At 57.9% G+C, this 57,671-nt stretch carries 41 protein-coding genes and 6 pseudogenes; 30 read left to right on the forward strand and 17 right to left on the reverse strand.

The genetic code is table 11. The features are described 5' to 3' along the window. Positions 1–790 precede the first annotated feature (790 nt). Complete coding sequence (locus RFN28_RS27145; protein WP_320290253.1) at positions 791–1,327, reverse strand: helicase-related protein; 537 nt, start codon at positions 1,325–1,327, stop codon at positions 791–793. Between the two features lie 384 nt (positions 1,328–1,711). Here RFN28_RS27145 and RFN28_RS27150 point away from each other — a divergent pair, with 384 nt between their 5' ends. Next, positions 1,712–3,022, forward strand: coding sequence for a Fic family protein (locus RFN28_RS27150; protein WP_320276690.1), 1,311 nt, complete (start codon positions 1,712–1,714; stop codon positions 3,020–3,022). A 369-nt stretch (positions 3,023–3,391) separates the two neighbouring features. Here the strand turns inward: RFN28_RS27150 and RFN28_RS34940 are convergent. From RFN28_RS34940 to RFN28_RS27165, 3 genes and pseudogenes are all read right to left on the reverse strand, one after another. After that, positions 3,392–3,583: pseudogene (locus RFN28_RS34940) on the reverse strand (IS110 family RNA-guided transposase); the annotation flags it as partial. Positions 3,584–3,609: 26 nt separating this feature from the next. Beyond that, a complete protein-coding gene (locus RFN28_RS27160) occupies positions 3,610–5,679 on the reverse strand; it encodes a recombinase family protein (protein ID WP_320290254.1) in 2,070 nt (689 codons plus the stop codon). Then, on the reverse strand, positions 5,676–6,152 hold the full coding sequence (locus tag RFN28_RS27165) for a DUF5372 family protein (RefSeq protein WP_320290255.1): 477 nt from the start codon (positions 6,150–6,152) through the stop codon (positions 5,676–5,678). The genes RFN28_RS27160 and RFN28_RS27165 overlap by 4 nt, the downstream gene beginning before the upstream one ends. Before the next feature lie 63 nt (positions 6,153–6,215). Between RFN28_RS27165 and RFN28_RS27170 the strand changes: the two genes are divergently transcribed. The 8 genes and pseudogenes from RFN28_RS27170 (at position 6,216) to RFN28_RS27205 (ending at position 13,876) form a co-directional block, all read left to right on the forward strand. Beyond that, on the forward strand, positions 6,216–6,659 hold the full coding sequence (locus RFN28_RS27170; protein ID WP_320276688.1) for a homogentisate 1,2-dioxygenase: 444 nt from the start codon (positions 6,216–6,218) through the stop codon (positions 6,657–6,659). A gap of 89 nt (positions 6,660–6,748) precedes the next feature. Next, entirely contained in the window at positions 6,749–8,230 is a 1,482-nt protein-coding gene (nifB, locus tag RFN28_RS27175) for a nitrogenase cofactor biosynthesis protein NifB (protein WP_320290259.1), read from the forward strand. 33 nt (positions 8,231–8,263) lie between these two features. Next, positions 8,264–8,458, forward strand: coding sequence for a 4Fe-4S binding protein (locus RFN28_RS27180; protein ID WP_320216494.1), 195 nt, complete (start codon positions 8,264–8,266; stop codon positions 8,456–8,458). Between the two features lie 97 nt (positions 8,459–8,555). After that, positions 8,556–8,880, forward strand: a pseudogene (locus RFN28_RS27185) (nitrogen fixation protein NifZ). Continuing rightward, positions 8,877–9,089, forward strand: a complete 213-nt coding sequence (gene nifT, locus RFN28_RS27190) for a putative nitrogen fixation protein NifT (RefSeq protein WP_040971429.1) — start codon at positions 8,877–8,879, stop codon at positions 9,087–9,089. Before RFN28_RS27185 ends, nifT begins: the two are co-directional and overlap by 4 nt. Before the next feature lie 42 nt (positions 9,090–9,131). After that, positions 9,132–10,016 (forward strand): SIR2 family protein, encoded by an 885-nt coding sequence (locus RFN28_RS27195; protein ID WP_320216497.1) that lies wholly within the window; start codon positions 9,132–9,134, stop codon positions 10,014–10,016. 195 nt (positions 10,017–10,211) lie between these two features. Continuing rightward, positions 10,212–11,972, forward strand: a complete 1,761-nt coding sequence (locus RFN28_RS27200) for an ABC transporter ATP-binding protein (protein WP_320229401.1) — start codon at positions 10,212–10,214, stop codon at positions 11,970–11,972. Beyond that, on the forward strand, positions 11,972–13,876 hold the full coding sequence (locus RFN28_RS27205) for an ABC transporter ATP-binding protein (RefSeq protein WP_320223247.1): 1,905 nt from the start codon (positions 11,972–11,974) through the stop codon (positions 13,874–13,876). The genes RFN28_RS27200 and RFN28_RS27205 overlap by 1 nt, the downstream gene beginning before the upstream one ends. Positions 13,877–14,296: 420 nt before the next feature. Here the strand turns inward: RFN28_RS27205 and RFN28_RS27210 are convergent, their stop codons facing one another. Beyond that, positions 14,297–15,925 (reverse strand): MFS transporter, encoded by a 1,629-nt coding sequence (locus RFN28_RS27210; protein ID WP_320253117.1) that lies wholly within the window; start codon positions 15,923–15,925, stop codon positions 14,297–14,299. A gap of 513 nt (positions 15,926–16,438) precedes the next feature. On the opposite strand from RFN28_RS27210, the gene RFN28_RS27215 reads away from it, so the two are divergent. Both RFN28_RS27215 and RFN28_RS27220 read left to right on the forward strand, forming a co-directional pair. Further along, a complete protein-coding gene (locus tag RFN28_RS27215) occupies positions 16,439–17,125 on the forward strand; it encodes a transposase (RefSeq protein WP_320216501.1) in 687 nt (228 codons plus the stop codon). Between the two features lie 313 nt (positions 17,126–17,438). Further along, on the forward strand, positions 17,439–17,741 hold the full coding sequence (locus tag RFN28_RS27220) for a DUF982 domain-containing protein (RefSeq protein ID WP_320216502.1): 303 nt from the start codon (positions 17,439–17,441) through the stop codon (positions 17,739–17,741). 232 nt (positions 17,742–17,973) lie between these two features. Here RFN28_RS27220 and RFN28_RS27225 read toward each other — a convergent pair whose 3' ends face one another. From RFN28_RS27225 to RFN28_RS27235, 3 genes are all read right to left on the reverse strand, one after another. Next, positions 17,974–19,002, reverse strand: coding sequence for an LLM class flavin-dependent oxidoreductase (locus RFN28_RS27225; protein ID WP_320290256.1), 1,029 nt, complete (start codon positions 19,000–19,002; stop codon positions 17,974–17,976). Between the two features lie 173 nt (positions 19,003–19,175). Beyond that, the gene (hisC, locus tag RFN28_RS27230; RefSeq protein ID WP_320290257.1) at positions 19,176–20,237 is read right to left on the reverse strand and encodes a histidinol-phosphate transaminase; all 1,062 of its coding nucleotides are present in this window, start codon (positions 20,235–20,237) and stop codon (positions 19,176–19,178) included. Between the two features lie 557 nt (positions 20,238–20,794). Then, positions 20,795–22,225 carry a dicarboxylate/amino acid:cation symporter gene (locus RFN28_RS27235; protein WP_320223249.1) on the reverse strand — a complete coding sequence of 477 codons (1,431 nt, stop codon included), beginning with the start codon at positions 22,223–22,225 and terminating at the stop codon, positions 20,795–20,797. A gap of 229 nt (positions 22,226–22,454) precedes the next feature. Between RFN28_RS27235 and RFN28_RS27240 the strand changes: the two genes are divergently transcribed. From RFN28_RS27240 to RFN28_RS27275, 9 genes are all read left to right on the forward strand, one after another. Beyond that, complete coding sequence (locus RFN28_RS27240; protein ID WP_407046166.1) at positions 22,455–24,335, forward strand: sensor histidine kinase; 1,881 nt, start codon at positions 22,455–22,457, stop codon at positions 24,333–24,335. Next, positions 24,332–25,705, forward strand: a complete 1,374-nt coding sequence (locus tag RFN28_RS27245; RefSeq protein ID WP_320223250.1) for a sigma-54-dependent transcriptional regulator — start codon at positions 24,332–24,334, stop codon at positions 25,703–25,705. Before RFN28_RS27240 ends, RFN28_RS27245 begins: the two co-directional genes overlap by 4 nt. Before the next feature lie 402 nt (positions 25,706–26,107). After that, entirely contained in the window at positions 26,108–27,139 is a 1,032-nt protein-coding gene (locus RFN28_RS27250; protein ID WP_320216508.1) for a LacI family DNA-binding transcriptional regulator, read from the forward strand. A 655-nt stretch (positions 27,140–27,794) separates the two neighbouring features. Next, positions 27,795–29,729: an acyltransferase family protein gene (locus RFN28_RS27255; protein ID WP_320223251.1), complete on the forward strand. Its 1,935-nt coding sequence runs from the start codon at positions 27,795–27,797 to the stop codon at positions 29,727–29,729. A gap of 189 nt (positions 29,730–29,918) precedes the next feature. Further along, positions 29,919–30,668 carry a carbonic anhydrase gene (locus RFN28_RS27260; protein ID WP_320223252.1) on the forward strand — a complete coding sequence of 250 codons (750 nt, stop codon included), beginning with the start codon at positions 29,919–29,921 and terminating at the stop codon, positions 30,666–30,668. 981 nt (positions 30,669–31,649) lie between these two features. After that, the gene (locus tag RFN28_RS27265) at positions 31,650–32,885 is read left to right on the forward strand and encodes an MFS transporter (protein WP_320223253.1); all 1,236 of its coding nucleotides are present in this window, start codon (positions 31,650–31,652) and stop codon (positions 32,883–32,885) included. Positions 32,886–33,236: 351 nt separating this feature from the next. Next, positions 33,237–34,169, forward strand: a complete 933-nt coding sequence (locus tag RFN28_RS34945; RefSeq protein ID WP_430679000.1) for a saccharopine dehydrogenase family protein — start codon at positions 33,237–33,239, stop codon at positions 34,167–34,169. Beyond that, positions 34,060–35,415 carry a SidA/IucD/PvdA family monooxygenase gene (locus tag RFN28_RS27270; RefSeq protein WP_320223254.1) on the forward strand — a complete coding sequence of 452 codons (1,356 nt, stop codon included), beginning with the start codon at positions 34,060–34,062 and terminating at the stop codon, positions 35,413–35,415. The genes RFN28_RS34945 and RFN28_RS27270 overlap by 110 nt, the downstream gene beginning before the upstream one ends. Beyond that, positions 35,412–37,412 (forward strand): class I tRNA ligase family protein, encoded by a 2,001-nt coding sequence (locus RFN28_RS27275; RefSeq protein WP_320223255.1) that lies wholly within the window; start codon positions 35,412–35,414, stop codon positions 37,410–37,412. Before RFN28_RS27270 ends, RFN28_RS27275 begins: the two co-directional genes overlap by 4 nt. Positions 37,413–37,606: 194 nt before the next feature. Here RFN28_RS27275 and RFN28_RS27280 read toward each other — a convergent pair whose 3' ends face one another. The 8 genes from RFN28_RS27280 to RFN28_RS27315 form a co-directional block, all read right to left on the reverse strand. Then, positions 37,607–38,374 carry a sulfotransferase gene (locus tag RFN28_RS27280; protein WP_320223256.1) on the reverse strand — a complete coding sequence of 256 codons (768 nt, stop codon included), beginning with the start codon at positions 38,372–38,374 and terminating at the stop codon, positions 37,607–37,609. 213 nt (positions 38,375–38,587) lie between these two features. Continuing rightward, a complete protein-coding gene (locus RFN28_RS27285) occupies positions 38,588–39,376 on the reverse strand; it encodes an ABC transporter permease (protein WP_320223257.1) in 789 nt (262 codons plus the stop codon). 3 nt (positions 39,377–39,379) lie between these two features. Beyond that, positions 39,380–40,288, reverse strand: coding sequence for a nodulation factor ABC transporter ATP-binding protein NodI (gene nodI / locus RFN28_RS27290; protein ID WP_320216516.1), 909 nt, complete (start codon positions 40,286–40,288; stop codon positions 39,380–39,382). A 10-nt stretch (positions 40,289–40,298) separates the two neighbouring features. Then, entirely contained in the window at positions 40,299–42,011 is a 1,713-nt protein-coding gene (nodU, locus tag RFN28_RS27295; RefSeq protein ID WP_320223258.1) for a nodulation protein NodU, read from the reverse strand. A gap of 13 nt (positions 42,012–42,024) precedes the next feature. Beyond that, positions 42,025–42,678, reverse strand: coding sequence for a nodulation methyltransferase NodS (gene nodS / locus RFN28_RS27300; protein WP_320216518.1), 654 nt, complete (start codon positions 42,676–42,678; stop codon positions 42,025–42,027). Between the two features lie 3 nt (positions 42,679–42,681). Further along, the gene (gene nodC / locus RFN28_RS27305) at positions 42,682–44,025 is read right to left on the reverse strand and encodes a chitooligosaccharide synthase NodC (RefSeq protein ID WP_320223259.1); all 1,344 of its coding nucleotides are present in this window, start codon (positions 44,023–44,025) and stop codon (positions 42,682–42,684) included. A 16-nt stretch (positions 44,026–44,041) separates the two neighbouring features. After that, on the reverse strand, positions 44,042–44,701 hold the full coding sequence (gene nodB / locus RFN28_RS27310) for a chitooligosaccharide deacetylase NodB (RefSeq protein WP_320216520.1): 660 nt from the start codon (positions 44,699–44,701) through the stop codon (positions 44,042–44,044). After that, the gene (locus tag RFN28_RS27315) at positions 44,698–45,288 is read right to left on the reverse strand and encodes a NodA family N-acyltransferase (protein WP_320216521.1); all 591 of its coding nucleotides are present in this window, start codon (positions 45,286–45,288) and stop codon (positions 44,698–44,700) included. The genes nodB (RFN28_RS27310) and RFN28_RS27315 overlap by 4 nt, the downstream gene beginning before the upstream one ends. A 1,081-nt stretch (positions 45,289–46,369) precedes the next feature. On the opposite strand from RFN28_RS27315, the pseudogene RFN28_RS34950 reads away from it, so the two are divergent. The 9 genes and pseudogenes from RFN28_RS34950 to RFN28_RS27355 form a co-directional block, all read left to right on the forward strand. Continuing rightward, positions 46,370–46,534: pseudogene (locus RFN28_RS34950) on the forward strand (hypothetical protein); the annotation flags it as partial. Positions 46,535–46,549: 15 nt separating this feature from the next. Next, a pseudogene (gene nodB / locus RFN28_RS27320) lies at positions 46,550–47,210 on the forward strand (chitooligosaccharide deacetylase NodB). A 77-nt stretch (positions 47,211–47,287) separates the two neighbouring features. Then, positions 47,288–48,160 (forward strand): ISAs1 family transposase, encoded by an 873-nt coding sequence (locus tag RFN28_RS27325; protein WP_320223260.1) that lies wholly within the window; start codon positions 47,288–47,290, stop codon positions 48,158–48,160. A 236-nt stretch (positions 48,161–48,396) separates the two neighbouring features. Then, on the forward strand, positions 48,397–49,308 hold the full coding sequence (locus tag RFN28_RS27330) for a LysR family transcriptional regulator (protein ID WP_320216524.1): 912 nt from the start codon (positions 48,397–48,399) through the stop codon (positions 49,306–49,308). Positions 49,309–50,028: 720 nt separating this feature from the next. Then, positions 50,029–50,277 (forward strand): acyl carrier protein, encoded by a 249-nt coding sequence (locus RFN28_RS27335; RefSeq protein ID WP_320216525.1) that lies wholly within the window; start codon positions 50,029–50,031, stop codon positions 50,275–50,277. A 2-nt stretch (positions 50,278–50,279) separates the two neighbouring features. Beyond that, entirely contained in the window at positions 50,280–51,488 is a 1,209-nt protein-coding gene (locus RFN28_RS27340; RefSeq protein ID WP_320223261.1) for a beta-ketoacyl-[acyl-carrier-protein] synthase family protein, read from the forward strand. Between the two features lie 620 nt (positions 51,489–52,108). After that, positions 52,109–52,273: a hypothetical protein gene (locus RFN28_RS27345; protein WP_320236793.1), complete on the forward strand. Its 165-nt coding sequence runs from the start codon at positions 52,109–52,111 to the stop codon at positions 52,271–52,273. A gap of 276 nt (positions 52,274–52,549) precedes the next feature. Beyond that, positions 52,550–54,283: a type I secretion system permease/ATPase gene (locus RFN28_RS27350; RefSeq protein WP_320223266.1), complete on the forward strand. Its 1,734-nt coding sequence runs from the start codon at positions 52,550–52,552 to the stop codon at positions 54,281–54,283. Between the two features lie 31 nt (positions 54,284–54,314). Beyond that, the gene (locus tag RFN28_RS27355) at positions 54,315–55,628 is read left to right on the forward strand and encodes an HlyD family type I secretion periplasmic adaptor subunit (protein ID WP_320223262.1); all 1,314 of its coding nucleotides are present in this window, start codon (positions 54,315–54,317) and stop codon (positions 55,626–55,628) included. 309 nt (positions 55,629–55,937) lie between these two features. On the opposite strand, the pseudogene RFN28_RS27360 reads toward RFN28_RS27355, so the two are convergent. Continuing rightward, positions 55,938–56,875 (reverse strand): annotated as a pseudogene (locus RFN28_RS27360) (IS110 family RNA-guided transposase). Between the two features lie 217 nt (positions 56,876–57,092). Here RFN28_RS27360 and RFN28_RS27365 point away from each other — a divergent pair. Next, positions 57,093–57,200: pseudogene (locus RFN28_RS27365) on the forward strand (IS110 family transposase); the annotation flags it as partial. Between the last annotated feature and the right edge of the window lie 471 nt (positions 57,201–57,671).

Raw genomic sequence — 57,671 nt, forward strand, 5'->3', positions numbered from 1 at the left:
CGACGCGGCTGGAGGAAGCTTCGCTAGCCTGCGGCTCGCGGTGCGTCCGCTCGACAATCGAGTTGAACGCGTTTCCACCTTCTGCCGCGGCGTGACCTGATGCGGCGCGGGGCCTGCCGTCCGGGGCGCCACCGGCTGGAGTGCCTCCGATGCGCGATCTTCCCGTCCGGCCGATGTTGGTCATGTTTCGTCTCCGATCCAGGCAACAACGCATCGCCTAAAGTGTGTGGAGCAACGACAGGCGAGCCAACATGGTCGTCGCTCAGGAACCCGAAAGCGCGCCTAGGGCACCGAACCCGGGAGCTCTGAAGGAAGCACCTTGTCCGATCGGTAAATCGAGCAGGCCCTTAGCCGGGCCGACGCTCGAATACCTTTCACTCGCAGTCGGGAGGTCGCAATCACCTAACAACCATTGCTTCCTTGAGGCGGAACGTAGCTTGGCTGACCTGACAACAAACTGACGCGCCATGAGAGCTGAGCAGAATCTGAGAGCCGCCGGAGCAAACCGTTGCTTTTGGCCAAGGGACAAAGGCCGGCTGAACTGACATGCGAACGGTATGGCCGACGCGAGTACGTTAGACCGCCGGCGCGTAAGGTACACGGAATCCAGCTGCTTGGAACGCCAGACTCCTATCCTCAGAGGGGACGTGACTTTCTCCGGAGTGAAGGTGCATCTATGACCAAGTGTGCGGCGAGCTCATCATGGCGAATCTCTTTTCCTTTCTGATTTGTTCGGCCGCAGAGCGCCTCACCCCACCAAAATTGCAGATCCCGCATCGGCTCCGTAAACCTAGCCAGCAATGACGCGGGCGACGTACCCCGACATTCCACGGCGTTTGATCTCTGCTTGGTTGCAATGGTCGCAGCAGGCCCGAAAGCGTCGAGCCTTACCCCGGCTGCTGAACGCCCAATCCAGAACCCTGACCGAAAGGCTTGGGCGCCGGGCGATCTTCGGCCCCTGAAAATATTCCGAGATCGCGGTGCGCATGCGGGACCGGGTCCTCATTAGCTCGCTGACCTGATCAATTTGATGATGGCGCTGCTCCAGCATCTGCTCCCGGTCGAGCGCGAATACCTGTGCTGTCTCCACCGTTTTCTCCGCCATGAAACGCAGCCTTGAGATATCGCGGCCCACGCTCGAACCGTTGTGGAACATGACCGCCACGGGAGGCTTCCCATCCCGTCCGGCGCGGCCGAATTCACGTAGCTGGTGCTCAACCGACGCCGCCTGCTGCCAACGGATCACGAGGCGGACGTTCGGCACGTCGAGCCCCATACCAAAGGCATTGGTGCAGATGATGGTCGACGGTCGGTCTGCTTTGCCCAAGGAACCGCTTGACGAGCTCCTGCCGCTCCCATGCGTCCCCAAGTTTGGAATGATAGAGCGGCACTTCAAGCCCGAGACCGCGCAGGGCCGCTTGCAGCCTCGCCGACGTTCGTTGACGGTACTAAGACCATCGCCTTCTGTCCCTGGAGCTGAGGTGTCCGCACGAGAGATGCGATTTCCCGTGCTCGCATGCAGCTTTTATGCTGGCAATCCAATACTCGAAAGTCTTTTATTATCAGTTGCTTGCGGTAACAATTTATGCATTCCGCGCCCTTTCTAGGACACGGTTCTTGAAATTATGCAGCTTTTATGCATATATTGGATGAAATGATGAGAGGCAGTGCTATTATGCATCCCGTACTTCGCGTCCCGGAACTCCAGGGCTTGGAAAAGAAAATCTATGAGACCCTCGTTCGGCGTGGCGGCAATGGGCTTTCGCAGGCGAAGATAATCCAGTTGTTAGAGCTTGCCCCGTCCAGTCAGTCTTCGGTTTCAAGAGCTCTTGCCAAACTCGGCGCAGCCGGGCTCGTCGAGAAGTCTGGAACCACGAGAGATGCGTCGTTCAGCCTAACGGCGGAAGCGAAGTGGTTTGCGATTCCAGGCCACATTCGACCCCAGGTGAAATACGATCCAGACCGCTTTGGATCCTACGACCCTAACGTTGCACCCTGGCTTGATCCTGCTTCGCATGCGCTCATGTCCGAGTCCGTCGGAAAGGGTAGCCTAGAGCTCGACCCTTCCACCTACACGCGTGAAATTGCCGAAAGATTCTTGATCGAGATGTCCTGGGCTTCTTCGGCGCTTGAAGGAAATACTTATTCCCTGCCTGAGACTGAGGCGCTCATCAAATACGCGGAGGTCGCGGGCGGAAAGTCTGAAATCGAAGTCCAAATGATCTTGAACCACAAGCAGGCGATTGGCTGGGTTATCGACAACATTGCGACAGTGGAGATCGCTCCGGAGACGGTGATGAGACTGCACGCGATGCTCATGCGCACTCTGGTCAGGCAGAACAATCTCGGCGCGGTTCGATGCGACCCGGTTAGCATCACGACCAGTTCATATGTTCCGTCGTCCGACCACACCGAGTTATCAATGGGACTTTCGGAGCTCTGCTGGAAGGCGTCCACAGCGAAAGACCCGTTCGAGGCCTCCTTCGCTTTGCTTGCAGGCATCGCTTACCTGCAGCCCTTCATCGACGGCAACAAGAGGACCGGGCGACTGCTCAGCAACATCCCGCTACTGAAAGCAGGACTGCCTCCCATCTCCTTCATCGGAGTGGGTAGAGCCGCTTACGGGATCGGCATGACGACATGGTACGAACTGGCTGATACAAGCCACCTCGGTAAAGCGATCGCCGAAGGCTATGCAATCACAGCGCCGTCCTATCTTGTGGCAACCACCACCAAGAGAGTGCCCCGCTCAGTGGAGATCAGAATGCGACGGCGCCTTGACGACGCCGTCGCGGAGTATCTCAGCCAGGCAGTCGCCAGTCCCGATTTGATGCCAAGCGATTTCGCGAGAGACGCATTCAGGGAGCTCGAGGGAGAAGACCTGGATGTCATAGTTCAGTCCTTCGCGGACATCATCGCGGCTATCAATGAGTTGAACTGCGTCGCATACGGTGTTGCGCCTGACCTTGTCGAAAAATATCACAGGGTGAAACCCGGCGGAGGCGCACACGTTGGACCGTAGGCCTCCTGCATAAATCGCAACGGCAAACACTTGATATAACGATATATTTTTCGGCCAAAGAAATTTTGCATGAAAGATGCATAAATTGACGCCTTCCAATGAGTCCGCCGTCTCCGTCATCAATCCGAATGAGCAGACCGCTTTCGAGTTAGTAAAGCGATATTGGAAGCTGTCCTCGGCGAGATAGGCAGGGCGTTCTACTACCGCTGCGACGGAGAACTGGGCTTCAGATTACCCTATCGGCGGGACACCATGCGCATCATCGTGGCACTGCCGGACGCTGACGAAATGCCTGGGACCGCGCCCTCCCTTTGTGGCATATTCGGGTGCGCCTTTCTCCATTTCGGCAGAAAGCGTGTGCTTGTATCACGACCATTTCGTTACGCGAGTCATCAGCGTTTGCAGGCTCATAGATGAAGGTCCGCATCATGCCTTTCCCGCACCGGACTCGTCGAGCTTCGGCATCAGTCCCAGGATAGGCCCCACCGTCTTGGAGCTTCTGAATCGCTGCAGAATGTCGATCGTCGCGGCATAGGCGAGCGCCACCACGTCGCCTGGTCCCACGTCATAATGCCCATCTCGCTACGCTATTGAAAGACAAGGGTCTTCTGATCCGAATCTGATGACGGCGGCCCCTTGGAGCACGACTTGATCCGCTCGATCACATGCGAATCTTCTATATCTCCTCGTTTGATAGCCCAGGGTGCGCCCATGCAATATTGCTGGGCAGGGATGATGCCGGCGCGAATCTGGCGAAGGACCGTCGCAGGGCTCAGATTGAGTATGCTGCCGGCTTCAGTCAACGTGACCTCGCCACGCTCGGCCCATTCGCCATCCCTGTAGACCGCGATGTCGTGTGTATTGCGGAAGCCCCGCACACGCGACTGTGTCCATCCATTCGATCGACCTGTCCGCTTTCCCATCCGGTTGAGCATGCCGGCAATGGCCTTGTCCGGCATCAGCCGCGCGCAGGCGCGGATCAACTCCACCGTCTCAGGCTCGACGGACCACCGCGTCTGACCCCGCCGGTTCTTTCTCACCGTCAGGCTGGTGTGATCGCCACCCTGCCAATGCAACAACAAATGAATCTGATCACCCTCGACCTGTGCCACGATCTCGCGCAACACGACCCGGACGATACGTTTGCGCGTGACGGCAGTGGCCGCCGGATGATGCCAGGCGGCCTCCAGATCGGCCCCCATTTGCAATAGACGCTGGCGCTCCTCGACGCCCAAATCCGCCGGTCGCTGTCGGAGCAGAGCCTCCAATTCTTCCTCGAGAGCGCGTACGCTCGCGAGGGCGCCATTCCACCGCCGCTCAAGTTCGCCAGCTACCAGACGATTGTCGGGGTCGACCGTGTCATACTGTCGGTGCGCCCTGGTTGCCTCATATCGCGCCTGTTCGAGCGCCAACTCGATCTGGCGCTGTTTTTCGCCTGACTGGTGCTCGCACTGCGTGATCGCCTGGATGGCCGCTTCAACGCCGAGCGGCTGCAGCAACCGCACGATCTCGACACCCACCGCTTCGTCGACGCGCAGTGCGCCGAACGAGATACAGGGATCACCGCCAGGGTTGCTTCGGGTGGCATCACACTTATAGCGGCCGACATCGCCCTTGGTGCCGTTGTAGCTGACGAGCAGGCGGCGGCCGCAATGGCCGCAACGCAGCAGGCCCGCGAGCAAAGCCTCCCCCTTGCGCACCGGCCCGCGCACCATCATGCCCTTGCCGTTGGCATTGTCTGCGATCAGCCGTTGGTTCCTTTCAAACTCTGCCCAGGACAAATAGCCTTCGTGATGGTCGACGAGCAAGACAGCCCAATCCGAGCGATCTTTGCGACGGCCGCGCATGATTCGCTTGCGGCCGTTTTCGATTATCGTTCGACTTCCGGTTCGGCCAAAGGCGTAAGCGCCGGCATAAACAGGATTGGTGAGAAGATTGCTCACCGTCGCATAGACCGGAAGCTTCCACAGCACCTGCGGTTGTCCGGAGTTCTTGGAGTTGAGGTACGGAAGCACGATCTGGTCGCTTCGAAGCGACAAGAACACCTGGCGGATGCTTTGCATTTCGGCAAAGCGGGTGAAGACCAACCCGATCGCCTCTCGCACACGCAGGTCTGGATCCATTTCGATCTTGTCGCGGCCCACTTTCATATAGCCGACAGCTACCGTGAAGAAGAGCTCGCCCCGTCGTGCCTTCTGCTTCAAGGCTTCCATCGAACGGGCCCGCAGGAGCGACAGTTCGAGTTCGCTCATCGTCCCTTTCATGCCCAGCAATAACCGATCGTTTGGATGGCGTGGTTCATAGATTCCATCCTCATCGACAATCACCGTGCCAACCAGTCCGCAAAATTCGATCAGCGTATGCCAGTCGCGTCCATTGCGCGCCAGACGCGACACTTCGATCGCAAAAACGGCACCGACGCGGCCTTCACAGATCGCTGCCAACAGCTTCTCGAAGCCCGGACGACTGACGCCCGACCCCGAGCGGCCAAGGTCGTCGTCGATGACTGTCACATCCGCCCAGCCAAGAGCATGGGCACGGTCGGCAAGTCCATATTGACGCCGCCGGCTCTCATGATTGTTGGCAAGCTGATCGACGGTGGATTGCCGAATGTAGATGAAGGCGCCGCGCGCCAGGTGGTCAGACGTGATCTTCATCGCCGGCCTCCGTCACTGCGGGGACGCTGAGTGTTTCCGAAAGCAGCGCGCTCACCAGTGGCAATAGCTTCGTCCGCTCGGACGCTGCTACCAGTACCGGTGGGGTCTTGGGCACGAAGAGATCGAATTGGCGATGACAGGGTTGCCGTTGCTTCATGCTTGTCTCCTCCTTCGTGACGGGAATCGTCACGCAGCAAGGTTAGACAAGCATCGAGCTCAAGACGAAGTTCGTGCAGATACGCCAGCGGCAGACGGGGACGCTCCGTCATCATCATCGCCTCCGCTTGATCTTCCGTCATCCAGATCGGCAGATGCGCCAGGGTGCCGTCAGGCTGGCGGATGGTCAGACTGATCTCGTCACCACGACGATTGCGCCCGGCAACAGTAACAGTTTCCCCGTAACGGGGATGGAATCGGTAACGGATAATCGTCTCGCCCGACTGATAGCGGGTATTATGAAGCTGTTGCCCCAACACCGAGAATCGTCATCAAGCACCGGCAGGTCGCGTTATTCCTGGTTATCGTGAGCACTTTTTGTGCAGGCGAGCAAATTCGGCGCGCACTACCGCCGGGCGGCCAGCAGCCTCCATGATCTCTTCGAGATCGGGCATGCCTTCGACGAGCTCGCAAATCCGCTCTTGCGCAAGCCGAATACCCATCTGCCCGGCTCGCTGCCCCAGGGGCGCAACTCGCCGCAGCGGCCGGCCTACGGCCTCTATGCCGAGCAGCTTTCGGGCTCGCCCTTCACCGCGGCGCGTGGCACCAAAAGCGTTCCTGGCTCTACCGCATCCGGCCGAGCTTCCGGCACACCGGCCGCTTCAAGGCACTATCTGCTTGGGAAGACCGCGCCCAATCTCGGCGACCATGAGGTGGCGCTCGACGAGCATCGCTGGAACCCGGCCGATGCCGAGCGAGCCGACCTGTTCAAGTCGCAAGTCCGACAAAAATGTGACGTAACGAACAGGTGGAATCGCGCATGAAAGCCAACATATTGAACTAAAACCCCTTTTTGAGCTGGCACAACTTTTGCGCTTTGAACTGCAACGTCCACCCAGGAACGGAGCCGTTCATGTCTTTACCGACGATTTCGCTTGAGAGTTTGGTCAGCACCAAATCCTTCGACCAGTTGCTGACGATCGCGAAATCCGCCGGCTGCGCATCTTCATCCTGCGGCTCGTCCGCAAAGCCGGACGAGGTGGACTCCGCGGTCTGGGAGAAGATCAAGGACCATCCATGCTATTCCGAAGAGGCGCACCATTATTTCGCGCGCCTGCATGTGGCGGTCGCGCCAGCCTGCAACATCCAGTGCAACTACTGCAATCGCAAATATGACTGTGCCAATGAAAGCCGGCCCGGGGTCGTCTCGGAAAAGCTGACCCCAGAGCAGGCGCGACGCAAGGTAATCGCGGTCGCCAACGAAGTGCCCCAGCTTTCCGTGCTCGGGATCGCCGGACCGGGCGACGCCTGTTACGACTGGAAGAAGACAAAGGCAACTTTCGAACGCGTCGCCAGTGAAATCCGCGACATCAAGCTGTGCATCTCCACCAACGGGCTCGCGCTGGCGGATCATGTTGCCGAGCTTGCCGACATGAATGTCGATCACGTGACAATCACCATCAACATGGTCGACCCCGAAATCGGCGCAAAGATCTATCCTTGGATCTTTTACAACCATCGCCGCCACACCGGCATCGACGCTGCCAGGATCCTGCACAAGCGGCAGATGTTGGGCCTGGAGATGCTGACCGCGCGCGGCATCCTCACCAAGATCAATTCGGTGATGATCCCCAGCGTCAACGACGAACACCTGACCGAGGTCAATAAATGGGTAAAGGAGCGCGGCGCGTTCCTGCACAATGTCATGCCACTGATTTCCGACCCGGCGCACGGTACGCATTTCGGCCTGACCGGGCAGCGCGGCCCAACGGCGTTGGAACTGAAGACGCTTCAGGATCGCCTCGAAGGTGGCGCCAAGCTGATGCGCCATTGCCGGCAGTGCCGGGCCGATGCTGTCGGCCTGCTTGGCGAGGATCGTGGCAAGGAGTTCACGATCGACCAGATTTCGGACGAAATCACCTACGACGCCAGCAAGCGCGAGGCCTATCGGGAGGTGGTCGCGCGCGAGCGCGGCGATCACGTGGTAGCCAAGAGCGAAGCGGTCGCGACGGTCAAGGCAGCGGGTTCCAGCAAATCGCTCCTCATCGCTGTGGCGACAAAGGGCGGCGGCCGGATCAACGAACATTTCGGCCATACAACGGAATTCCAGGTTTATGAGGCCTCTCAGAGGGGGATCAGCTTTATCGGGCATCGCAAGGTCGAGCAGTATTGCCTCGGCGGTCGAGGCGCGGACGCCACCCTCGACAGCATCATAGCTGCGCTCAAAGGCATCGATATCGTGCTGTGCGCCAAAATCGGAGATTGCCCCAAGGATCAGCTCGCAGAAGCTGGAATCCGGGCAATGGATGTTTATGGCTACGGCTACATCGAGACCGCTATCAGCGCGCTTTACGCCGCCGAGTTTGGGAGCGAACCACTGGCGGCGACGGCTTGAGTGTCTCGTCCCAACCGAATCAGGAGTTGAGAAATGGCCTTCAAGATCATCGCCTCGCAATGCACGCAATGCGGTGCCTGCGAGTTCGAATGTCCATCGAGTGCGATCAAATTCAAGGGCGAGACCTACGTGATCGATCCCGAGCAGTGCACCGAATGCAAGGAGGCCTTCGATACCCAGCAATGCGCCTCGGTATGCCCGGTGCCGGGGACCTGCATTCCCGCCTAACATCCAATCGGGTCAGCGGCACGGTCGGGGTCGCTTCCGGGGCACGCCATGACCTCCTTTGTTAACGAACTGCAGCCGCGAGAAAGGAAGGAAGGGGATGGGCCTCGGACGCGAACAGGAGGTCGAGATCCGCAAGCCTCCACGATTTATGCCGGGCGAGCGGGTCCGTGCCACACGCCACATAAAGAATGACGGCACTTATCCCGGTAGCGAGATAGGCGCAAACCTCGTGCGGAAGGGCGATGAAGGCTATGTGCGCGACATCGGCACCTTTCTCCAGCAGTTCTACATCTATGCGGTCGAATGGTTCGATCGCGGCACCGTCGTTGGCATGCGCGCCCACGAACTCATCAGCCTCGACAAATCCGGGGATCCTTGTGCCGAAATCACTTGTGGTCACTAACAAGGGAACAGCCCGATGAAGGTTATGATCCGCAAGACCGACGCCGGCCTATCGGCGTATGTGCCCAAGAAGGATCTCGAAGAGCCGATCATCGGCGTCGAGAATGAAGAGCTATGGGGAGGGTCTATAACGCTCAGGAACGGCTGGCGGCTCGTTCTGCCCGACCTTCCGCGAGATACACCTTTGCCAATCACCGTCGAGGCAAGAAAGATTTCCGACGAGGATTGATGCCGCAGGTCGGCAACCTGAGAGCGTCAACGGGAAACGAGCATGAATAAGATTCTGGCCTTGGGCCATCTTGTGATCAATCGGGACAGTCATGCCGCAAAGCAGCTTAACCTGCTGAAGAAGGCTCTCTGCGCCGATGAGATCATCCCGTATCTGGGTCCCGACCTGCTTCGGCTTAGGTACGGGGAACCACCGGTACCGCACACGCCGCAAGCCGTTGCCGCCGCATTCAACGCGCGGGCGCCCGCTCCTTCCAAGATTCGCACCAATATGTGGTCGGTCGCTCAATTCATCGAGCAGCGCCGGCATCGGCGGACGCTCCAAGCCTGGATGGCTGAGATATTCGCAGGGCCGGTGGCGCCGACCGTTTTCCATGCCTGGCTCGCGACACTTCCCCTCTCGCTGATCGTCGATACCTGGTACGACGGCGCCATGCGCGCGGCCCTCATAGACACCGGCCGCACTGATGTCGTCGAAATTCAAGGCGTCACGCGGGCGCACGCAATTGGCGACGTTTGGACGAAAACGTACGATTTGTCTGGAACGGAACTCCAACCAGACTCGGCGGCAACGACGGTCCTCTATACGCCGCACGGCAGCGTCAAGCCGGCGGCAAACTTCCTTATCGCAGATTCGGATTACGTCGAGGCCCTAACCGAAATCGATATCCAGACTCCGATCCCTCGAGCCGTGAAGGAACGGCGCACCAAGCGCGGCTTCTTCTTCTTCGGCTGCCGGTTCGACGACCAGATGCTGCGCACCTACGCCAGACAGGTCATCAAGCGCTCAAGCGGCCCGCACTTCGCGGCTATTGATTCGGCAACGCTGACCAAAAACGAACGCCGCTTCCTTGCAGCAAACGCAATCACGGTCATAGACATGCCGGCAGGCGAAGCCGCGGCTCAACTGGTTGGGACAGGCGTCTAGCAGGGTGGCCAGCTTTGCATATCAGGGTTCATTTGACGGGAGAGTCATCCGGCTCAAGGCCCCCCAAGATCAATCTGGAATGCACCCTCGAACGGTAAGGATATTCGGGGCGTGACGAAGCCCAGGAATTCGCTCGCGCACGGAAAGGCGGCCGCTTCGGACCGGGGCTTGAGCACGATAGCGCGCCTTACCCGGATGAATTTGCGGCATTCTTGGCAGGTCGCCGTCGCTATCGGCTCGACACTCGTCGCGGCATCGCTCCAATTGCTAATCCCCGAGCTCCTCGGCCAGGCCATCGACCAGACCCAGACCGCCGTCAGCGGGGGTGCCAGCGGGGCGGCAGCGCAAGAGGCGCTGCGGACCTCGGCTTTCGTGCTGCTTGCCGTCAGCGTGCTGCGCGGCCTTTTCACGCTGGCTCAGAACTATTTTGCCGAAGCGGTCGGACATCACGTCGCGTATGAACTGCGGGTAGCTTGTTATGAGAAGATCCAGCGGCTCAGCTTTTCTTTTCATGACCAGGCGCACTCGGGCGATCTGATTACGATCGGCATGCTCGATGTGGACGGCGTGCGTACGTATCTTTCTACCGCTCTGGTTCGAGCCGTCCTGCTCGTCATGTTGATCGGGATCGGCGCCTATATGTTGATTTCCACCAACGTGGTTCTTGGCCTCCTCGCGCTGAGCTTCGTGCCCTTCGTCGGGTGGCTCTCATCAATCACCCAGCTCAAGCTGCGCGCCACCTGGCTTGACCTGCAGGAGCGGCTTTCGGTCCTCAGCCGCGTCATGGAAGAGAATTTCGGCGGCATCCGGGTTGTTCGCGCCTTTGCGGCGCAGGCCTACGAGATGCTGAAGTTCGACCGCGCATCAAAGAGTGCGCTTGGCCTCATGCACGAACGTGTTGAGATTTACGTGCGCAACATTTCCGCGATGAATTTCTCCTTCTTTTTAGCGATGGGACTGGTCCTGTGGATCGGCGGGAACAAAGTCATTGCGGGCGAAATCAGCGTGGGCAAACTTGCGACGTTCCTGACCTTTATGACCATCTTACAGATGCCGGTTCGCCAGATAGGCTTGATGGTCGACGGCTTCGCCCGCGCCTCGACGTGCGGTTCGCGCCTGTTCGGGTTGCTCGATCTGGATATCGCGATCAAGGACACAGCAGACGCTAAACCGCTCGAAATTAGAGAAGGCACCCTGCGCTTCGACAATGTTTCATTCGCCTATCCCGACGCCGAGAACCGCCCATTTCTGAAGAATATTAGTTTCGAGGCCCGCAAGAGCGAAACGATCGCTATTGTCGGCCCGCCCGGCTCCGGCAAGTCGACGATGGCTCATCTGGTCCCTCGTTTTTACGACGTTACCGGCGGCGTCATCACGCTTGACGGCCAGGATATCCGCGAGGTCACCCTCGCCACGCTTCGCAGGGCGGTCGCGGTCGTGCAGCAGGATGCATTCCTTTTCACTACGACGATCGAAAACAATATCGCCTATGGCGATCCCTGGGCCAAGGAACAGTGGATCGAGCGAGCGAGCGAGTCAGCTCAGCTTCACGACTATATTCTCGACCTGCCGGCCGGCTACAAAACGGTGGTGCGCGAGCGCGGCGTTTCCCTTTCGGGCGGCCAGCGTCAGCGCCTGGCGATCGCTCGCACGATGATGCTGCGCCCGTCGGTCATCATCTTCGACGACTCGACTGCCGCGATCGATGCAGCCACAGAGCAGCGCATTCGGCGCGCCGTGCGACTCTTTGCCAAGGATCGCGTGACGATCATCATCGGCCACCGGCTGAGTTCGCTCATGCATGCCGACCACATCCTGTTTATCGAGAACGGCGAGATTGTCGAGCGTGGCACTCATGAAGACCTTCTGGCGAAGGGTGGACGCTATAAGGCCCTTTACGATCTCCAGGTGCGCCCACTTGATGACATGCTGCCCGAACAAGAGGGGGCGAGCTGATGCTCCAAACCGGACAAGTCGAGACGGAACGCAACGACGCCCGCGACCACGACCGGCGTCCGCCGCATGCGGTCGTCGGCTCGCACCACATCGAAGAGGAGATATTCGGGCGGGCGTTTGATAAGAATATCGTACGACGCATTTGGGTGTTCGTCCGGCCCTACCGCACAAAACTGATCATCTCGGTTGCTGCGATGTTGATCCTGACCGGCACGCAGCTTCTCGTCCCGCTGACCATCCGCTTTGCGATCGACCACGGCCTGCACCCGGAAAGTGGCGATCGGTCGGCCCTGCTTGCAGCCGCCTTCGCCTTCCTTCTCACCATTTCGGTCAATTTTGCCGTCAGCTATACGCAAGAGATCGTGGTCTACAAAATGGCGCAGAATGTTCTGTTCGATATGCGCCGCGCCACGTTCGGCCATCTGCAGGACGTGGCGCTTTCTTTCATGGACAAGACAGAGGTGGGACGGCTGATGTCGCGTCTGCAGGGCGACGTTAATTCTATGCAGGAATTCCTTGAGACGTCAGTCTTTTCGCTGGGCGACATCACTCTTCTCTTTGGCATCATCTTCGTCATGCTGTGGCTCGACGTTCGCTTGGGGCTCCTTACGCTCTCAGTGCTGCCGGTTCTCCTCATCGTGCGCATCTTCTGGCTGCCGCGCGCCCGGGACGCCTTCATGGCCGCCAATGAGGCCAATTCGGTTTCCAATGGCGCGCTGGCTGAAGCCATTCACGGCGTACGGGCAGTGCAGTCGATGGACCGCCAGCAGGTCAACTTAATTCTTTACGATGACAAGGCTCACGCCAGTCTCATGACACATCTGACCGCCGCCAAATACGCTCAGATCATGGTGCCGATCGTCGATAGCCTTATGGGCGTTGCCATGACTGTCGTCATCGTCATCGGCGGCTCGATGGTCATGAACGACCGCATTGACGTGGGTGCGATGGTCGCTTTCCTCTTCTACATCCAACGCTTCTTCGATCCGATCCGCTCGCTCACCTTGCAATATTCGATTATGCAACGCGCGATGGCGTCGGGAAAGCGCCTGACCGACGTGCTTGACGTCAAGATTGAGGTCCAGGACAAACCGAACGCCAGGGTGCTTTCGCCCGAGATGGACGGCTCGATCGAGTTCAGGAACGTTACTTTCGGCTATGATGCCAAGCATCCGGTATTGAAGGACGTGTCGTTTCGGGTCAATCCCGGCGAAACCGTCGCCCTGGTCGGCCCGACCGGTTCAGGTAAATCGAGCGCAGTGGCCCTCGTCCGCCGCTTCTATGATGTCCAGGAGGGCCAAGTGCTGGTCGGCGGATATGATGTGCGCGATCTCACCCAGGAATCGCTTGGCCGTCAGGTCGCCATGGTGCTGCAGGAGCCGTTCCTTTTTACCGGCACGGTTTTCGAAAACATCCGCTACCACAAGGCTGAAGCCACGCGCGAAGAGGTAATCGAGGCCGCCATGGCGGTCGGCGCGCATGGCTTCATCGTGCGCCTTCCTGGTGCATACGATGCCGCTCTAGGTGAACGCGGTGGCAATCTCTCGCTGGGCCAACGCCAGCTTATCAGCTTCGCGCGCGCTCTCGTGGCAAATGCCAAGATCCTCGTCCTCGACGAGGCAACGGCCAATGTCGACAGCTACACGGAAATGCTAATCCAAAAGGCACTGGTAAGGCTCCTCGAAGGCCGCACGGGCCTCGTCATCGCCCATCGCCTTGTCACGGTCCGAGGCGCCGACCGTCTCATCGTTCTCCAGAATGGCAAAGTCGCCGAAACCGGCAAGCACGACCAGTTGATCGCCAGAGGCGGTCTCTATTCCAAACTCTACAGGCTCAACCACGCCTCGTTCGACGACACGCCCGATGAGCAACTCGACCTCCGAAGCAGCGGACTACAGATCTGAGGCGCGAAGCTCCGAGGAGCCAGCGCATTCGTGCAAGCGCTTTGCCGAGCGGTGATAGCCGACGCGTCGCCGGCTTTACACAAGCAGATCAAGCGCCTGTGCGATGCCGAGATCGCCACCACCCATGACGAGCATTTGATTTCACGAAAAGCTCGCGATAGGTCCCGTGACTTTTTGTCCAAGCCTCGCAGCGTCTCCCAAACCACGCGTCATGGACTGGCTGAAGCCCGACGAGGATCGGTTATTCATTGTCGTAGCATAGATCGCCGAAATCTGACGTGGCGTTAGCCTCATGGGCGAAGATGCAAACGCTACGCGCTTGGCGCACAGCTGGCCCAAGATCTGCCCCAAGTTTTGAGTAAACGGGCTTCCGGACGACGCCGCCTTCTCTTGAGCCAAGTTATTGGTTTGCGGTTTCGTTCAAGTCCTGTCCAAATGAGGCCGGAGCGGCATATCGTCATGTACGCTCACGGTTTGCCGTTCGATCTTGTGGTGAATTTTGGGCGGGCAGTCGCCACAGTGCAGGGCTTCAAGGCGCGCAACGATTTCGGCGTCATCTTGGGTCTGCCTCTTGTTGTGGCGAACATACTCGACCCAAGTTGGCACATGATAACACTCGGTCCACAGTTCGGGCTTTTCGAGGTCACGCAGCAGCGCCCATTGCCTGGCTCCATCTCGCAGTCGGGCTTTTCGCCATGATGCCATCACATTGAGAAATTCTGGAACGTCTTTCTGGTGAATACGATAATCGACCATTATCATGATCGGACCGCTTCGTGGCCGCAGGTCAAGCTGCAGGGTTGGCTCGCAGAACGTGTTGGTCGGATCGAGTTTGAGCGTTTCAAGATCCGGAAGACGCAAAATAACGCCGAGCAGTCCGCCAAATACAAGAACCAAGCTTGCGACGAGCAAGGCTCCCGAAACGCCTTGCAGATCCGCTAACTGGCCCCAGAGCCAGCTTCCCGCTGCCATGCCGCCATATGCGGCCGTCTGATAGAGAGAGAGGGCTCGTCCCACCACCCACCGAGGCGCCGAAAGCTGAACTGTGACGTTAAACAGCGAGAATGACTGGATCCATGCCGCACCGGCTGGCATGACGAGGAGGCAGCTAAGCCAAACGTGCTCGCTCCACGACAGAAGCAAGCAGCTGATCGCCAGTGTAAAAAACGCGCCGCGAACGACCCATTCGTTGGAGAGAATCTCGCGGGCGCGTCCGATGAGGAGCGCGCCACAGATCGCTCCCAAACCGAAAAAGCCAAGCATGACCCCGTAGGTGACCGCAGTGCCCTTAACCTGTTCGCGAACAACCAACGGCAGCAGAGCCAAAATGACGACTGCCGTGAGGCCGAAAATGAAACTCCGGCACATCAGTTTGAGAAGGTTTGGCGACAAAAGCACATAGCGGAATCCTGCCGCTATCGCGCTTCCGAAAGCCTCCCGCGGCAGCGCTCGTCGCGCCGGTACAGTTTTCCAGCGTAACAGCGCGGCGATCAGGGCGACGTAGCAAAATACATTGAAGAGAAACGCGAAGGCCGCCCCGGCGGTCGCCACGATTATGCCGCCAATCGCCGGTCCGATGCTGCGCATGAGGTTGTAGCTCATGCCGTTGAGCGCAACTGCGCTTGGGAGGTCTTCGCGAGGCAGGATATCTCCCATCGAGGCTTGCCACGACGGATCGTGCAATGCCCAACCACAGCCGATCAGGAACGTGAGACCCAAAAGGGTCCAGGGTGTGATTTCCCCGGCGTAGGTCAAGAGCGCCAGGGACGCTGATACGCAAACCATCAGCAGTTGCGCCATTAGCATGATCCGGCGACGGTCAAAGTTATCCGCAAGCGCTCCGGCTGCGAGCGAGAAGATCATGTAGGGCAAGGTGGTCGATGCCTGTACGAGCGCCACCATTCCATGGGAGCTGGCAATACTCGTCATCAGCCACGCAGCCGCCACACCTTCAACTAGCGTCCCAAGATTCGAAACAAGGGCCGCCGACCACAGAGAACGGAATGTCTTGTGCTGAAAGGGTACGAGTGGAGATGTTCTCTTCGCCATTGTGGGAAGCTTCGGAATCGACCGCGAGGCTGGATCTCTTCAGCTCACTCAACCACGGCCTCGCGGCCCAAGCCAAGCTGCCACAGTGAGCGCGCCTGCTAACCCAGGCAGATAGTTGTGGGCTGACGCTAAACCGCTGGCGAGATCGGCCGTTATCATCTGCTGGCGAGTTCTTCATGCGCACTGAACACAATCGAGATGCAGCAGTTTTTCAATTTCAAGAAGAGTTCCCGAGTTCCCCGACGGCAAGATGCGACATCTGATCCGATACTGCACCGCCCTGCAGCTTCGGACGCTCAAGCGTTTCCGAGCCGAATGCACCCACTCCCGGAGCGTTGCATTCCATTCTCCTCGCGCGGAGGCCTGCGCTCGGCCCGCTTGCGAACACTGGCGCGACCGGTATCACTTGCTCGTCGAGGGACTTTTACGATAAAGCTCCGCGCGAACCAGGAAGCGCCAGGAGTTCCGAGCGGCGACTTCATTCTTCTAATCGTTTCTCATCAGGAAGGAACTATGAGGCGGCAAACGCGACCATTCACCGTGGAAGTCAAACAGAAGCGCCGTTATAAAAAAGCCGCCCGTTCCATCTGGGGCGATTTCGACATCGCTGCGGCGATGGGCGAAACTTCAGAGGAACTCCAGAAGGTTCAACTGTCCAATCGTCAGCTTGTTGACTCTACTGTCGCGGCCCTTGATGCTGAACCTTTGCACAAACCGCAAATGGAGAATTTCATGGCAAATCGCCTGGAAACCGAAACAGCAGTAATTCCTACCGAACCGGCAGCCGAAGCGGAGAAGTCAAAATCGAGGGCGAGAACACCGCGGTCGAGGAAGCCAAAGGCTGAGCCGAGCGCGCCTGGCCGTAAGAACGGCGCCAAGCCGACATCCGCGACCACTGAAGCACCGCCATCGGCACGGACAGGCCGCAAGGTCTACTCCGTAAAGGAGCGCGGCCAGAAGCTCGCTCAGATCGAGACGTTGATCGGCGGCGGCGCCACTCTCAAGAGCGCGGTGAAGCAGGCCGGCATCTCGGAACAGACATATTATCTTTGGAAGAAAGCGGCGACGCCTGCAGCGGACAGCGACGAGCTGAAGGATCTCGTCGCGCTCGAGGAAGAAAACAAGCGGCTGAAGAGCCTGCTTGCGGATCGTCTGCGCAAGGAAAATACGGAACTGAAGAAAAGGCTTGGGCTGGATTAATTCAGCCTGAGCTTGCGGCTTCCCATATCGGCGCGCTGCCAAGGCGATGTCGTGCTGTCTTTCCTGCGTTGCGGTGAACGACCGGGTTGGGTGACTGGGTTCACCGTTCATCGGCGGCGGCCAGAACGATCGACATTGTCGACGTGGCCAATTTTGCGGCAGTAGACTGGTGATCGATCCATTTCCTTCCGAGGATGAATTGCCGACTTTTCTCTTGAAGCGTCATCGGGCTGACAACACATTCTGCAATGGTCGGCGGGTGTCGATGACGCCGCCTCGCAAGTCGGCTGTCAGCAGGTCGGGAGGAAACGAAATGAAGGCGCAGGCCTTCGGCAGTCCGATTTTCGTGAAGCGTGCCGCCTATGTCGTGCAAGAGATTGCGGACCTCGAGGACGCCATCGATTTTCTCGATGAGTGGCCCGAAGATCGCAGGGACCTGATTCACGAGACTGCCTTTAAAGCATGTTTTGACGCTTATGATGGGAACAAGCCCTTAAGCGCAGCCCGCGCTGCCTTTTGCGGCTTTGCGAAACGGGCCGCCATATTGGAAGATCCAACCTCGGCGATGCAGTGGATTGCCGCCTGCAAGACGGGCAGTGGCAAACGGTCCGTGTGAACAGCGACGTTGAGCGAGGGGGCTGGGAACGTGGGGCAATGTGGTCCCGTGAAGTGTCGCGTCCAGAAAACCAGTTCTAACCATCGTCCGGAAACGGCGTCCGACCTAGGCAGGCATAGCGATGGAATCCCACGTCGGCCACGCGCTGCAAGGCTATGGTCTGGCAGCGGGCTGGTTGCTGGTAGACGCCGCGGGCGACTCCTTCGAGCCGCCCTACGCCACGTATTCATGGTCAGTCAAATCGGGTCATGATTTCAGAATGAATCGTCACTGCAGTGTACAGAGACGCTTCCAATGGCAAATCCCCAAACGCGAGCTGGCAAAGAAGATAGTTGGCCCCAGCCACTTCCAACTGACCAAGAAGAGCGTCCCGCACAAAAGCTGCCGTTCCCGCTATGCACAGTTCACTTTCAATCGCCGCTTCGAGGGTCAGCGGCAGGTTTGGTGGAGTTGGCATGCCATTGAGGTCGTAAAGAAACTTGAAGCTCTTGAGCCATGTTTCATAAGCAGGTGCCGCGATCGAATAGGCATGCGTGTCAGAACGCCCAATCACGATCATGCGCAGCAATCCTAGCAACGGCGACGGATTACCTTTGTCAGTGGTTTCCTCCCGCTTGGCGCGGAAGGCGTCGGTAACTTTGCGTACGGAGGAGCTATGCCCCACGCACGCGAGATTTGCGCCATTCGCGGCTGCCCAACCTGCCGATTCGGGTCGATTGGTGGCGACCCATGTCGGAGGACGCGGGCGCTGACGGGGTCTAAGCGTCAAGGGAACGCTATTCAGCTCAAAGTGGCGGCCCCGATAGGATAACTTCCCGCCCTTCAGGGCGGCGATTACGATTTCGCTGGCTTCCGAATAACGGCCTGGCACTGCGTCCGCGCCAATCCCAAAATAACCCAATTCGGCTGAGAGAGAGCCTCGCCCTATACCGAGCTCCACCCTACCACCGCTCAACCGGTCGAGCATACAGATCTCTTCGAACGCCCGAAGCGGATGGTAAAGGGTAAGGAGCATCACAAGCGGACCCACACGCAGCTGGCGGGTGCGCTGTGCGACGCTCGATAAGAAGAGATTTGGCGACACACCTCTCCCATGGGGGGTGCAGTGGTGCTCTGCGAGATGATATGCATAAAAGCCGAGGTGATCGCAGGCCTCCGCCAGCTTGAGACGATCGGCGCATTGTAGGCCGATGTCGCGACCGTCATCATCCAAGTGATCGAAGATTCCGAAGGTCGGCTTCGAAGGCAAGACGTTTTTCACTCTATTGTCTCCGGAGTTTTGACGCGGAAGGTCCTTGCTTCGAACGACGCTCGAAACGCTCAGAGCAACGACATATTTTTGCGAAGCAACCCCTGTCCGCGGGGGTATATAAATGATTTCTATAGGCAGATGGGTTATACTTGCTGCTTTAGTCTTCTTAGTATATCAGACATCTAAGACAGCAGTATGTCCATTTGTTCTCTTGTGCCTATGCTTACTCTTATGTGTTCTTTCAAAAATGACTCGGAAAAAGCCGCGACCAGTACTTTCCGCCGCTTCAACGTTTTTTGCCACCACCTACCGTCTTGTCCTGGCGGCACGCGGGCTAGCAAGAAATTTGCATGCGAAGGCGTTACGGAAAATCCCAGTTGCGAGAGCGCGAAGGACACGCGCTCCCGTTCCTGCTTGATGTATCTGTGGTTCTCTTCATAGGCGTCGCGATGCGCAAGGATGCTGACGCCAACCGCATGGCCGATCACGTTCATGTTGAAAACATTTTGGATGTTGCGCAGCCTTCCAATGATTTCGGGGTGCCCCAATCCAAAACCGATACGGATACCGGCGGCGGCGTAGCTTTTTGAAAATGTCCGTAGGAGCAGAATATTGGGATAATGATCGATAAGGCGCAGGCCATTATCCGGGGCGAAGTCGACATAGGCCTCATCCAGAACAATCAGGCGATCCGACTGCGCCGCGAGGCGTTCGATCTCGGCCACCGAAACGAATGTTCCAGTTGGATTGTTCGGATTAGCTAGAAGAATGAATTTGGCGCCTTCTGCGGGACCAGAGAGCAATTCCTTTACCGGCAGGACATCAGATTGACCGCATTCGATTTCAAGAAATTGAGCCCCCTGCAACATGGCGAGTTTGCGGTTGAACGAAAAGCCCGGCGATAGCATCGCCACGCTGTCGCCAGGGGCGAGGAAGGCTCTGTAGATGAGTCCCAGCAGCTCGGAGGATCCGTTTCCGGCAATCACTTGATCCTTGGTGAGGCCGTAGGCATCAGCCGCCGCTTCCCTCAAACCGATGTTGTCGTGTTCTGGATATAGATACTGCTGCTCAAGGGCGGCAATTGCACTTTGCATTACGACTTCCGGCATCGGAAATGGATTCTCGTTCGTATTCAACCGGACGCAGCTATCGTCCAGCGAATGGCGATCGGAGGGCAAAGGCTTTAGTTCCCTTGGCACCTGCGAAAACGACGAAAGCACGCTTTTTAGTTTTGTTCCCGACATATCCTCTCCAGTCGACTTGAGGGCTCAATCATCCACCCTCAACTTGCTCATGTTTAGCTCCCCACCAATTTCACTACTTCCTGTATAAGTGCTAATAATCCTTTTTGTCTGATGTCATTTCAAACTTAGATTAGCTTTCTCGTAAGAGCCAATTAATGTTCGTTCCTATTTCTAACAACACTGCCTCATCGACTTCATCTGCCTCCGTGCGATGGTTTTAAAGGGCATGACGAAACGTCTATTTCTGAGGCTATGCTTCGCGTATGCATGCCTCGCCGTTTGTTCATCGACATATTGGAGGCTGGTTGCGAAGCGGCGTTGATCTGCGCCAGATTGCTTTTCGACCACGGCTAATGAGGCGCCACAGTATTTCTACCGCTCGCGTCAATAGCCGGCCAGGACCGCCCGATCCTCGTGCTGGATTTCCCGGGGTCGATTCGTTTGAATCTCTATGGTCGACACGGCGCCGGTGAACAGCGCTCCAGGCAAAAACCCGCATAGTGATGAACGTTGTTTGCTCAAGCGCGATTGGGCTGCTGTCGCCGCGTTTGCTTTCATCAATCCGCGAGTCCTCGCTTGCTGTCTGCGGCTTGCCCGTGCTGTGGTGGTGACCGATCCGGCGAAGGGACGGGTCGCAACGAGGCGGCCTCACTTGGCGGCTGCGGGACGGGTGGCTGGCCGGCCAATGTCTCGGCAAGATGATGCCCTGCAAACGCGGCTTCCAACTGCGCCTGATCCAATTCGCCTTCCCAACGGGCGATCACGAGCGTTGCCACGGCATTGCCGATGATGTTCGTAAGGGCCCGGCACTCGGACATGAAACGGTCGATACCGAGGATCAATGCCATGCCAGCCACCGGAACGGACGGCACCGCAGAAAGAGTAGCGGCCAGCGTGACGAATCCGGCGCCGGTGACCCCCGCCGCTCCCTTAGAGGAAAGCATAGCAACGAGTAGCAATAGGATCTGATCGCCGATCGAGAGATCCGTATTCGTCGCCTGGGCGATAAAGAGGGCCGCGAGCGTCATATAGATGTTGGTGCCGTCCAGATTGAAGGAATATCCCGTCGGAATGACCAGGCCCACGACTGAACGCTTGGCGCCAGCCTTCTCCATCTTCTCCATGAGAGTGGGCAGCGCGGCCTCCGAGGAGGACGTTCCAAGAACCAATAGCAGCTCTTCCTTGATGTACCGGATGAGAGAAACGATCGAGAAGCCATTGAAACGGCAGACCGCGCCGAGAACGATAAACACGAAGAGAAAAGCCGTGAGGTAGAACGTCCCGACCAGCATTGCGAGATTGACGACGGAGCCGATGCCGTATTTGCCGATTGTGAAGGCCATGGCGCCGAACGCGCCGATCGGGGCAGCCTTCATCAGGATACCAACGAGCGCAAAGATCGGCACGGTGAGCGCCTGGAGGAAGGAACTGATCGGCTTGCCCATCTCTCCAACCATCGCAAGCGCAATGCCAAACAGGACCGAGAAGAAAAGGACCTGAAGGATGTCGCCGTCTGCAAAGGCGGCCACAATCGTGGTCGGAATGATGTTCATCAGAAAGCCCGTCACGGACTGCTCGTGGGCCTTTGCGGCATATGGATTGACGGCTTGGATATCGAGCGAGGCCGGATCAATGTTGAGGCCGGCGCCCGGTTGAACGACATTGGACACGATGAGGCCGACGATCAGTGCCAGCGTCGAGAAGGTGAGGAAATAGACCATCGCCTTGCTGGCTACCCGGCCGACCTTTTGAAGGCTGTGCATGCCGGCGATGCCGGTCGCGACGGTCAAAAAGATCACCGGTGCGATGATCATCTTGACGAGCTTGATGAAGGCGTCACCAAGCGGCTTCATGTTTTCGCCGATTTCGGGGTTGAAATGGCCGAGCGCGACGCCCAGGGCGATGGCGGCAATCACCTGCACGTAAAGCCGTGCATAGAAAGGCTTGCGAGGCGCGACATTTGCGTTGGGGCCCTTTGCGGTCAACATAAATCTCTCTCCCAGACCGGATCTCGGCAGTGCCTCTCCTCCCGGGTTATTCCCGATCGCTGCGTTCCGGTCGAACGCTGCTGCGCTGTTCGTCGCAAGACATATGCCAACCGGAGAGGCCGAGCGGATCGCGCAATTTCGGATGTTTTCAGGGAGGTTGCGCCACGCACGTGTGTGAATTTCCGCACTCCGTGGTTCCATTTGGCGAAATCCGGCACTAAGGTTGAGTCTGGAGAACGCGGTAGCAAACGACGGCATCAGCGAGGGTGGCTTGCATAAGGCCCTTTTCAACTTCCCTGGCAGATTGGGCACCGGCAGGTTTCTCTGGCTTGTGGTTTTGTTTGCACTTCTTGGTCCGGGGCTCGGTTTTTTTGTTTTTGCAGCCGGCCGTATTGCCGGCACCAAAGCTGAGTCAGACCTACGCGACCGTGCTCTTGCCGCGCGCCCACTTGCAGCCGACACTTTGAAAGGAGACGTCGAGAAGCAGCGATTGATTCCGCGCGTCTTGGCTCGTGATGGTGCGGTCCAGGAGATGCTTCGCAGTCCGGGCACCGGTGGGAAAGCTGCGCTGGATGAAAAGCTTCGAGCCATCGCGCGCGACGCCGCCTCTTCAGTCATCTACGTCATCAACAGTGAGGGAATGACGGTTGCTGCGAGCAATGCCGGCGAGCCCACCAGTTTTGTCGGCCGCGATTACCGTTTCCGTCACTACTTCGTTGAAGCGATGGCGAGCGGCATGGCCACGCAATACGCACTCGGTACCGTTAGCAAGCGCCCCGGCCTCTTCTTGTCGAGCCGGATCGATGGACCGGAGGGGCCCCTCGGTGTCGTCGTGGTGAAGGTCGAGCTCGACCGTGTGGAGTCGAGCTGGCGCGAGAGCGGTTTCGTGGTCTTCACGAGCGACGAGCGCGGCGTCGTCCTTTCGACCAGCGTGCCTCAATGGCGTTTTGGCGCTCTCTCTCCGCTTTCCAAAAAAGAGGCAAAAATCGCCCGCGATCGTCTGCAGTTGCCTGGCGCGGCGTTCGAGCCCGTTCCGCTTTCGCACGGCGGCGGCAACCTGGTCACCGCAAGTACCGCCGACAAGGCAGCCGGCTTTGTCACGGTTTCGCAGGATCTCGGCAAAGTGGTCCCAGGTTGGCGGCTGTCACTGCTCATTCCTGCCGATGCAGAGATTTCCGCGGCGATGATGACAGCCCGCGCGACAGCACTGCTTGCCCTCGTGCTCGTGGCATTTGCCGTTTCCGTTATTGTTCGACGGCGCCGGGCGATCCGACAACGGCAGGACGCGCTTGCGCACATGAACGCGGAACTGGAACATCGCGTCAACTTGCGTACGGCAGAGCTCCGGCGCTCGAACGAAGCGCTCGCAGCTCAGATAGCCGAGCGCGAGAATGCCGAGGCAAGGGTGCGCCGGTTATGTGAAGAACTCTCTCAGGCGAATCGCCTCTCAATTCTTGGACAGATCGCAGCCGGAGTTGCTCACGAGATTAACCAGCCGGTGAACGCAATTCGCACCTATGCCGAAAATGCTTCACGTCTTCTCCAAGGCGACAGGCCGCGAGAAACCGCCGGGAATTTGAAATCGATCATTGCTATAACGGGACGTATCGGGGCGATCACCGAAACGCTGCGGTCGTTCTCTCGCCGCGCAACCGGTTCCGTGGGGCCAATATCGGCGGAGGAGGCGATCGACGAGGCGCTTTCGCTCCTTTCGGGCCGCATCCGCGAATGCGGCGTGACGATCGAACGGCAACGGACAGATCCGTCTCCGACGGTGATGGCAAGTTGCGTTCGGCTGGAGCAAATCCTGGTCAATCTCTTGCAGAATTCGCTCGATGCCCTGAAGGGCCTGCCGGAGCCGCGGATCGAGATAGCACTTGCCCAGAACAAGGAAACAGTCACCATTTCGGTTCGAGACAACGGTGCCGGCCTCGCCCCTGAAATTCGCAAGAGCCTCTTCATGCCGTTCACCACAAGCAAGGAAAAGGGGCTCGGCCTTGGCCTGCTTATTTCAGAGGAAATCGCCCGCGAACTCGGCGGCTCGTTGCGGCTCGATACCAGCCACGAGAGGGGGACTTCCTTCACCATCGAATTGAGGCGTGCCGAATGAGTGGCGAAAAAGGGCCTGTCATCTTCGTTGACGACGACGAGGATCTGCTGCCCGCTGCAGGGCAGATGCTGGAACTTGCCGGCTTTAGCCCTATCGTCGTCAATTCCGCCGAGGCCGCACTCGCCAGAATCGACGAGAACTTCAATGGTCCCGTCGTCAGCGACATCCGCATGCCCAGAATGAACGGGCTTCAGCTCTTTGACCGGGTGAAAGCAATCGATACGGACATCCCTTTTGTCCTTATCACTGGGCACGGCGACGTCGAACTCGCCGTTGCCGCCATCAAGGACGGCGCTTACGATTTTATCTCCAAGCCATATGAGACCGACCGGCTTTTGGTGACGCTGAATCGCGCTTCCGAAAACCGGCACCTAGTCCTGGAAAACAGGCGCCTCAGGGATGCGGTCGTCCGATCCGCGGGCGATATGCCTCTCCTAGGGAACGCGCCGAGTATGACATGGCTGCGAGAAACGATTCGCCAGATCGCCGATACGGATGTGGACGTCCTTGTGGAGGGTGAAACCGGCACGGGTAAGGAGGTGGTCGCGGATCTGCTTCACCGCTGGAGCAGACGAAGTACCAAGCCGTTCGTGGCCTTGAACTGCGGGGCGCTGCCCGAAAGTGTCATCGAAAGCGAACTTTTCGGCCACGAAGCAGGCGCGTTTACCGGTGCGCACAGGCGTAGGATCGGTCGCCTCGAATACGCGAATGGCGGCACGCTATTCCTCGACGAAATTGAGTCCATGCCGCCTGCACTCCAGATTAAACTCCTTAGGGTACTCGAGACCCGCCAGGTCACGCCACTCGGAACCAACGAAACCCGCAGCATCAATGTTCGTGTCGTGGCTGCGACGAAGGTCGATCTGAGCGATCCGGCCGCCCGCGGTGACTTCAGGGAAGATCTATATTTCCGTCTGAACGTCGTGACGGTCAATATTCCGCCTCTTCGCGAGCGGCGCGAGGACATCCCGATCCTCTTTGCGCATTTCTTGGAACGCGCGTGCAAACGCTTCGGCAAGCCAGTGTGGGAGATAACCGCGGCCGTGCGTAATCATCTCATGGGCCATGATTGGCCCGGCAATGTCCGCGAACTTGCGCATTTCGCGGATCGGGTTGCATTGGGACTTGAAGGGGCGCCGAATTCGCCCCCTGGAAAAAGAGACGCTGAATTAAGTCTCTCTCTTTCCGAAAAGGTTAGTCTTTATGAGGCGACCGTTATCCGCAACGCATTGCGGGAATGCGATGGCGACGTGAGGAGGACGACCGAGTTTCTGCAGGTGCCCCGCAAAACCTTCTACGACAAGCTGAAACGCTATGGAATAATTCCGGGCGCGTATCGAAGCAGCCGCGATCGTTCGAAATCTTCTTGAACTCGCCCGTCGCCGAAAGGCTGCTATGGGCTTGTGGGCGCCGGGAAAATGAAAGCTGCTTGCACCCAACAATACACTTCTCCGGTGCGGATACGTCAGGGGCGCGCTCTGGCGGTGTGCGGATCGTCTCGTGAGAGGGGGGCGCCTGATGATCGGGCCGTTTGGGATCAGTCCTTTTTGGCTCCGAGACCTGAAAGACCTCGTGCTGCATATGTCTTCTTTCGGTCGATGCGTGTCGATGCAGTTGCGTCGAACTGCCAACGAGCACGCACCGTAATCGCCGAATCCGGCGAAGAAGGGATCTACTGCGACATCGCGGCATCAACCGCAGACTGACACATTCTGTCAAATTCCGTGACCCCGTCCTGTATGTTCCCCATGACTTCCTGTTAGACTCGAATCATGACTAAGCGCCCCACAATTGCAGATCTCGCCCGCGAAGCCGGGGTTAGCGTAGCGACCGTCGATCGGGTTTTGAACGGCCGTCGACTGGTGAGGGAACAGACCGCACGACGGGTCTGCGAGGCGGCCCGCGTCATCGGCTACAACGCAGCTGGTCTGATGCAGCAGCGCGCGCAGCGGATTTTGCCGGAGTACCGATTAGGCTTTATTCTCGGAATGCCGGCCGAGCATTTCTATCAGGATTTCGCGCGAGAGATCAAAGCTGCTGTCAGCGCGGCACAGTCCTTCCGGGGCATTCCAGTCGTTGAATTCGCGCCGTCGCATAGGCCTGGCGACCTGGTCGAGCTGCTCGAGGACATGGGTGCACGCTGCCACGCGATAGCGATGATGGCACCGGATCATCCAACCGTCACGGCAGCTGTCGAAGAACTCAAATCGAACGGAACCCCGGTTTTTTCGCTGCTTTCCGATTTTGCCGCCGGCGTGCGCGAGGGCTATCTGGGCCTCAACAACCGCAAGGTTGGACGGACGGCCGCCTGGATGTTTTCCAAGGTTGCAAAAAGGCCGGGCAAGGTGGCGGTCTTGGTCGTTAGCCACCGTTTTCAGGGTCCCGAATTGCGAGAAACCGGCTTTCGCTCATACTTTCGTGAGAAAGCGCCGATGTTCGAGGTGCTGGACACGCGCGTGAATCTCGATACGCGGCAAACCACCTACGAGGCCACGCTCGATGTCATACAACGCGAATCCGAACTTGTCGGCTTGTATGTCGCCGGCGGAGGCACGGAGGGCGCCATCGCTGCGCTCCGGGAAGAGGGCGATGGTCGGAATCTCCTCGCGATCGTCAACGAGATCACGCCAGAGTCGCGGGCAGCACTCGCGGACGACCTCATTACGATGGCGGTTGCCACGCCCCTGCGCCCGCTTTGCCAAGAGTTGATGACGCTGATGGCCAGGGCAATCGAGACAGGCACCGCGGAGGCGCCATGGCAGACGTTTTTGCCGTTTGAGATTTATCTGCCGGAAAACATTTGAGGCGAGATTCGTTCTCTTTGAGCGGTTCGCTACGACAGAGCATAACGACAGAATTCCATTTATCTCATCACCGGAAAACGTTCATCGACTCTGCTTCCGTATTCTTCTCGTTCCGGTCTCGACGATGACCCTCTGCGAGATGAAACTGGAGAGCCGTATAACTGCGCTACCAGACCCATCACCAGGCTGATGTGAGGAGCTTGCCCACAAAGACGCTCCACGACCATATGATTGTCTGGAAATCAGAAAGACGATCCCAACCCGAGGTTCGGCGGGTGGGGGGTCGAATGCATGCAGCAATAGACGATTGGATATGCAAAAGCCTCCGAACTGCCCAGGCAATCGCTTCTGCAATGGGTGAGAGAAAAAGTCGCCGTTCAATCGTTATGCAGCCGCCCTACTATCCATGGTGTGGATGAGTGCCATCGAAACAATTGATTTTTCGAATTTTTTGAAATGAGGCAAATCTCGATCTGACTGGTTTCAAAGCACGTCGAGCACACGTATGCAAATGGCGCTCGTAAGCATGGAAGTGACGTCCAGACTTGGGAACTCGGTGACGCGAGGAACTCAACCGGTAGGATAAGGCCACGGTCGTCTTCGTCACTGTTGTGGCATCTCACTTTAGTAAAATCACCTCTATATCAGGTAGTCTATGCCGCGATATTTGCGAACCGATATTCAGGCCTTGCGAGGCTTGGCCGTTCTTCTGGTTGTTCTTTATCACGCCCGTCTTGGTCCGGGCGCCGCAGCTTATCTTGGCGTTGACATCTTTTTCGTCATTTCGGGGTTCCTGATCACAGGCCTCGTCAGGACGCATGTTGAACAATCACGGTTCAGCTTTTGGGAGTTCTACTACCGGCGTGCTAAACGCCTGTTGCCGGCTGCCTATGTCGTCATTGCGCTCACGACGATCGCTGCGCCTTTCTTCCTGTCGGAGGTGGAGCTGAAAGGGTTCCAAAACCAGGTTCTCGGGGCCCTCACATTCACCAGCAATATCGTTCTCTGGTTTCAGTCCGACTACTTCGGTGGCGCCGCCGAAACGAAGCCCCTCCTGCATTTCTGGTCGCTCGCTATCGAGGAGCAGTTTTATTTGCTGCTCCCTGCCTTCTTGGCGTTGGCTCCGAGGAGATGGTGGCTGACAGGAGTAGGCGTGCTCCTCGTTTCCAGCTTCTCGCTATGTCTTTATTTAACCTCCCGCGATCCATCCGCCGCATTTTTTCTTTTGCCGACCCGATTTTGGGAAATGGCCCTGGGGTCATTCGGGGCCTTGCTTCCCATCAGCCCCAGCGCGGCTGCCAGGCTTCCGAGGCTGCGCCTCCCGGCGCTCACACTGCTTCTCTTTGTTGCCGTTGTCCCCACTGGGTCCCCTCATCCGGTCGATGCGGCTGTGGTTTGTCTCGCAACGCTGGTCCTCCTGCTTGCGCCCAGTAGAGATAATGTGGCGGTTCGAGGCATGGCGAGGATAGGAGACGTCTCGTACTCGCTCTATCTGATCCATTGGCCGGTGCTCGTCTTTGTGCGGGCCGCTTGGCTTGCAGATACACCTGCCCTTGCGATCTACGCGGCAGTTGCTTTCTCATTTGTCGCGAGCTGGGTTCTTCACCGTTTCGTGGAAGAGCCGTTCCGGCGGGGATATGCGACGTCCCGTGTACGGCTGGCTTCGGGTCTCCTTGCTGTATCGGTTCTGCTCGGCTTGTCGCCCTCGCTCGCCATTGCAGCGACCCAGAGCAACATTGACTTTGCCTATATCCGACGGATTAACGAAGGTTTGGGACCAGCGTGTGATTTCAGGCCCGGATCGCCTCCTCAGGAAATCCCTCGGAACTGCCAAACTACAAACAAGCCCGAGTTGCTGGTCTGGGGTGATTCATTTGCCATGGCCGTGGTTCCCGGCTTGGCCAAGACAATCGGAGAAACGGGACTGGCTCAGCTCACGATGAGCGCGTGCCTCCCTGCTGTCGGAATAGCCGGTTTCTCGAAGTCGCCGACAGCGTCTCCCTATTCCCGCGCCTTCGGCGAGAGCTGTATTCGCTTCAATGACAGCGTTTTGCGTATCTTGAAAGCTCGACCCGAAATAAAGACCGTTGTCATTTCAAGCCCGTTTGGCGTCGCGGCGCCGGGTGAATTCATGCTGCTTAAGAGGACCAAAGATACTTTCACCGAGGTCAATCTTTCTATTGATGAGGCCGTTGATGGCATCAAGGCTCTCGTCGAAGCCGTCCGCGCCTTGGGCAAGCGAGTGGTCGTTCTTGCTCCTCCACCAGTTGGGAACATCGACATCGGTGAATGTCTTGAGAGGAAGGCACGTGGAATTGTTATTGTCGGGCTTTACAGTGACTGTAAAATATACGTCGCACAATACCGTCGAAGCCATTCCGACACTCTCGAGCTCTTGAATCAGGTGGCCTTGAAGGCTGGCGTAGAGGTCATTTCTTATCACGACTTTCTGTGCGACGGCACAGCATGCAAGACGGAGATCGATGGCAAATTCCTTTACCGGGACAACGGCCACCTTTCCTATGAAGGATCAGAGATAATCGCTCGCCGGACAAGACTTGCCGAGAGGCTGATTGCGGCTGCTCGTTAGAGCTGATGAGATGGTTGAAGCAGCCAGATTCGTCCCATGGTTCGAAAGCTGGAGGGTGAAGCTTGGTTAGCTAAGCTAGGGCCAATGTCGGGACCCGATCAACTCGCTGGATCGAATGCGTCTGTCCTCGCAACGGCCCCCTTTTTGCAATTGGAAGAGCATCAATTCGCGTAAGGAAGGGAAAGCAAGATGCACCGTCGTCACCTGATCAAAGGGTTCGTTGCACAGGGCGCTTGCCTCATCTGTGCCGCGGCCGCGCGTGCGGATGGGACCCATTGGGGATACACTGGTCAGGTGGGGCCCGAGCACTGGGCCGATCTGGACAGGAAGAATTTCGTCTGTTCGGCGGGTACGCAGCAATCACCCGTTGATATTACCGACGCCGTCAAGGCCGACATGCCGCCTATCGCAGTAGATTGGCACAAGGGCCGCCGCAAGATGGTGAATAACGGCCATACCATTCAAATCAATATGCCGGAAGGCAGCACGCTGACCCGCGGCGGTCGCACTTTCGAATTGATCCAATTCCATTTTCATGCGCCAAGCGAGCATCGCATAGCTGGCAAGAGTTTCCCGATGGAAGTGCATTTCGTCCACAAGGACACAAAGAGCGACAGCTTTGGTGTCCTGGGAGTCTTTCTGATACCAGGCGTGACAAATGCCAGCTTTGAAAGCCTGGCAGCAGTCTTCCCTGCGTGGCCAAGCGCGTCAATGTCCGCCGATATCGATCCCAGCGGGCTTCTCCCGGCCTCGCTCAGCTACTGGACCTATGAGGGATCATTGACGACGCCGCCCTGCACCGAGAACGTTGAATGGATGTTGGCAAAAGAACCGGTAGAGGTCGACGCTGCGGATATTGCTCGATTTACCTCGCTCTATCCCCAGAACGCACGGCCTATCCGTTCACCTAATCGGCGGTTCATCCTAGACTTCAACTGAGGCCTTAGAATGCGGCAGTAAAGAATGTTGACCGGCAGAGGAGGCGGCCGCAGAACACGAAAGGCGACCGCCTTTGATGCCCATCCGGTGACGATGAAAGCGGCCGGATCATTGCGGCCCAGATAACCGCAATGCAGGCCGGCTTCGTTAATGCGCCAGCGATGTGTCATCGGCACCGAGCGCATTTCGTCCATAAAAGTTTTCGGGCCGCAGACTTCCGGCTCCGGGCATGATCGCCTGCCGATAGACAGGGCGAGGCTCTATTTAAGGCACCGCCACTCCGCGATGGGAGCCCCGGCTAAAAACCGGGTCGGCATCGAGCAACCGCTACGGATCTCCACCACACATCCCAGATGCGGCAGCGCCTAGTCTCGGCGCCGTTGGCTTTTCGGTGGAGGCCCGCTTCTGGATCGGTAGTCGAGGCGTACGTATCGTCCGACCGCTTTTAGCCTCGGAAGTTCGATCGCCGTTGCGCCCACCGGCATAAAGGCGTGGTACGTTCCGCGCCGCAGCATCGGCCTCGTGTCGTAGCGCACGTCGCGGCGGCCATCCTGAGGCCCTACCCGCCTCTCAACTCCTGTAGGATAGTTGTGACTCACCGAAGTCAGGCATAGCCGTCTCAACGGCGCCGCCCGACATCTTCTGTCGGGTTTGTCGAGTTCACGATAGGGGCCTTCGTTAGCCGAGCCCTAGCTTTTCATCGGGCTAATCGACTGAAAAGAAACCACAAAATTCCTTCTTCGGCTCAATCGATCAAACTGGCATGAATCTTGAGCATCTCCGTTGTCAGGCGGGCGGCAGCTGACTGTCGTGGTTAGCGTCACGGCTAGCAACGATGGAGGGTTGGAGCAAAGCGATACTCTACGGTTGCGCACGCGTTGCTCTTAGCACGGTAAGACAGGTGCACACAGAACAGCCGAATAGCCTCGAAATACAGCACCTATCCGCGCGGAAGCCTCTAACAACTTCATGGAATGAGAAATGACCGCCCCCACTATTTCAGTCAGCACCCGTATTCTGTGGTATAGGCGTATGTTCATCGCTGAAAGATGCCTGATTTCCTTCGCGATGGGCATCTTTGCGCTGCTTCCAGTTTACCTGTTGTCGATTGGGCGAGACGAGATCTTTTTTGGCTCGATCTCAGCAGCAGGCATGGCGACCGCCATCTTAATAGTCTTGATCAGTCCTTCGCTCACCCGGCGGTTTGGCGTGCGAAGGCTTGCACCTATCGGCGGGCTTCTCTATGCAGCAGGCTGCGCGACTATCCTCGTAAACGAGTTTTCGGGGGTGCGCGCGACACTCCCCTACTTCCTGAGCTACATGCTGCAATCGGCTGGATGGGCGCTGCATTTCACCGTGGGCTCGATCTGCATTGCCGCCCTCTCAAGCGATGCAGACCGGTCATCGAGCTTCATGGCCTACTCTGCATTCTCAACCTTAGGGGTAACCTGCGGACCTCTGCTAAGCAGCCTCCTTACCCGGTTCACCGGCTTGGGCACGCTGGACATGTTCATTCTGGCAATGCTTGCGGCGACGGCAGGTTCCGCATTGTCATCGTGGGCAGCGCAGCGTGCGGCGAACATCCGCAACGCCGATATTCCCAACAACGCCTCGCTTGCACGCGACCTTTTCACTCTCCTCTTTAGCAATTCTGCAATGTTTTTTGTACTCGTACTGCTGTCGGCAAGCATTTACACCACGTTGATAAACTTCCAAGCTCCATTTGCGAACAATTCCGGTCTTCGATATGAAATATTTTTTGGCTCTTGGGCGATAGCAGTAGTCGGCTCTAGGTTTGCAATTGGTCCGCGCGTGAGCCGCGGTGCGGCCGATCGGATCTTGCCGCTACTCCTGGGCGGAATGGTTATTTCGCTTCTCGGTTTCCACTACTCTCCGGGTCATCCTGTTATTTATGCGGTGGGATCACTGGCGACCGGCATAACCTATGGGCTATCGTATCCCCTGATGCAGGCAGAAGCTGTCCGCGTGACTGCGCCGCAGTCCCGAACCTTGGTGCAGATCATCTTCAGTCTTTCCTATTTCCTTGGCTTGTATTTATTTCCTTTCGCTGCCGGCATCGTCTCAGTTCACCTGGGGTACGATACACTAACGTTATTAATTGCCGGCTTGGCTCTGCTGCAAACGGCTATTGCTCTTCTTGGCTATCGCACGCCCCGGCGCAAGCCGGCCTCGACCGTGGCCGGCAACAAAGGCTAAAGCACGATGTGCGGGAGGTCCCACGTCGTCATCGGAGCCGGGCCAGTCGGCCGGGCGGTGGCCCTGCAACTTGCGGGCCAGCCGGACACGTTGGTTGTCCTGATTGACAGGAGCCATTCTGTGCTTGCTGCGGCGCAAGGGCTTCTGGGCGACCTCAAAAACGTCAGCTTCGACGGGTCGTCAGGTCCTTGCGCTCTCTCAATCCAAGCACGATCGCTGATCATGGCTACGTCTTGGAATGACTGCCGAAATCTGGTCGGCAAACTCGCGCACCAAATGCACGAGGCAGGTCTACACACCCCTATTATTTGCGTCGGAAGGCCGGACCCCGAGGATCCTGACATCGCCCGGATGCCGCCTCACGGTCCGCCGGTAGTCTTGGGAGCGGGTCTCGAACCAGGACTAGTTGAATCGTTAATCTCACTGGCTGCAGCTGAACTAGACGGCTTAGAGAGCATCGTAACTCATTGCGGAGGGATTCCCAAAATTCCGGAACCTCCACTGAACTATGCTCTCGCCTTTGGACGTCGGCTGCCCATAGAGCAGAGGCCCGCGTTGGCTCGAGTCAATGGCCGAGCCGTAACACGAAATCGATTCGAAAGCGTGTCTTCGGTGTTCGTGGAGGGTGTCGGACTTCTTGAGGCATACGATGACGCAATGGTTCCGTCGACTGCCGCAAGCACTCATCTCAGCATCCCGACCATCCGACAATTGACTGTGCGATGGCCGGGCTTTGCGGATGGCGTTCGGATGTTGCATCGCCTCGGGCTGCTGTCCGACGAGGAGATTGAGATCGGGAGCGCCCGGCTGCGGGTCAAGCACGTCACGGAAGCGCTTTTAACTCGCCGGAGCCCAAAGGAACATAGCGACCAGGTCATCCTTGATGTGGCCATTGAGGATCGCCATCGCAAACCTGGCCGCTGGACGTGCATCCTTCGCTCCGCACTTCAGGAACGAGGCTTCTCAAGCATGGCTATCGCGACCGCGGTTCCAGTGGCCGCAGCCGTGGAATGCGTCACGCGCAAACAGTTGCGGGGTGCCATACACCCCGGTGAAGCCACTCTCGCCGAAGTCGCCTCGATGGCCCTAGGAAAAATGAGGGGAAGCCGGATGGCTGTCTTAGCCGAGCGCGCAACTGGGCTGTTGGAAACAAGCACGATTTTTGGAGCCGGTCATGCAAAAGCGGAAAACACTGCTCGTGGGCAGCGGACCAGCAAACCTTGCACTGCTGACGTGCCTGAAAGAATGGGGTTCCTCAGTTCTGGATTCGCTGGAAGTCCTTGAGCGCCGCGACAGTGCAGAATGGCACCCAGGCATTGCTTTCGAGGATTCAAGGCTCCAAGTCTCCTTGTTCAAGGATCTGGCGTTCCTGAGGAATCCGGCAAGCCCATTCACCTTTTTCTCGTTCTTGCACGACAGGGAGCTTCTCTATCACTTTATTCATACGAACGAACTATATCCTTCAAGGAAACTGTTCTCCGACTATCTGGTCTGGGTAAGCGGGTTTTTTGCGAATAAGATTTGTTTCGGCAAGGAGGCGGTGGAAGTCAGGTTCCGCGAGAAGCCATCGGGAACCCCAACCCTTGTCGTCACGGTCCGGGATGTGTCGAGCGGGGACGTTTCGGAAACCGAAGCTGACGACGTGGTCGTGAGCCTTGGGCATGAGCCATACCTTCCCCAAGAACTGGCCGTCGATCCCGGCCGTGTGGTGCATTCAAACTTCTTCCTGTCCCATGCGAACGAGGGAATGATCAACGCGAACGCTCGCGTTGCAGTCGTCGGGTCCGGGCAAAGCGCCGGCGAGATAGTCAGATTCCTTCTTCAGCATCGGGAAGTGTCGGAAGTTATCGTCGTTGGCCGGCGCCACCTCTTTGAACAGACGGACGACAACCCGTTTGTAAATGACTTCTACACCTATCCACACTCGCTAAAGTTCGCGAAGCTGCCACGCGAAGATCGCAATAGGTTTCTTACCGACACGAGGAACACGAACTTCTCCAGCGTCACCAAGGACGTCCTCAAAAGTATCTACGATCTTCGCTTCGAAGACCAAGTGTGTGGACGCGATAGGCTCAGACTGTTCCCATATACGGAAATCACGGCGGCGAAGCGTGTTGAGGATAGCTTTCGTCTTCACCTTCGCGGAATCGGAAGCAGGCAAGACCTGACAACGCTTGAAATCGACCTTCTGGTTTGCGCGACGGGCTTTTCAAACCGTCGCCATTTATCCTTCCTCCAACCGCTGCAACCGCTTATCGAAGACGCCGCCCTCGTTATCGACGAGTCCTTTGAAGTGGATCTCGGTCAGACGGCATTGCGCCGCTCCGGTCCGCGACCTCGCGTTTTCCTCATGAACCACTCTTTTGGCCTTCGGGGCCCAACGGAGCACACGCTCGGCGGTCTGGCCGAGCGGGCGGCGGTCGTGGCGAAGGCGCTGCAAGACTGGCAGGTGCTTCAACCTGCTCAAGGTCGCCCCGAGACCTTGCCAGCGGCATGGCCAACCCGAAATTCAAGAGTGGAAACGAAATGATCTATCCGCAAATAATAGATCTCAAAAATGAAGCACGTGCGGTCCCTATCTCGATTGATGGCGGCATCGTCAGGCATGATCCCTTCCCAGAAGGGGGTAACGTTTCAGTACGTCTGTTGAAGTTCAGTTCAGGCGCGACCACTTGCCGTCACAACCACGGGGAAGTCGAATTTTGGACAGTGATCTCTGGCGGCGTTCGAATTCACCTGGATGAAAAGACCTTCCTGCTGCTTGGTGGAGAGAGCATCAGGATCGACCCGCTGCGCAGGCACAGGATTGAGGCTTTGGACAGCGGTGCAGTCATGCAGACGGTGTGGTGGCACAGCCGCGCAGCGTTCGAAGAGGCGATTTCCACGAAGGAAGCGACGGCAAAAGACAGACCGTTGTTGCTGGTCCCCGCCATGCTTACCCCGAATGGGCAAATGCACATAGGTCATGCCTCAGGACCGTTCCTCCACGCGGATGTGTTGCGCCGAATTGCTGAGACAGGCGACCGAGAGGTCTTCGTGCTGCAGGGCACGCACGGTCATCTTGAGCACATTGCAATTGCGGCCGACGCTGCAGGACTGGAATACTACCAGCTCGCGGAGAAAAATACGGCTTGTTTCCAAGAGGCTCTGGATCGGCTCAACGCAGTCCCGGATATTTTCCTTGGGACAGAGCCAGACCGCCGCGGCAAGGCGGTCGTTCTCGAGGTCTTCAAGCGACTTTGTAGCAAGGGCCTGATCGCTGAGAGGGAGTATTTGGTCCCATATGACGTCGAAAGCGGGCGCTTCAGGGTCGACGCCTTCGTCCACGGCAAATGTCCCTATTGCGGCGGCTATGCTTCCGGCCATGAATGCGAGGATTGCGGCGCGCTGGTCGTCGATGCCGAACTTCAGGATCCGGTTGATCTCGAGGGGCATTCCCTGGAACGTCGCCCCCTGAAGCGCCTTTTCCTGAACCTCGCTCCAATGCATGACGCGCTCGAATCCTTCGCCTCGCGGTCCTTCCTGCCCATTTACGCCAAGCACTACATCGAATCCTGGCTGAGCCGGGGGCTTCCGGAAGTCTGCATCTCTAACCCAAACCGAGAGGGAATCCGGATTCCAATCCCAGGATTTGAGTGTCAGCGGTTCAACATCACCATCGAACACGTGCCTCGGCACTTGCTTGCCTTAGAAATGATAAGGGAAAAGAGCGGATGCCCTGCCTTGTGGTACCAAATTCCGCGGGACGAGATGCCGGAGCTGAACATTCTTTTCGGGGCGGACAACGCCTTCGGACGCTTGTTGGTCATTCCCGGCGTACTTTCGGCGCTCGATCTGCATGAGATGCTCCCTCGACGGATCTTCGTAAATCAGATGCTAACTCTCGATGGGAAGAAGTTCTCAACATCACGAAATCACGCAATCTGGGTGAACGATATCGCTGCAAAAGAAACCGGCGAGCCGCTTCGCTTCTACTTGTGTCGCCGGCGGCCGGACGGTGCTGTTGAGGACTTCTCCCTGAGTTCTTATGAAAGCTGGAAACGGAATTTCTGGGACGGACGGCTGTTAAGATCGACCGGGAAGGCTAACCAGGTCATCGAGCGGGTCGCAACTGACGAGCTCCCTTGTCCTGGCCAGTGGTCAGCCACCGACATTGCGTTCTTGGCGGAGTGCAGACGCTTCAGCGCAGAAGTGCGAGCGCGTTTCGAAGCGGATTACCCGGACATACGTCAGCTGACACATGCAATCGAGGCGTTCGTCGACGCAATCGACCGCTATTCATGTTCAGTGCTGCACGTTCCAGCTGCAGCGAAGGAGAACGAGGCGCTTGACAGGACCGCGGCCCGCGCAGTGACCTTCGCGCTTGTCGGACTCTGTGTCGCGGCCTACCCACTCATACCTGATTTCGCCGTCCGCATCGCAGGGAGTCTTGGGCTGGGGGTCCCCAAGCTCAGCTGGTTAGACCGCGACTGGATGGCCGAGTCAGTGCGTCTGCCTGAAAGCATAGGCGCAAGAGGCGGTGAATAGCCGGTAAAATGATTTCGGACTTACGCGGAGCCGCACATCGAGGAGCGGGCGCCGGGGAAGGCGCGCCAGGAAACGTCGGCGACACGTCTGATGTGGACGCCGATGCCGGTCGGGCCATACGCTCCATCCGTTCCCCAGTATGGGTGGCCTTCGGTGTTCGCTTAAGTTTCTTTATCTTTCGATAACCTTGACTGTCAGTCGATCGCCACTGCCCTTCCCTTCTCGCCGACGTCAAAGAATCTCGCGTAAGGTCCGTGCGAGAAGTGGCGGCGCAACTCATGAAAATTCTCGATCGTTTGCTCTAGCGGTCGCGTTTCCTGGCGCTGAAGCGTCGCCGTACTGGAAAATCGAAGCGCCGGAACGCCCAGGAAATCCCAAATCGCTGCCAAGCATGTAGCAGGTTCGCGCAGAAGGCACTCGTACTCGATCTCAAGCATATTGCTCTTCGTGAAGGATCGCGCGACCCGAGCGTGGAAATCGTCGGCAGCCTTGAAGTATGCCTCACAGTCGGCGGTCGATAATCTAACTTGCGGCGGCGGAGCATCATTGTCCGACCTGAACTTTAGCCATTGGCGCGTTTGTCTCGCCTGTACCAGTGACCGCAGCGATTCCAAGGTATTTTCGCGAACCACGAGGATGACTCTGAGGCCTGGCCAGCGGGTCAGCTCGGCAAAAAAACCCGGACGATCATGAAATTGAGGTTCGTTGACCTTGCAGCCGACATGCGTCGCCTTTTTGTCGCTCTGCGCGGGACAGCACGAGTAGGCAAGCTCAAGCAGCTCTCGATCGCTGCGAAGCAGACGATGCTTATCGAGCCAAGTCGTGGCATATGGATTGAGCAGCTCACCGTTGCTCAACACATTCGGATGCGCGTTCAGCAATTCTTCCAGGTAGTGCGTCCCAGTTCTTGGCATGGCCAGGATCACGAATGGCGCAGGCGGCGGTATGTGGCTATCAGTCATTGCGTGTGTTCCTAACCAGCATTAGTCGCGGCAGTTCGGGTGGCGCTTCGGACGAGATGCCTGATTGCTATCTTCGACACTGCCTCGCTCAAGGATGTTCGCAACCGGTCGGATTAAGCTCGCACTCAAGCAAACCGTACAATCGAAGGGATAGCACCACGGTCTGCGCTGACAGGGGGCGAGTGCCAAAGCCTCGGCACCGACGCAGCAGCGTCAGCGCATCAGGCGCCGACGCAATAGCGCCGCCGACAAGAAGAACGGCAAAACCGCGTAGACGCAAAGTGTCGCAATGTGCAGGCCGAGGCTTTCAGCCGGGCGGCCAAGCATGACTGAGCGGATAAGGTCGACCGAGTGAGCAAGAGGCAAGAGAGACGATACCTGCTGAAAAGCGCCTGGCATTTGGCTAACCGGAAAGACGGCCCCGGACAGGAACAGCATAGGCGTGAGAACAAGCGTTTGATAAAATACGAGACAGTCGTAGTTGGGCGCAAGCGCCGTGACGATCATGGCTAGACTTGCGAAAGCAAGGCCAGTTAGGGCGATGATTGGCAGCGCGGAGAGAAGGGATGGCCACGCGGCATAGCCGAGCGTGGCAGCAACTAGCGTAATCGCCGTACCGGCCAGAAGAGACTTGGTGCCGGCCCAGGCTAGTTCACCAAGTACGATATCGCCGAGCGTAAGCTGAGTGCACAGCATCGCTTCCCAGGTGCGTTCGCCTCCCATGCGAGCAAAAGTCGAGTAGATCGTTTCGTAGGTCGCCGAGGTCATCGCGCTTACCGCGGCCATGCCAGCCGCCAGAAAAGCTACGTACGAAGTGCCTTCAACACGACCTATCATTATCCCGAGGCCAAAGCCGAGAGCGAACAACGAGATCATCGGCTCAGCGAGGTTCCCGAGAACCGCCGCAAGGGCAATTTTCTTCCAAGCCAAATAATTGCGGCGCCACACTGCAACCCAATTCCAGGCATTGGCGGGCATAACGGCCATATAACCTTCGATCATTGTTCAGTCCTTCATCTCGCGCCCGGTCAGCCGCAAGAAGACATCCTCGAGATTCGGCGGACGCTGCAAAAGGCGCAGACCAGCAACCCCACGCAGCTGCGTGAGCACCTGCTCGGGATCGGGCGCATAGCAAAAGAGGGTTTCGCCGCTCAGCTCGATGCGTTGCGCGTACGGCTCGACCAGCGATCTCAGTTCTTGTGGATTGCCGCCATAGACTTCGACCACCTGGCAGCCGATCTGCTCGTCGATCAACGCGTGTGGTCGCCCTTCGGCGATCTTGCGCCCCTGCTCGAGCACACACAGCCGGTCGCACAACCGCTCGGCCTCCTCCATGAAGTGAGTGGTCAAAAGTATCGTCTTGCCCCGCGCCAACAAGGAACGCAGGCGTTCCCAGATCAGGTGGCGCGCCTGTGGATCGAGGCCAGTGGTCGGCTCGTCCATGACCAAGAGTTGCGGGTCATTAATCAGCGCACGGGCCAGCGTCAGGCGTCGCTTCATGCCGCCGGACAGTTCGGCGACGCGCGCATCCGCCTTGTTCTCGAGGCGGGCGAACTCGAGCAGCGATGGGCTGACCGCTTCGACCTCGCTTTTGCTCATGCCAAAGTATCGCCCGAACACCAGCAAGTTTTCACGTACCGTGAACCTATGATCAAGGTTGTCGAACTGCGGGACCACGCCGATGCGTCCACGTGCCAAACGGGCACGTGCCGGCACTGGCACGCCGAACACCGTGATCTTGCCTGCGTTAGGCGTTGCCATACCGAGGAGCAGCCGTGTAATCGTGCTTTTGCCCGCGCCGTTCGGCCCCAGCAGCCCTAAGCACTCTCCCGGTGCAACGGTGAATGACATGCCGTCGACAACGACCCTTTTGCCATATGATTTCGTCACGCCGACAAAGTCGATTGCCACCATGGTCGCGCACTCAAACCAGCGTAAGGGCGCCGTCGACCGGCGATAGTTCAGTTTCGGGAATTTTGGTCAACAGCACACCATCGGACCATATGTGTTCAATTTGTCCCCAGCGGCAGGCTGCGGCGGCACCCGGGAAGAACCCACGTCCATGATGGTTGGCACTCGTATTGCAAAGCAGCGGAATGCCTGTGAGTTTTTCATATTCGATGAGTAGCTCGGCCACCTTGTGCTCAGAGGTTCTGGAAATGGTCTGCAGTCGCGCAGAACCGTCGAGATGCACGACAGCGGGGACTTTGTCCCGCCATTCCGCCCGTGTCTGATGGTCGAACAACATGTAAGGATCTGGCGTTCCGGGGCTGAATATTTCCGGCGCGCGGTCCTCAAGGCAGATCGGCGCCACGGGGCGGAAGTGTTCGCGAAGTTTGACGTCGTTGAGATAATCCTTCATTTCGGGCGAAGTCGCGGCCGCGAGAATGCTTCTGCCACCCAGTGCCCGTGGTCCGAGCTCGGCGCGCCCTGTAAGGAAAATGACGGGCTTATTGCTGGCGAGAATGGAAGCGAGTTTTCGCATACTGCACGGTTCGGAGTTCCATCCCGAAGGCAGTTGGCCATCTAGCAGGGCCGGGCCGCTGTAAACCGACCAATCCAGAGGAACGAAGCCATCTTGCACAACCATTGCGCTGCAAGCGGCACCGATTGCCGAGCCGCTGTCATTCGGAAATGGCGGCACCCAGACAGCATCGAAGAGACCCGCCTCGCGTAAGGCACTGTTCCATTTAATATTGAGACCGCAGCCGCCGGCGATGCACAAATTTCGCGCCCCAGAAAGATGTGCGTGCCGCTCCACAGCGGTCGCCATTTCGCTGACAAGGAGACGCTCGAGAAAAAGATGAAAGGATGCAAGCACATCTTCGGGTGCCTGATCCCTCAATCGGAGCGCACTGGCTTCGAAGAAGTCATGTACGCGCGCAAGCAAGGGCTCCGCGCTGTTGATATCCGCACGGTAATGGCTGGCTAGCTCTGTGTCGCCCGCAAAGCGCTCCTGGTAGAGTTCCTGAAACACTGCCACGATGTCTTCATCGACCGACCCGAGTGCGATGTAGGCCATCAGCTTGCCGGCAACACCTAGATCCCAGTCGCCGCGACCCGCCCGCTTATAAGGCCCGAAGTGATGGCCCGCAGCTGCGTAAACATGGCCTATCACTGGGAATAGGCATTCTAGGAACCGGGCGCCGCGGCGTTCTACATAATAGAGGCGTGGAAAGATGCACCCGTCCCAGACCAAGCAGAATGCGGGCTGTTCGGTTTTGGCGAAAGGGCTGGTGCAGTACGCCGAGGTCACATGGCCGGTAACATGCGGGTAGCTTCTATAAGAGAAAAGCCGGCCACCGAGCATCAGGCCGGAGCCGTCGAGCGAAGTGAGGAGGCCCTCGGCATGGCGTTCGACGTAGGGGCCCCCTTTGAGAGTGATCGGACCCGCCCCGCTAAGGACCTGGAACTGCGACTCCAAATCACCGTCCCAGCCGTCGATAACGAACTGATCTACGTCCCGCGGATCCAGACCGTGCTCCGCCAAGGCGGAGACAACTGACTCCAGATGGTCGATGGCTTGATATCGTCGGTTATTGTCCCGCTTCTCCTGTTCAAGGCAAAAGACGAGTTGTCCGTCCTCGACAAGGGCGACCGCCCCGTCATGCGTCAGCTTGATACCACAAATGCGCATAATGCTTCCTCGTCTAACGCAGGCAATTCGATAGATCCGGAGGCCGAACCGGACTCCGAAAACGGGCGAGCAAGCAGTCTTGGCTAGGGGTGTCACCCTGGCACTGCAGATGATCGACAGCGATCAACGTCTCGTTCAGCATTGCCATGACAGTCTCGGCACCAGCGGCGTGACCCCAGCGCCGGCAAGTGGCATCACGCGCCGATCCGAATACCAGGTGTCCCCCTGGCGCAAGCATCCGCGCAAGGTTGCGGATGGCAGCGCGCATCTCGGCTATGCCGTTGAGGTAATAAAGAACCTCCGCCACGACGATCAGATCGAACGGCTCCTCAGTCGAGAACTGTTGAACATCGGAGACTACCCAGGTGATGTGCGGTAGCTCCTTCATCCGTCTGCGCGTTCGATCAATCGCGCGCGGCACGACATCGATTACTGTAAGCCGTTGGCAATGGGGCGCTAGCCTTTCCGTGAACGCGCCTGCCGCACACCCAACTTCAAGTGCATTTGTGATGGATCCATGCAAAAGCGACAGCCGCAGCATTTGCGTGTGACGCTCCCGCTCGAACGAATTGGCATCGAGCAGCCACGGATCGTCGGCGGCCAATTCCCGATCCAACAATCGATGATTATTGTCCAACTTCAAAATTCGTCTACCTCGATTACGCAACCATCACTCATCGGAAGTCACCAGCACCGAACAGTCCCGCGCAAGATGGCGCATACGATTCGGCACCGCATCTTCCGACAATTTTGTAGTGCTTGATTCAGTGGTCAGGTTCTGGACGGGAGCCTGTTTCCCATCATTGACTGCCACGGTGGCAGCGAAGCTGCGCGACAGCCAATCGCTGTTGCTCAACGTACACAACGCATAGGCTTTCAGGGGGAGCAAGAGAAAGACGTTGATGAATGTGTGGACAGCGAAGCCTATAAATCGAAGTTGGCGAGCACGAAGCGCCACCACGCTGCAGCGAACGATGGTCATGAATACAATCATCAGGATTGTCCACCATGGCACGGTGCCCATCAGTGCGAACTGCACGAGGCCTGTTAGCACCGATACGGCGAGTAGTAGCGGCCCGAGATTCTGTCCCACCACGTCCAATGTTAGAAAGCCGTTGAGGCCCGGTAGCAGATTCAGTGCAAGCCAGGTGTCCCGGAAAGTGCTGCGTGCCCACCGGAGTTGTTGGCGCAGATAAGGCCCTAGGCTATCTGGAACGACTGTTGCCGCGATGGCGTCCGGGATGTACTCAGTTCGAAGGCCTGCTTTCAGCATTAGGATCGTAAGATGGCGATCTTCACCGAAGTCGCTTGGCTTTCCCCGAAATGTTTGGGTCTCATACTGATCCAGCAGCAAAAGGAGTGCGGATCGACGGTACATGGCACACGGGCCGCAGCAGCACATTACGGCGCCGAAGCGAGCCTGCGCTGCGCGTTCCTCGTTGCAAGCCAGCCAGTATTCCATATCGATCAACCGAGTCAGCCAAGTGTCGCTCCGGTTGCTGGCTGTCAACTGACCCATGGCTGCGCCGATCCCGGGATCTTGCATCTTCAGCGCAAGCTTTGTGACGACATCGGACGCTAGCATCGTGTCCGAGTCGACATTGAGCACCAAATCTCCAGATGATCGGCGTATCGCGGCGATCTGTGCCTTGCGCTTTCCGGCATTTTTGGGGAGCAGAATGAAGTTGAAGTTCGGGTGGCCCGCGAAGCTCTGGTGAACGGGCGCAACGGCGTCCCGGTTTCCAGAACCGTCATCAACTACATAGACTTGCAGCCTTCCGGCGTAGTCCTGGTTTGCAATCGACGTGAGGCACTCGAAGAGTGTGCGGGGGTCCTCGTTGTAGCAAGGAATGATGACGTCCACGCTCGGCCAAAGATCGGGACTGGCTAGGTTGTCCGAGACCAATGAAACGCTTGCCGTGCCGGCATAAGCGGCTTGCATGCTCTTATATGTGGTCGAGAGCAGCGCATAACACGAGATGGTGACAGTGCTGACTGTGCCAAGAAGGTCCATGAGATCTTTGGTTCGTTTAGTGTTGTTGGGGGAGCGAGCGCATTACAAAGCCGCGGTCGTGCAATGCTGGAATTATGCGCGAGAGGGCCAGGATGGTTTGGCTTCGCAAGCCGGCGTCACTGCCCGGCTTCATCTCGCTAGGAGGGCACCCGTCGTGCAAGAGCACGATTGCGCCCGGCCGGACGGAGGCCAGCACTGCATCGACGATTGCATTGACACCGGGACTAGACCAGTCTTGCGGATCTGCCGACCAGTGGACAGCCGACAGCCCAATACTGGCCGCAGAGGCGATCACTTGTTCGGTCCAGATGCCATAAGGAGCGCGCATGTACCGCACCGAGGCCCCAGGGCAGGCCGCTTTGATGGCTCTGTTCGCCTCGAAGATCTCACGCTGCACTACGCCGGGTTCGCATTCGGACAGATCAGGGTGGGTCATCGTATGGTTAGCAACCTCGTGCCCTTCCGTGATCATTCGTTGGATTAGTGCTGGCTGGTCTGCCGCGTACGCGCCAATGACGAAGAAAGTCGCTGACACACGGTGTTGCGCCAGCACGTCGAGCACCTTCGGTGTGCAAAACGGATGAGGGCCGTCGTCAAACGTCAAATAAACGCTAGGTTGGCCGGCACTGTTAGCGCACTCGCTGTACACTTCGGACAAGCAGTCGAGGTGGCTCAAAGCTCTGCTCCGTTCCGATCAATCATCTCGCCGGCGGGCCAATCGGTTATCGGACGCCCAACTGGCAAGACAACGACGAGTGCGTCGTCTATGCGCGTGGGCGGTTTGTCGAGAAGCGCGTCTCTAAGGGTGGAGCGCACGCGAACGCCCGACTTGACGACCAGCAGACCGCCTCGCCCCAATCTTGCAACGTGTTTATGCAACGCTGGCCGAACCGTGCCGAAGCCGAATGGAACCGCGAGTTCCTGCAACACGGGAAGCACGACGCGGAATGAACTGCTGATTCCGAGCCCCTCGAGATCCCGACGAATCCCGTACAATCCGAGTTCAGCCACTAGCAGATCAGCCCCATCGATTTTGATGAATCGACGCAGTATGCCCATGTGTGCCGCAATACCGCTCGAGTCATACGCGATCGCACGGAACTCAGGTCTAGCTCCGGCCCAACTTCGGCTGCCTTCGAACGGCTTGGCATTGAAGGCGCCGGTCGGTCCGTAGGTCCTTCGAAAGAATTCGGCGAGTTCGATATGGTCGGAAAGTTGCAACTCGTTTTCCCAGCACAGCTTCCACCGCACCTGAGAGCGCATACAAAGACTCCTTTTTTGATACTTCCCGAGGGCACGCATCGCGCGTTCGACGCCGCGTGATCTGGTGCGAGTTCAGACGCTGCCGTCGGAGATCGCGATACTAGCCAATTGAACTGGCAGAACCTCGTACGACGGGGTTCCAGCGCTGATGGGCTCTCTCAAACTTGCCGTCCTTCCTGAGCCATACCCTTCATTCCGAGTTCCTAATGCAGCACCGCCATCGATTGGTAAAATCGATTGTTTGGATGGTTGATATTCGATCGGTGGATGTTAGGATCTATGCGTTCCAAGGGTCCTGACCGCTCATGATCGGCTGGCCGAAGTTGGTGCTGTGCGCCGTCGCGGTCAGGTTCCCCCGCAGCCAATAGGACTGCGCGCGAAGAGCAGATTTGATCGAGACCGCGTTGAACCGGCGGTGGAAATCGACACGCTCAGCCCCGCCACCGAGGGCATGGCCACGATGCCGATGGCACTGTGCGTTGTGCTCGCGAATCCATGCCTCGCCCGCCGAAAATGCGACAGGAGGCTTCCAGTGCCGGGGCCGCAGGAGCGACCGTTGTGGTCCCATGAGGAGGCGGAACACGAGTTCCTGCTCTCCGTGACACGCCGTGACCTGGGTTTTGCCGGGGTGGTCGAGCACTGAGCGGTTATGCGGTGGAAGCTAGACTAAGACTTCTCAACCGATCCGCGTCTCTGCCGTGAAAGGCACCGGGTCGACCCGCTATCGCGCAAGCCCAGGAGCGCGCAAGAATAGTGAGCCGCCGATGTTTACGCTCGCGCCGGAATACGTCTCGGAGAACTGCCGACCGCCGTGCGAGGCGAGGTTTACTGGACCCCGGGCGTGGTATCAATACGGATGGGATTTATCCAATCAATCAATTTGACTGATTTGTTTGAGTCCTGCATTCATGATCGGACATCAACGCAAATTGAGCGAGGTACAAACCGGGGCCTGGGAAAAAAGCGGCTCTTAAGAGCCCTTACCAAATCACATCAACACTGACATGTACCAGATTGCTTTGCCATTTCACTAAGTTTGGCGCCTTCGACCCACTTGTGACCGAAGTATAATCGCACCCCCATGCAGGCACGCCTGGAACAAGATGGCGCTCAATTCGACGTCGGGGTCAACCCTTCACAATGCGCTACCCGATTTGCCCCAAAGCGCACGGAAAACGCAGCTGTCGCTGTTACACAGGTTGAATGTTCAACGTCCGATTGGCCGGCCGGAGCGACAATCGACCGGAACGGACCAGAGCCAATGATACATTCCGACTGGTTATGGGACCTGCGCAGTGAGTGCGACGACTGCATCGGCCGCCGCAGTATATATTTGACTTTTGACGACGGTCCTCACCCGCTTTGTACACCGCAGATCTTGAATCTGCTCGCGGAACATCGGGTCCCGGCGACGTTCTTCGTCATTGGCGCCTATGCCTTGGGCCAGCCGGAGCTAATTCAAAGAATGGTCGCGGAAGGGCACGAGGTAGGCAACCACACGATGACTCATCCGGACCTGTCTAGATGCGGGTTCGACGAGGTGCAGCGTGAAATATTTGACGCTAATGCGGCTATTATGATGGCTTGCCCTCAAGCGTCAGTTCGGCACTTGCGCGCGCCATACGGGAACTGGACCGAAGAGGTCTTTGCCGCGTCCGCCATCGCTGAACTGGCAGCTATCAAATGGTCGGTTGATCCGCGCGACTGGTCTCGCCCCGGGGTGGACACGATCGTCGATGCAGTCCTGGAATCGGCCAAGCCCGGGGGCAATCGTCCGCTTGCATGATGGGTTTCCTCCCGACGAGTTGCTAGCCGTATCTGGTGCAGGTCTGCGCGATCAGACCGTCACGGCGGTATCCCGTCTAATCCCAGCTTTACTTGAGCGCGGATTTCAAATCCGCTCGCTTCCGCATTTTGATTGAAACGCACCGCTGGCTAACTCCGCGCTTTGACCGCTGCTATCTACGAGGGCATTTGCGGCGGATGGCCGACCATCCTCATGAACCGCATCAATCCTGCGCTGTTTGTCGATGCGTTCACCGCTTGGATGCGCCAGACATCGCCGGACAAGCCCGACTTCGTGGCCACCTCGCGCCGCAGCCATGACCGCAGTGCCGACAAGGCTCCGCTGCATCTAGTCTCCGCCTTCGCCGCGACGTCTCGGCTGGTGCCCGGCCAGGGGGCGGTGCCCGACAAGAGCGGCGAGACCACCGCACTTGCGGCACATCTGGAGCGTCTGGGCGCAAATGACGGCCTCAAGGGAGCGATCGTCTCCATCGATGCCATCGCTACCAACGCAACGATCGCCACGGCAATCCGCAATGTCGGCGCCGACTATCTGCTCGCCATCAATGCTAACCAGCCCACCTTGTGCGCTGAGGTCGAAGCCTGCTTTGCTGATGCACCTGCCGCTGAACTCGACCGCGTCACCGACATCGAGGAACGGCGCGTCACCGTCTCTTGCGAGGCCGACTGGCTGGCGGGCTCGCGCCGCTTTCCCGACGAACTGCGCTTGCCCGAGGCCAAAACCATCATCCGCGTGAAAAACCGCACCGAACTTAAGGATCGCTGCCGCCACGACCAGATAATTCATGTCTTCAGCACGGCTCGGCGCCGAGCAGGCCGCCTCGGCCGTGCGTGGTGGTCACTGGCTGATCGAGAACGCCCTGCACTGGACCCTCGACGTCGTCTTCAACGACGATCAATCGCGGCTCCGAAAGGCCATGGCGCACACAACAGCGCCGTGGTTCGCCACTTCGCCCTCAATCTGGTCAGAGCCCTCTCCGACAAGCGATCAATCAAGCGCCGACGAAAAGTCGCAGGATGGAACGCCGACTATCTCGCCTCAATCATCGGAGAACTCGCTCGTTAACCTGGATTCAAAGCCCTTTGCTCAAAGACGTGCCGTCCCGATCCTGACGCGGCCGCTGGGGCGCTGGACTCTTGCAGCACATCTCGGGCGAGAGCTAATGAGCTCCCGGGCGGTCGGCTGCTTCATTTTGCCTCCCCGATTTGCATTTAAAGACACTTTTCAAATGTGGCGTCTCGTGACATTGGTGAAATCTATTGGTTGGATGACATCCATCCATGCGCTAGATTGGAATTGAAATGCGGTTTAAAGGCCTTGATCTGAATCTCCTCGTCGCGCTCGACGCTTTGATGATTGAGCGTAACCTCACAGCGGCGGCTCGCAGTATCCACCTTAGCCAACCAGCCATGAGCGCGGCTGTCGCCCGGCTGCGCGGCTATTTTGGTGATGAGCTTTTTACAATGAAAGGCCGTGAACTCATCCCGACACCGCGAGCCGAGGCGCTCGCCTCGCCGGTCCGCGAGGCGCTGCTGCATATACAGCTCTCGGTTATTTCCTGGGAGGAATTTAATCCGCGGAAATCCGATCGCTGTTTTAGGGTCATCCTTTCCGATTACATGACGATCGTTTTCTTTCAGGGGGTCATTGACCGTGTTGCGCGAGAAGCCCCTTTCGTCAGCTTCGAACTCCTGCCTCTCGCTGACGATATGGAAGAAATTTTCCGGCGCGGTGACGCCGATTTTCTGATACTCCCTGAAATGTTCCTGTTAAGCGCGCATCCAAAAGCGAAGCTTTTCGACGATACACTCGCCTGTGTGGGCTGTCGGACAAACAAGGAACTGTCGAGAAAGCTCACGTTCGAAAAATATATGTCAATGGGTCACGTAATGGCCAGATTTGGACGTTCGCTCAAGCCATCCATTGACGAGTGGTTTTTGATCGAGCATGGCCTCAAGAGGCGGGCCGAGGTGGTCGTGCAGGGGTTCAGCATGATCCCTCTGATGCTACCGGGCACCAGTCGCATTGGGACCATGCCCTTGAGGCTGGTTGAGCATTTCGCAAAAACACTACCGCTGCGCGTCGTCGAACTTCCGCTCTCGTTGCCGGTGTTCACTCTGGCGATGCAGTGGCCTGCGCTTCAGAATGGCGATCCGGCAAGCATCTGGATGCGGAAGATTTTGTTGGAGGAGGCATCTCGCCTGGTGCCATAGCCGAAGGCTGCGGTATGATTTGCACAACTTTGGATCTGCTCAGCGTTTCGGCGGTGTGCTTTGCGGCGAGTGGCCGCCTGTCATCTCCGCCAGGAGGCGCAACTGGACACTCCGGTTCCCTGCCCGGCGCGGGCCGCAGATCAATACGAGCCAGCCGTTTCGCTGGCGTAAGAGCCCTCCCGCCGAATGGAGCCAGTCCTGCTGCCGTTGCTGCCTGTGAGGCCAGCGACGAGCAGATCGGGGAACTGCCGTCGGCACGCCTGCCGGCGCGGGATGGCCGGAATCGAGATCGAGCTGGTTGGTCGCTGTGCATTCGGGTCGACCGCGACGTCGATAAGGGTACGTTGAGCCGGGTGCAAAGGCGGCTCAAGCGAAAGCGCAATATGACTGCGTGTACCCGGATCGACTAGCGATACTATTTCCGGCGTCCTGAAATTCTAGCACATCACTATGTACAGGAAAAATGCGATTTGTGAACGACGCCCTTCAAAATGAGTATTCCGGTGATGCTGGGCGGCTATTCCAACCCGACGCCGGTCGCAAACAAATAGTTCGGAGTCCGCCTCTGGGCTATAGGCACACCATCCATTGCTTGAATGATTCTTATCCAAAATATCAATTTCCCCAATAGCGCGAAATTTTGCATCACAACAATGCTGATCGGTGAATCTTTCGCGTCACCGAGATTCATGGTCGGCCGCCAGACGGGAGGTGAAAGGCATGACTAACCAGCTTACGGCCGAAATCCTGGCGGAGATCTGCAAGCACGCTGAACCGGATGGGAATCCGATCACTCTTGAGACGAAGCTGACTGATTTGGGCATCCATCCGCTGGAAATGGCGGACATCCTGTTTGATCTTGAGACGAAATACGGGATCCAGATCGAAACGGACATTACTGAGGCCTGGAGCGATTTGCAGAACGTGGGCAGCGTGGTCGAAGCCGTCCGTGCGCTTAATGAGCACTGACAATGAACAAGCGCGTTGTTATCACCGGCATAGGCGGGATTTGTGGGCTCGGCAGCTGTGCTGCCGATATTTGGGCCGCCATGTGCGACGGCCGTTCAGCAATCGGCGTGTTGAGCGGTCCCTCGCTGCACGACATCACCGCGCGCACGGGATGCGCCATCCGCAATCTTCCTCAGCATCAGATCGAGCGTAAGCAAGTTCTTTCGATGGATCGGTTCAGCGTGCTTGCAGTGCTTGCCGCTCGCGAAGCAGTCCAGCAAGCAGGGCTGACCGCGTCTGACAAAAACCGCTATCGCCTGGGTGCGACGGTTGGTGTGGGCGTCTGCGGATGGGAGGCGATTGAGCAAGATTACCGGTCTATGCTGCTCCACGGCAGAAAGAGGACCGGGGCCTTCACCGCGCCCAAGGTCATGCCGGGCGCCGCTGCTGGACATGTCAGCATGGACCTTGGACTGCGCGGTCCCGTCTACGGCGTCACTTCGGCTTGTTCCTCCTCTAACCATGCCATTGCCTCCGCCGTCGACCAGATTAGGTGGGGCCGCGCTGATGTGATGGTGGCAGGTGGCGCCGATGCGCCATTGGTTTGGGGAGTAGTGAAATCGTGGGAGGCTATGCGAGTGCTATCGCCCGACACTTGCCGGCCTTTTTCCGCGAACAGGCAGGGCGCTGTTCTCGGCGAAGGCGCAGGCATGATAGTCTTGGAAAGTTACGACCATGCCCGCGCTAGAGGCGCTGAAATATTGGCGGAATTGGCCGGTGCGGGCCTTTCGGCCGACGCTTTCGACATCGCGGCACAGACCATTGAGGGTCCCGAGGCGGCGATCCGCGCTTGTCTAGCCGACGCGGGTCTGGTCCCGGAGGAGGTCGATTACCTGAACGCTCACGGCACCGGCACTAAGCCAAACGATCAGATCGAGACCGCAGCAATCAAGCGAGCGTTCGGCGACCACGCCTATCGAATGTCGGTATCCTCTACCAAATCGATGCATGCCCACTGCCTCGGGGCCTCGGGTGCACTGGAGCTGATCGCCTGCGTGATGGCAATTCGGCATGGGATCGTACCGCCTACCGCCAACTATGACCAACCAGATCCAGATTGCGATCTAGACGTTACCCCCAACGTGGCGCGGGAGCGGAAAGTCAAGGTGACGCTTTCCAATAGTTTTGCGTTCGCGGGCACCAATGCGGTGTTGGCTATCAAGGCGGCGTGATTGTTTGGATCAGTGACGATATTGGTTGCGGCCAATCGTGAAGTGAGTCGTCGTCGCTGCCTTGATCTTGGAGCAAACCAGGAACTCTCGGCAGCGGTCAAGAAATAGCCCTGGAGAGCAGATCCGGGAAAAGTGCTTTGTGCTTCCTGGATTGCGAATGGGCTTATCAGCTCAGGCAACTCGGTCGGGTGTCCGCATGGATGCCCGGCCGATTTCTTGCGCGGTATCGATCAACGACGCCTCGCGCAGGAATCATGAAAGTGCAAACAAGTGGGTATTGCTAAGTGACGTAGTCCAGGGCTGAAAGCGGGCGGCTGCTTTCGGGGCAAAGCTCATCACAAGCTGCCGTTCCGTTGTGTCCCACGGGGCAGCGGGGCGTAGAGCCAATCCAGCTTCGAGGGTGTGATGCGGCGCGCTACCCGGAGGACATCCAGAAAGTGAATGCATTCTATCCAATCAATCGATTTTACAAATTCGTGCAGCGACACAAGAGTGCTATGAAATCAATCGTGAGGAGTATATGCGGTGGCAACGCCTATCGAAGCTGGGCCCGCAGCCAATACCCCGTACGGCAGTAGCGGTGACTGCTTAATCTTAGATTTCTCCAAGGTAATGCTCGGATCGACGGCCGTGCTGGCAAAGACTCCATCTCGGCCGGCGGGGGCATCGACCGAGCCTTCGGCGGCGCGGACAACGACAAAGTCTTCGGCGGAGAGGGCTTAATTATCATTTCGGCGACGGTCGAAATGAACTTCGCATGGAGGATGACGACCGAGCGCTGTTAACAGTGTAGCAGACATTGAGGCGCTGCATCTGACTGGGTCTGACTTCACCTTCGTCTCATCCAAGACGCCAGGACTGAGCATTCCCGCGCTGAGCAGTCGCCGTGTGTCAGGAGTTGGTGTCGCCGGTGACGTAGGCCGGTTTTGCGGGCCCAAAAAGTGGCAGATCCCAGCCCCGACGGTGCTTATGAACGAAGGCCTTTCCTAGGGGGTCCCTTCTTGAAAATTTCAGCGAACAAAGAGCAGTCCTCCTCGAGGCCTTTCGCCCTAACGGCCACCATTTGGGCAATTTTCTCAATCAGTGGCGTGATCAACTTGCTTGCGCTGACTTCGCCTCTGTTCATGCTGCAGGTGTATGACCGCGTTCTGGCGAGCGGCAGCGTACCGACGTTGCTGGGTCTCGTCGTGCTTACTGCGGGACTTTATGCATTCCAATCCCTGCTCGACATTCTGCGCGCACGCGTACTGCTGCGGATCGGCGAGCGTTTCGACGGGGAGTTTTCCGGACGCGTTCATGAGGCAATTGTTCGCTTGCCCCTTTTAACACGCAGACCGGGCGATGGCTTGCAGCCGCTTCGCGACCTCGACAACGTTCGCGGGTTTCTAGCCGGAAACGGCCCCGCGGCGTTCTTCGATCTGCCATGGATGCCGCTTTATCTCAGCATTTGCTTCCTTTTTCACTTCTGGATCGGCATGACTGCGCTTGTCGGGGCGGTCCTCCTCGTTTCCCTAACGGCTCTAACTAACGCATGCTCCCGGCGGGCCACACGTGATGCAGTCAACCACAACATGGTCCGCAACGGCCTACTGGAAGCAGCGCGCCGCAATGCCGAGGTCATAGAGGCTCTGGGCCTTGGAAGTCGGATCGCTGCCCGATGGCATAAGGTGAATGCCAAATATCTTGCTGCCAATCGTAAGGCCGGAGATGTGGCAGCTGGGCTCGGCGGGATTTCAAAGTCGCTACGCATGATGCTGCAATCGGCGATCCTCGCCGTTGCCGCCTACCTCGTCATCGCACGTGAAGCTACCGCTGGGGTGATGATTGCCAGCTCCATTATGATGGGCCGGGCCTTGGCTCCAGTCGATTTGGCGATTTCAAGCTGGAAAACTTTGCTTCTGGCGCACCAGAGTTGGGCACGGCTGAAGGACCTCATGGCCAAGATGCCTCAAACCGCTTCGGTCATGCCATTGCCCGCTCCTGAACGCGAACTGCGCGTCGAAGGCGTGATGATCGTGCCACCCGGCGAGAAGAAACCCACTGTGGCAGGCCTTGCGTTTGCCGTTCGAGCGGGAAGCGCACTCGGGGTCATCGGTCCATCGGGTTCTGGCAAGTCAACTCTCGCGCGCGCCATCGTCGGCGCCTGGGGGCCGTCCGCCGGAAAGGTTTGCATCGACGGCGCGAGCCTCGATCAATGGAACCGAGAAGCACTGGGCCGCCATCTCGGTTATTTGCCTCAGGGGGTTGAATTGTTTGACGGAACCATCGGCGAAAACATCTGTCGTTTTGATGACAATCCTGATTCTGAGGCTATCGTGGCTGCGGCAAAAGCAGCGGGTGCACACGAACTGATCCTCAGATTTGAACATGGCTATGAAACTCAGATCGGTGAAGCTGGCTCGGCACTTTCCGCCGGGCAGCGTCAGCGTATCGGTCTTGCCCGAGCTCTTTATCGCGATCCCTTCCTAGTCGTGTTTGATGAACCCAATGCCAACCTTGATGCGGAAGGCGAGATCGCCGTGGTCGAGGCGATCAATTCCGTTCGTGTGCGCAACGGCATTGCCGTTGTCGTCGCACATCGCCCCAGCGCCATCGCCGCCGTCGATTGCATATTGATGCTCGAAGGTGGGCGCCAAAGAGCCTTCGGTCCGCGAGATGAAGTGCTTTCCACTGTCTTGCAGAGAAGAGCAGCGACGCCGCCACGAAGTGAATCCAAGGATGTGTCTGCGACCGATGTTGGGAAGGCATCTGCTCGGGGGATTGCGTCTGCATCCAAGTGCGCTGTGTCCACATAAAGACCTAGGCTGCCCCGATTGGAGGATTGCGATGTCTGAAATTGACGCGAAAGCCGACGCTTCCCGCTCTATTCGCCGAAACTTACTGACGGCACTTTTTTTGAGCATCACCGTTCTCGGAGGAGCGGGAGCCTGGGCTTCAGTGACGAATCTGTCTGGTGCGGTCGTCGCGTCCGGACACTTTGTCGTCGATTCATACGTTAAAAAAGTGCAGCACCCGACCGGTGGGGTGGTGAAAGAAATCCTCGTGCGTGAGGGCAATAGAGTCAAGACAGGCGACGTTGTCATGCGACTTGATGCCACTCAGCCACGCGCCAATCTAGCCATCATCATTAAGCGACTCGATGAGTTGGCATCCCGGCTAGCACGGCTCGAAGCCGAGCGTGACGATCTGGCAGAGATCGTCTGGCCGGAATGGCTGCTCAAGCGGCGAGATATCTCCTCGGCGGCCTCCGCAATACTCGGTGAGCGGAAGTTATTCGAATTTCGCAGGCAATCCCGCGAAGGAGAAAAGTCGCAGCTGGCCGAGCGGATCGCGCAATATAGGCATGAGATCGAGGGCCTCAAAGCGCAGCAGATTGCATTTGAGAAAGGTATTGACATTCTCGGACATGAAATTGCTGCTTTGAGTAGGCTGCGCGAACAAGGCATTGTCTCGGACCAACGCTTAAACAGCCTCAAGTCGCAGGCTGCCACCTTAAGCGGTCAACGTGGTGAAACGGTCGCGAACCAGGCACAGACGGCGGCCCGTATTGCCGAAACTCGTCTGCAAATCCTGCAGATTGATCAAGATCTCAAGACGGAAGTCGGCAAGGAACTCATACAGGTCCCGGCCCAAGTGGAGGAATTCCTAGAACGCAAGGTAGCTGCTGAGGATGAGCTTCGGCGAACCGATATCGTCGCGCCGCACTCAGGAATCATCCAACAGCTTGCTGTCCATACGGTTGGTGGTGTGATCAGACCCGCCGATCCGATCATGCTGATTGTGCCTGATGGCGACGATCTTCTTCTGGAAGTACAGATCTCTCCGAAGGACATCGACCAGATACGCCTTGGTCAACAAGCCGTGTTGCGGATGTCGGCCTTCAACTTGAGAACCACACCGGAGCTGAACGGGTATGTAAGCTGGATAGCGGCCGATCTGACGACGAACGAAAAAAACGGCACTTCTTACTATCTGGTGCGCCTGTCAGTTCCGCGTTTTGAACTGACGAAGATCAAGGATCTGACATTGATCCCAGGCATGCCGGCCGAAGCGATGATCCAGGCGGGCCAGCGGACAGCGCTTTCCTATTTTCTCAAGCCCCTGTCTGATCAGATCAATCGCGCATTCCGCGAAGAATAGAGTTCTGCTTTTGAGGAGGTGAAGTAGGCTGGGCACTCGCTCGGTGCAAGCTTGCGATCACTTGACCTGATGTGGTTGTCTAATCGCAGTTGGGGCGTCAAGCGTGGAGTTTGTTGAAGCGGCACTGCCGGGTGCATGGTTGTCTTCGCGGTCGACATTAGTCGCCGCATGATGGAGCTTCGCGGGACGAGCCTTCAATGTGGACGACGCACTTTGCTGAGACAGCGGTGCAACCCCATCAGCGGAATGGCTCGGCTCACGTCCCGGCAGGGACGCCTCAGGCGTTCAGAGTCTGAACGCTATCCGGTTTTAAGTTGTGGCTCCCGCATTCGGATTAAAGAGCTCACCGGTTTTAAGCATCGTATGCATTATCACCGCCAGTTTGCGCGCCACAGCCACAGCAGCTCTTTTGAAGCCGATCCTCTCCCGCAGTTGAAGTCCCCATGTGCGCAGGGTGCTGTCAGTTGAGCTACGCGTCAGAATGACCGCCGCGGCTTCGTAGAGAAGCCCTCGCAAATGGCGGTCGCCGCGTCGGGATATATGGCCGTCATAATCGACTTCTCCGGATTGGTAGCGGCGCGTCGTCAGGCCGATCCAGGCGCCAACAGATCGGGACTTCTTGAAGTTGCCCGGATCTTCAATGGCAGTGGCGAAAGAGGTCGCGGTGATGGCGCCGATGCCGGGGATCGACATGAGGATGCGGCAAGCCTGGCTTTGGCGGGCATCCGCGACGAGCTGGCGTCCGAGCTCGGCGGCGCGGATGCGAATGCCGCGCCAGGCCTCCAACATCGGCAGCACGATAAGAGCAAGCTCCTTGTTATCGATAAGGAGGCGCCGAACGTTGTTCTCGAACGTGGTTCCCTTACCTGCAGGAACGAGCAAGCCGAACGTTTTCATGATTCCACGAATCTGGTTGGAAAGCTCGGTGGTGATCCGGACCAGCCGGGTGCGTGCCGCCACGAGCGTTCGGGTCAGCATGCTGTCGTATCCTTTCACCCGCACCTCGCGGAAGAAGCCCACCTCTGCAAGCTGCGCCAAACCATCGGCGTCATTCGCATCCGTCTTATTCGCCGCCATATCGAGCGTTCGAACACCACTCGCTTTACAGCTGGCGCCCGCTTGCGGACAAGCTCGGCAATGATGTTGGGATCAGATGCGCACTTCCAGCGCCAGATCCGCTCGCCTTCACGGCGGATCGACACTGCCGTCTCTTTCATCGACACGTCGAGACCGATATATTCTGCCATGGCTGTTCTCCGTTAGATGCCTGGGCCCGGCGTCCAGTCGTGAGCCCGTACCTTCATCTTATCGGGGAACAGCCACCCTCCAAGGCTATGATTGGTTCCAGGGTGCGTCGCTCCCGCGATTACCCCATGTGGACGGCCTCCGCTCCCGGCATCGCAATGTGCCAAAGTGTGGCTGTCGAAAGTCACATAAGGGAAAGCCGTCCATGGAGGCGCGACCGTGAGCTGCCGCAAGCTGCGCCGCGACGATGTCGTTGGATTCTTCAAGGCATTGCCGCCCTGCCTGATCGGAATCGAGGCTTGCGCGACTGGACACCACTGGGCTCGCGGCGAAGACATTGTCCAGCCGCATCAGGAAGCCGGATATACGTCAGCAGTTGTGACCAACGATCCTGATCCTGTTGCAATCGGGCGGGGTCCATATACGTCCATACATGCCACTGAGTTGTCATCCCGTGGCGATTAGAGCCTCGACCGTTTCTGTTACGTCGTGTGGCGTGGGTTGAGCAACCGGCGAAGACGCGGAGCCACCAAATAGCGCAGCGTCGGAGCCGGTTGCGGTGATGGCTACATCCAACGCAACAAATGCTTCGCTATACTCTCCCATGGCTCGCCCTCCGTACGTGCGGGGCGGCCACCGATCTTCGCCTCGGAACACGACGTCTAGCACTGATCTGCTTTGACGGTAGCCACTGAGACTCAACGCCCTGCGTCAGATCGCTCTCTGCTTCTGAAGGAAGCCATTAGCTCGGCTCGGGCCTGATAGGGGGCTTGGTTGATGGGCAGCGCTCCTGTACCA

Origin of the sequence: Mesorhizobium album (assembly GCF_033977205.1) — a bacterium.
GTDB classification, from domain to species: Bacteria; Pseudomonadota; Alphaproteobacteria; order Rhizobiales; family Rhizobiaceae; genus Mesorhizobium; species Mesorhizobium album.

Excerpts from the sequence above, each read along its gene's own strand:
- RFN28_RS27160 (WP_320290254.1), bottom strand. The coding sequence starts at position 5,679 with ATGAAGATCACGTCTGACCACCTGGCGCGCGGCGCCTTCATCTACATT.
- nifB (WP_320290259.1), top strand. The coding sequence starts at position 6,749 with ATGTCTTTACCGACGATTTCGCTTGAGAGTTTGGTCAGCACCAAATCC.
- RFN28_RS27180 (WP_320216494.1), top strand. The coding sequence starts at position 8,264 with ATGGCCTTCAAGATCATCGCCTCGCAATGCACGCAATGCGGTGCCTGC.
- nifT (WP_040971429.1), top strand. The coding sequence starts at position 8,877 with ATGAAGGTTATGATCCGCAAGACCGACGCCGGCCTATCGGCGTATGTG.
- RFN28_RS27195 (WP_320216497.1), top strand. The coding sequence starts at position 9,132 with ATGAATAAGATTCTGGCCTTGGGCCATCTTGTGATCAATCGGGACAGT.
- RFN28_RS27200 (WP_320229401.1), top strand. The coding sequence starts at position 10,212 with ATGAATTTGCGGCATTCTTGGCAGGTCGCCGTCGCTATCGGCTCGACA.
- RFN28_RS27205 (WP_320223247.1), top strand. The coding sequence starts at position 11,972 with ATGCTCCAAACCGGACAAGTCGAGACGGAACGCAACGACGCCCGCGAC.
- RFN28_RS27210 (WP_320253117.1), bottom strand. The coding sequence starts at position 15,925 with ATGGCGAAGAGAACATCTCCACTCGTACCCTTTCAGCACAAGACATTC.
- RFN28_RS27215 (WP_320216501.1), top strand. The coding sequence starts at position 16,439 with ATGAGGCGGCAAACGCGACCATTCACCGTGGAAGTCAAACAGAAGCGC.
- RFN28_RS27220 (WP_320216502.1), top strand. The coding sequence starts at position 17,439 with ATGAAGGCGCAGGCCTTCGGCAGTCCGATTTTCGTGAAGCGTGCCGCC.
- hisC (WP_320290257.1), bottom strand. The coding sequence starts at position 20,237 with ATGTCGGGAACAAAACTAAAAAGCGTGCTTTCGTCGTTTTCGCAGGTG.
- RFN28_RS27235 (WP_320223249.1), bottom strand. The coding sequence starts at position 22,225 with ATGTTGACCGCAAAGGGCCCCAACGCAAATGTCGCGCCTCGCAAGCCT.
- RFN28_RS27245 (WP_320223250.1), top strand. The coding sequence starts at position 24,332 with ATGAGTGGCGAAAAAGGGCCTGTCATCTTCGTTGACGACGACGAGGAT.
- RFN28_RS27250 (WP_320216508.1), top strand. The coding sequence starts at position 26,108 with ATGACTAAGCGCCCCACAATTGCAGATCTCGCCCGCGAAGCCGGGGTT.
- RFN28_RS27255 (WP_320223251.1), top strand. The coding sequence starts at position 27,795 with ATGCCGCGATATTTGCGAACCGATATTCAGGCCTTGCGAGGCTTGGCC.
- RFN28_RS27260 (WP_320223252.1), top strand. The coding sequence starts at position 29,919 with ATGCACCGTCGTCACCTGATCAAAGGGTTCGTTGCACAGGGCGCTTGC.
- RFN28_RS27265 (WP_320223253.1), top strand. The coding sequence starts at position 31,650 with ATGACCGCCCCCACTATTTCAGTCAGCACCCGTATTCTGTGGTATAGG.
- RFN28_RS34945 (WP_430679000.1), top strand. The coding sequence starts at position 33,237 with ATGCCGCCTCACGGTCCGCCGGTAGTCTTGGGAGCGGGTCTCGAACCA.
- RFN28_RS27270 (WP_320223254.1), top strand. The coding sequence starts at position 34,060 with ATGCAAAAGCGGAAAACACTGCTCGTGGGCAGCGGACCAGCAAACCTT.
- RFN28_RS27275 (WP_320223255.1), top strand. The coding sequence starts at position 35,412 with ATGATCTATCCGCAAATAATAGATCTCAAAAATGAAGCACGTGCGGTC.
- RFN28_RS27280 (WP_320223256.1), bottom strand. The coding sequence starts at position 38,374 with ATGACTGATAGCCACATACCGCCGCCTGCGCCATTCGTGATCCTGGCC.
- RFN28_RS27285 (WP_320223257.1), bottom strand. The coding sequence starts at position 39,376 with ATGATCGAAGGTTATATGGCCGTTATGCCCGCCAATGCCTGGAATTGG.
- nodI (WP_320216516.1), bottom strand. The coding sequence starts at position 40,288 with ATGGTGGCAATCGACTTTGTCGGCGTGACGAAATCATATGGCAAAAGG.
- nodU (WP_320223258.1), bottom strand. The coding sequence starts at position 42,011 with ATGCGCATTTGTGGTATCAAGCTGACGCATGACGGGGCGGTCGCCCTT.
- nodC (WP_320223259.1), bottom strand. The coding sequence starts at position 44,025 with ATGGACCTTCTTGGCACAGTCAGCACTGTCACCATCTCGTGTTATGCG.
- RFN28_RS27315 (WP_320216521.1), bottom strand. The coding sequence starts at position 45,288 with ATGCGCTCTCAGGTGCGGTGGAAGCTGTGCTGGGAAAACGAGTTGCAA.
- RFN28_RS27325 (WP_320223260.1), top strand. The coding sequence starts at position 47,288 with ATGAACCGCATCAATCCTGCGCTGTTTGTCGATGCGTTCACCGCTTGG.
- RFN28_RS27330 (WP_320216524.1), top strand. The coding sequence starts at position 48,397 with ATGCGGTTTAAAGGCCTTGATCTGAATCTCCTCGTCGCGCTCGACGCT.
- RFN28_RS27335 (WP_320216525.1), top strand. The coding sequence starts at position 50,029 with ATGACTAACCAGCTTACGGCCGAAATCCTGGCGGAGATCTGCAAGCAC.
- RFN28_RS27340 (WP_320223261.1), top strand. The coding sequence starts at position 50,280 with ATGAACAAGCGCGTTGTTATCACCGGCATAGGCGGGATTTGTGGGCTC.
- RFN28_RS27355 (WP_320223262.1), top strand. The coding sequence starts at position 54,315 with ATGTCTGAAATTGACGCGAAAGCCGACGCTTCCCGCTCTATTCGCCGA.